The sequence below is a fragment of the Aeromicrobium sp. genome (assembly GCF_047607065.1).
Lineage (GTDB): Bacteria > Actinomycetota > Actinomycetes > Propionibacteriales > Nocardioidaceae > Aeromicrobium.
The window spans coordinates 1-57,150 of the sequence record NZ_JASGDU010000034.1; the positions used below are offsets into that span (position 1 = coordinate 1).

Consider the following 57,150-nt stretch of genomic DNA (forward strand, 5'->3'; position numbering starts at 1 on the left):
GATCACCAGAAGCCGCAGCCGTGCCATCAGCCTCATCATCGACAAGCGAACCGAGCATCAAATCAGAGGTGTTGCTGTCCTCGTCGAGGTCGACAATCCGGTGGCTGGCACCGTTCTCACCATCCCAGCTCGTCCCGTACGTCGACGGCGCATCACCAAGATCATCACACGGCTGACCGAAGTTATCGATCCAGGTCTGGTCGCTGCCGGAGCGGCCCTCCACCGAGATCACGAACCGATCCACGTCAGCCAGAACCGCGCTGAACTCCTCAGCCGACGGAGCCGATGAACTCATATCGACACCCGTACCCGAGACCACTCCCGTGTGCCACAGGCTCGGGTCCATCGGCACCCGCACCCGGTTCCAAGCCGTCGAGTCGACGATCTGGTCACGGAAGTTGTACCAGTAACGCTCATCATTGGCACCGACAATCGAGACGTAAATATTGAAGCCGATACCCGTGTCATTCAGGTAGTCGAACTGCAGAATCTCGCTGGGATCATCCATGAACGAAAAATCGCTGCTATAACCATTCGACGCGAAATCCGGCGTCCACACCTCCGTCCAGGTGCCGCCCTGCAGATCGGGACTGTAGATCGACGGAGCCGGGTTGCCCTCGTCTTCCACCCACTCCACCGGCTGCTCAGCGATGTTGATCGTCACGCCGTCCTGGTCGACCGTCGCACGACGCCAGGTCTCACTCTCTTCTTCGGTATCGAAGGTGACGAGGTTCGAGCAACCGCCGAACAGCGGGTCACCGACCTCAAGAGTCGCCTCGGCGGGCAGGTTCAAACCCACCACATCAGACAAATCATCCGGAGCATTCGTCCACTCATCATCCAGGCCGGCGTCGTCGGGAACCTGCACGTCGAACTCCATCGTGCAGTACGTCACCTGACTAGCCAGATTCCCCGTGAAAGACACCGACGACTCACCGGCAGTAAGCGACGACGTGATCGGAGCAACCGAATCAATCAGACCATTCGCGTCGTAGCACGCCGTCGACACGTTCGGATCATCAGCCACCGGCAGCGGCAGGGAGTCGGTGAACGCCCAGCCGTTCTTCGCGCCAAGTTCGGTGGTATTGGTCACGGTGAAGCGCACCCGTGCCGTACCACCCGCATCAGCTGTCACCGGCACGAACTCTTTGTCGAGCTGCGGCGAGACGTCGAGCATCTGGATGTCGTCGAAAGCATGGTCGTTGCCGATGCCGTTGCCGTTGGCGTTGCGCAACACGATGTAGGGATTGTCCGAGTCGGTCCACAGCACCGGGTCGGGGGCAACGTACTCGGAGGCACCACACGGCGTGACCGGGGAGGCGTTGAGCGAGATGGGGTCGTCGCCTACACCGGCCGTCAAGCCGTTGTCGTCGTCGAAGTAGAAGTTCAACTGCGGCCTGCGGTCGACGCCACTGACCGTGCAGTTCACCGCCGAGACGTTCACCGAGAAGGTGAGGAACCGGTTGCTGAGGGAGGTAGCGGTCTGCACCGGGGCATTGGTGGCGAATTCCACGAGGTTGTCATCGCCACTCCCGCCCGTATAGGCCGACACCACGTGATTGAGCGAACCGGTTCCGTTCAACGCGCCCAGCTGAGCGGCCGCTGTACGCAGGCCATTACGCGCGCTGGATTGCGTGACGCCGAGGGCAATCAGGGTTGAGTTCGGCGTGTACGGCGACAGGACGATCCCGTTGAAGGCGGATGTCGTGGCCCAGAACTCATCGGCCGTGTAGGTATTGCCGTCGACGCCGGTGAACCCGCCGACGAGCGCCACCGCATCGGAGTTACTGACCTCATCGGACAGGGGGGGGACGCCCTCGAAGTCTTCGTGGAAGACCGTCACACCGTCTTGGGGTTCACCGGGCGTACCCGCGACGGCCGACGCTGGCGCGGCGGCGAGCAACGGGACGACGACGACCGAGGCCGCGACCAGCGCACCGCTGAGTATTACCGGGGACAGTCTCTTCACGACATCTCCTACCACACGCACCTGAGCCGAGGCACTCAAACAACTTAGACGCCCCAGGATACCTCCCTTTCGCGCGCCCTCAGACCAGGCGCAGACAATTCACCCTCGAAATCACCCCGATGGTGACCGATCTCACCGGCGGGGGCATCCCGCTCACCGTGGGCAATAGCGGGTCGCCCTCGGCATTACGCATCCTTCAGCGCGACATGCTCCGCCAGGCGGCATCGATGCTGGTCCGCACATCGACTTCGCGCGCGGCAGCGACATCGGGGCTGTCGACCTCGCGCGCCACGAACTTCGCCACGAACCGCCTGACCTCGGCGTCGACCCCGGCGGCCTTCTGCACCACGCTCGCGCGCAGCCCGTCGGCCTTGAGGTTGAGCCGGATGTCGCGCGCGGCCGGCGGGGTGATGTCGATGACGATGCGCAGGTCGTCGGTGGCCCGCGCATGCACCGTGAGCGGTACGACCAGGTCGCCGTGGAAGCGATGCCGGTCCAGCTGCAGGTTCAGCTCGAAGTCCAGGCTCACCGGCAGCATGACCTTGTAGACGACCTCGTCGTTGGCGACCGAGCGGATGGCGGGGCGGCCGACCTGCCCATGAGCGGTCACCTGCGCGACCCGCCCCGGACCGACGCCCTTGGGACCGAACTCGATGGGCTGGCCCGCAAGTGCGCCGATGGCGTCCAGGATGCGCTCGGGGGTCACGGCGGCGCGGAAGAACGCCTCGCCGAACTCGGCGTAGGTGCAAAACGGTGTGGGCGTGACCTCCGTCATGAGACCTGAGCGTATCCCCCGAGCAGGTCCCTGAGGTGCGTAGGCCGCAGGGTCATTTCGAGGTGTGCTGCGCTCGCACCTCAATGACCGGATGACCGCACAAGCGGGTCCTGAGGTGCCGCGAGGGACGAGCGGCCTCGAAGGGCGCACCTCAACGACCGGGGCGTCAGAGCGGTTCGGTGAGGGAGACGAGGATGCGCGGGAGGGTGCGGCGCAGCAGGTCGAGGTCGAAGTCGCGCTCCTCGACGAGCGAGCTGAGCACCAGCGCGTCCCAGGTGCCCATGAGGATGAGCACCGCCTCGCGGCTCTCGACCACGAGGCGCAGCCCGGTGAGATCGAGCGCGGCCTCGACCACCTCCGCGATGCCGTCGACGATCCGGTGCCACCACTCGACGAACTCCTCACCGCCCAGGTCCCCGCGCAGGCCGCGCATCTCGAACTCCAGGTGCAGCAGGAACCACTCGCGGTCCGGCGGCTGCAGCAGGGCGAACCGCTCCAGCACCGCCGCAGCGGCCTCGGCCGGCTCCAGCCCGGCGAAGACCGACGGGTCGGCGGCCTCGCGCACCAGTGCCAGCATGCGCTCGCGCTCGCGGTCCACCAGCGCGCGTACCAGGGCGTCCATCGAGTCGAAGTTGGAGTAGAAGGCCCCCCTCGTGAAGCCGGCCTCCGCGCACAGCCGGGCGACGGTGATGCCCTTGAGTCCTTCGCGGGCGAGGAGGTCGCGGGCGGCGTCGAGCAACCGGCCGCGCGTCACCGACCGATGACGACGGGTCGGCTCAGCCTGAAGCGGTGCGGGAGAGTCGGCCACGACAGAAGAATACATTTACGCACTGGATACATTTGTGTATCGTGAAGTCATGTCGACGTTCCTGTACCAGCTCGGCCGCTGGGCCTTCCGCCACAGCACGCGGGTCATCCTGGCCTGGATCGCACTGATCCTCGTCGCCGGCGGGGCCGCAGCCACCCTGGGCGACGGCACCCGCAACGAGTTCACGATCCCCGGATCGCAGGCCCAGGAGGCCTTCGACAGCCTGGAACGCACCTTTCCGGAGATCTCCGGCGTCTCGGCCTACCTCGTCATCGTCGCACCGGACGGCACCACCATCCACGACGCGGCGGCGCGCGGCCTCATCGAGCAGACCGTCGCGCGCATCGACGCCGTCGACGGCGTCCGCGAGGCTTCCTCGCCCTTCGGGATGCTCGAGGACATCGCGATCTCCGGCGACGACAGCGCCGCCCAGGTGCAGGTGCAGCTGGCTGGCGGCTACGAGGACGTCACCGCCGGCCTCAAGGACGACCTCCTCGCCACCGCCGACCCCCTGGCCGATGCCGGGTACACGGTGGCCTTCGGCGGCGACGCCTTCGCCAGCAGCGGACCGAAGCTGTCGATCGTCGAGGTCGTCGGCGTCGTGGTCGCCTTCACCGTCCTGTACTGGATGTTCCGTTCGGCGAGCGCGGCGGTCATGTCCATCGGCACCGCCCTCGTCGGCGTGGCCGTGGCCCTGGAACTGACCTGGATCGCCACCGGATTCCTCACCATCTCCTCCACCTCGCCGCTGCTGGCGCTGATGATCGGCCTGGCCGTCGGCATCGACTACGCCCTGTTCATCGTGTCGCGGTACCGCGAACTGCTCGCCGAAGGCGTCGCCGCCGAGGAGGCCGCCGCCCGCGCCGTGGCGACCGCCGGATCGGCCGTCGTCTTCGCCGGGGCCACCGTGATGATCGCGCTCCTCGGCCTGGCCGTGGCCCGCATCCCGTTCCTCACCGTCATGGGCGTCATCGGCTCGCTCGCCGTGGCCGTGTCGGTCGTCGTCGCGGTCACCCTGCTGCCCGCCGCGCTGGCGCTGGCCGGCGAACGGCTGCGGCCCGCCGACGGCGAACGGCCGCCGGGATCGTTCTCGCGCCGCTGGGTCGCGCTGACCACCCGCTTCCCGGCCCTGTCCATCGTCCTCATCGTCGTCGGCCTGGCCATCGCCGCCATCCCGGCCAAGGACCTCCAGCTCGCACTGCCCGACAACGGCACCGAGCCACCCGATTCGGCCGCCCGCGTCTCCTATGACCTCGTCGAGCGCGAGTTCGGCCCCGGCTACAACGGGCCGCTGCTCGTGACGATGAACATCATCGGCACCACCGATCCCCTCGGCGTCGTCGACGCCCTCGAGCGTGACCTGAGCACGATCCCCGGCGTGCAGGCCATCGGCCTGGCCACCCCCAACGCCACGGCCGACACCGCAGTGATCCAGGTACTGCCCGAGACCGGCCCGCGCGACGCGCGCACCGCCGAACTCGTCCACACCATCCGCGACGCCGCACCGCAGTGGGAGGACGAATACGGCATCGACGTCGCCGTTACCGGGTACACCGCAGCCGGCATCGACGTATCCGAACGGCTCCGCAGCGCGCTGCTGCCGTTCGGCATCGTCGTCATGGGGCTGTCGCTCCTGCTGCTGATGATCGTGTTCCGGTCGGTGCTCGTGCCGCTCAAGGCGACCCTCGGCTTCCTGCTGTCCACCGGAGCGTCCTTCGGCGCGGTCGTCGCGGTGTTCCAGTGGGGCTGGCTCGGCGGCCTCGTCCACCTCGACCAGCCCGGACCGCTCATCAGCTTCCTGCCGATCCTGCTGATGGCCGTGCTGTTCGGCCTGTCGATGGACTACGAGGTCTTCCTCATGGCCCGCATGAAAGAGGAGTACGGGCGCACCCGCGACGCCGACCGGGCCATCGTCGACGGCTTCGTGGGCAGTTCACGGGTCGTCACCGCCGCGGCGGTCATCATGCTCGCGGTGTTCGCGGCCTTCGTCCCTGACGGCGACGCGAACATCAGGCCCATCGCCTTCGCCCTGGCCGTGGGCGTCTTCGCCGACGCCTTTCTCGTCCGCATGTTCTTCGCGCCTGCGGTGATGAAGTTCGCCGGGCACCGCGCCTGGTCGATGCCCGGCTTCCTCGCCCGGCGGCTGCCGCACGTGGACGCCGAAGGCGAAGCACTGTACGAGCGGATCGCCTTGGAATCGTGGCCCCCCGGACACACCGGCGACGCGCTGACGGCGGCGGGCCTCACACTCCAGACCTCCGAGGGCCTGGTCTACAACGACGTGGCGGCCTCCCTCCCGCGCGGCGACTGGCTCATCGTCCACGGCCCGGACGGCTCGGGCAAGACCGCGCTGCTGCTGACCCTCGCCGGGCGCATGGCCTTCACTGCGGGGCGGCTGCGCGTCGCCGGGCATCTGCTCCCGCACGAGTCCGGCGCGGTGCGCAAGGCGGCCGCGCTGGGCGAGATACGCGGCGTCAACGACCTCGACGACAACCTCACCGTCGACCAGCACATCGCCGAACGGCTGTCGATCCGCACCTTCGGGCTGTGGGTCTCGCGCGCCAAGGTCGCGCCCGTGCGGCACCGGCTCAACCTGGCCCTGGAGGCCGCCCACACCGAGGCCGGGATTCCCTTCGCCGAGATCGAGGGCACCCGGCTCGTGTCGTCGCTGAGCCGGCTGGAACGCACCTGTCTCGGCGTCGTGCTCGCGCTCGTCTCCGATCCGGAGCTGCTGGTGCTCGACGACGCCGACCGCCTGCGCTCCCCGGCGGACCTGGCGCTGCTGTGGGCCACGCTGCGCCATCTGCTCGCCGGAGGCTCCACCGCCCTGGTCGCCAGCGTGAAGTCGCCCGAGACCGCCCCGCCGCCCGGACCGCACATTCACCTGGTCGAAATCAACACCCGCCGCACCCTCGATGAGTTGATGCTCTGATGATCCCTTCACCCCCGCTGCCCTGGTACGAGATCGCGCGCTTCCAGCGCAGCCGCCTCACCCGCGTCGCGCTCGTCGCGGTATCGATCGTGCCGCTGCTGTACGGCGCGCTGTACGTGTGGGCCAACGCCGACCCCATCGGCCGCCTCGACCACATCCAGGCCGCCGTGGTCAATCACGACCAGGTGATCGAGGTCACCGGCCCCGACGGCCAGACCCAGCCGGTCGCGGTCGGCCGGCTGCTGGCGGCCAACCTGGTCGAGTCGGACGCGCCGAACAACTACGACTGGGTGCTGACCGATGCCGCCGACGCCGAGGCCGGCCTGGCCGACGGCAGCTACAAGGCCGTCCTGACGATCCCGGAGAACCTGTCGACCGCAGCCACCTCCACCGCCGGCGACCCGTCCGAGGCCGTGCAGGGGCGTCTGGACCTGCGCACCAACGACGCAGTGAACTTCGTCAACGGGCAGATCGCCGACCGCATCCTGGCTGCGGCGAGCGCGGCGCTCAACGCCCAGGTCACCGAGACCTATCTCGACCACCTCTACCTCGGTTTCAGCGACATCAAGGCCTCGCTGTCGCAGGCCGCCGACGGGGCGGGGCAGTTGGCCGGCGGTGCCCAGGCACTCGCCGACGGCGCGACGCAGCTGGCCACGGGGACCGCGCAGCTCGCCGACGGAGCGCGGCGGCTCGATACCGGGTCCGGACAACTCTCGAACGGACTCGACCAACTGCGCTCGGGCACTTCGACGCTCACCACCGACACCCGCCAACTCGCCGACGGTGCCCAGCAGGTCGCCGACGGGACGGCGCAGATCAACGCCCTGGTCCAGCAAGTCACCACGACGATCACCGGCAACACCGGCCAGGCCGAGCAGTCACTGGCCACCCTGGAGACGACCCTGCGCGATCTGGCCCAGCAGTGCCGCGACGCGGGCACGGCCGACTGCACGCCGTTGGACGCGGCCGCCGACCAAGCCGCGTCCGCACGCGCCGGTCTCGGCGACATCACCATCCAGGCCGGACAGGCGAGCCAGCAGGCCCAGGCACTCGCCGACGGCGCGGGGCAGGTGGCCGACGGCAACCGCACCCTGGCCGACCGGGTGCCGGCGCTCGTCGCTGGCATCGGCCAGGCGGCCGACGGGGCCGCCGCGCTGCACACCGGAGCCGCCCAGTTGAGCAGCGGCACCGCGCAGGCCGCCGACGGGGCACGGCGACTCGCCGACGGCGCGGGGCAGCTGACCGGCGGGACCGTTTCGCTCGCCGACGCCCTGCGCGACGGCAGCGACCAGGTTCCCGGCTACACAGGCGACGAGCGCGAACGGCTCTCGGAGGTCGCCGCGACCCCGGTGAAGGAGTCCGCCGAGCGCCTCAACGCGGTCGGGACCTACGGCGACGGCCTGGCACCGTACTTCATGGCGCTGGCACTGTGGGTCGGGGCCATGTCGGTCTACCTGCTGCTGCGGCCTCTGTCGCCGCGCGCGGTCGCCTCGACCACCGGCTGCGTCCGGGCCGCCTTGGCCGGGTTCTTCCCCGGTACGGCCGTCGCGCTACTCCAGGTGGCCCTGCTGACGGCGGTACTGCTGTGGGTCGTCGGCGTCGACGCGGCGCAGCCCTGGTTGATGCTCGGTCTCGGCACGCTGACCGCCTTGGTGTTCGTGGCCATCAACCAGACGCTCATCGCGTGGTTCGGCGGGGCCGGGCGCTTCCTCGCCATCGCCTTCGTCTGCCTGCAGCTGGCCTCTTCGGGAGGGACCTATCCCATCGAGACCTCACCGGGGCTGTTCACGGTGCTTCACCATCTGTTGCCGATGACCTACGCGGTCCACGGGCTACGCGCGGCGACGGCCGGCGGGACGGCGGGGGTCGGCCAGGACGTCTTCGCGCTGGCCTGCTTCGGGCTGCTGGCGCTGGTCCTGACGATGGTGGCGGCCAAGCGGCACCAGCGCGTCACCATCACCCGCCTGCACCCCACCCTCGTCGTCTGAGTCAAGGGACTGAGAAGGTGGGCGGATGGATCCGCTGGCTGAGGTGCGTAGGCCGCTTGCGGCCGGAGCCTCGAAGCCAGCAGTGGTGGGTCATTTCGAGGCTCGCAAGCTCGCACCTCAATGACCGGGTCCGCCTACTGGCGGAATCCCTCTCCCGCCGAACCTATTCGTCGAGGGCGGGCGGAGCCGAGGAGATCGCGGCGGCCGGCAGGTGACTGCGGCGGCGCGCGCCGGGAAGGCGTCCGGCGAGCGTGCTGAGCGGTTCGACCGCCCCGCTGAGCACCGACACGGCGTCGTTCAACTCGGGGATCGCGTCACCGAGCATACGCATGCGCGGCACCAGCTCCTCGAAGATGCCGCCGAGCCCGACGAGCTTGTCCAGGGTGCCGCCGGGCTGCAACAGACTCTCCAGGATTCCCTCCTCCTCCAGCAGCTGCTCCAGCAGGCCGCCGGGCGCGAGGATCCGGTCCAGCGACCCGTCGGGTTCGAGCAGCCGGTCGAGCGTGCCTCCCTCGGCGACCAGCCGGTCGATGGGGCCGCCCACCTCCACCAGGCGGTCGAGCGGGCCACCTGGCTCCACCATGCGCTCCAGGGGACCACCCGGCGCGAGCAACCGGTCGAACGGACCACCCGGCGCGAGAAAGCGATAGATGCCGCCGTCCTCGGCCAGCGCCCGGTCGAGCGGGCCACCGGCCTCCAGCAGACGCACGAACGGCCCATCCTCGGAGGCCATGCGGTCGAGCAGGCCGTCGCGGGCGAGCGCCTTGCCGATGGGCCGGTCCTCACGGGTCAGCTCGGCCAGCGTGTACGCCAGGCCGATGGGACCGTGCTCGTCTTCGAGGATCTTGCCGAGCTGATCGAGGAGGCCGCCTTCGGAGAAGATTTTCGCCAACTGCTGGGCATACCCGCCGTCGCGCAGGAGCGGACCCTGCGGAGAGACGAAATGTCCGAGCGCGAGGGTGGTGCGAGTAGCGGCCACGGTGACACGCACGGGCAGTGCGACGAGCGAAGGAAGGTTCATGGCGGCAGCCTATGCGGCCTACGTCACACTTGTCAGCCGGTCATGCACTCTGCGTCACAGGGCGCGGGCGAGGGCCGCGATAGCCAGGAGCACCGCGCCCACGACCGAGATCAGCACGACCCAGAGGGTCGCGATGGTCAACGAGACGGTGATGCCGATGCGCGGCGGCGCGAAATGGCGCGCGTTCGGCAGGTCGCCGACGCCCTCGATCCAGTGTCCCGGCAGCGTGACGCCGCGCCAGGCCGCGCGCAGCCGGGAGAACAGCCGCGAGCCACCGCCGCCGGCGAGCTGTTCGAGCACGCCGCGCGTCTCGTCGGCGCGCTCGCTGAGGTTGACCATGATGCCGAGTTCGGTGCCCAGCGCCTCCGGTTCGGCGACGGCCTTGACGATCTGCCGGCGACGCCAGCCGAAGGCCAGCGGCACCAGGGTCAGCAGGGCCGTGACGATGCCGAAAACGAGTCCGGCTGTCCCGCCCAGCGAGATCGAGGACGCCGCCATGACCACCAGGAACGGGAACGGCGCGACCAGCAGGATCGCGGTCGGGATGCGTAGGAGGCGGACCGCGACAGTGATGGCCTGGGCGGCGCGGCCGGCCGCCTTGCCGGTCTGGTCGTCCACGCGAGCCGCCATGCGGTTCACCGCGTCGTTGGTGCGGCGGCCCCACCCCCCTTTGCCTCTCGCCATGCCCCCACCCTACGAAAGGTGCCTTCGGGCTGGCTGAGGTGCGCCCTTCGAGGCTCGTCGCAAGCTCCTCGCGCCTCAGGAACCGGGAGGAACGAGCGAGCCTCGAAGCCTGCGGCGGTGGGTCATGTCGCCCTTCGAGGCCGCTCCTTCGTCGCGGCACCTCAGGACCCGGCTCGGGTGCGGGGCACCCCGCACCTCGATGACCGGGCGTTCTCAGCAGCCGCCAGCCCTGAGGTTCCGAAGCCCGGCGTGTAGCGTCGCGGGGTGGCCGTGATCCTTGCCCTCGCCTCCGCGATGACCTACGGCGTCAGCGACTTCCTCGGCGGCGTGTTCTCCCGCGGCCAGCGGGTGAGCGCCTGGCAGATCGCCGTCGCGGGACAGTGCTCCTCGGCCGCCGTCACCTGGCTGGCCGTGCTCGCGGTGACCGGCGAGGCGACCCGCGAACACGTGCTCCTCAGCGCCCTCGCCGGACTCGGGTCGGGCTTCGGCACCGGTTTCCTCTACCGCGGCTTCGCGCGCGGCCGCATGGGCGTCGTCGCCCCCGTCTCGGCCGTCGGCTCGGCACTGGTCCCGCTCGCCGTCGGCCTCGGCCAGGGCGACCGGCCCTCGGCCCTCGCCGTCATCGGCGTCGCCTGCGCCTTCCCGGCGATCTGGCTGGTGGCCCGACCCGACCCGCAGGCCCACGGCCCCCTGCTCGACGCCGAACCCGGAGCGCCCAGCGGCTTCGTCGACGCGGTGCTCGCCGGGCTGGGCTTCGGCGTGCTGTTCGCGGTCCTCGGCCAGATCCCCGACGACGCCGGGTTCGTCCCCCTCGCCATCTGCCAAACGGTCTCCATCGCGGCGATCGTCGTCACCGCCATGCTCCTGCGGGAAGCCTGGGTGCCGCGCTCGGGTCCGGCCGCGCTCGGCCTGCTGCTCGGACCCCTGGGATTCACGGCGACCGCCGCATTCATGCTCGCCACCCACCACGGCCTGCTGTCGGTCGTCTCGGTGATCGCCGCCTTGTATCCGGCCTCGACCGTCCTGCTGGCCCGGCTCGTCCTGCACGAACGCATCGGACGCGGCCAGGCGGCCGGGCTGGCAGCCGCCGCCGTATCGGTCTCTCTCGTGGCCCTCGGCTAGGTTCATCGCGTGCGTATCGCGACCTGGAACGTCAACTCCATCCGCAGCCGGATCGACCGTGTCGTTGCCTTCCTGGAACGACACGACGTCGACGTTCTCGCCATCCAGGAGACCAAATGCCGTGAGGACCAGTTCCCCGGACTCGCGTTGAGCGCGCTCGGCTACGAGTACGCCCACGTCGGGCTGAACCAGTGGAACGGCGTCGCGGTCATCTCCCGCGTCGGCCTGGAGGACGTGCAGCGGCAGTTCGCCGACGACCAGCCGCAGTTCGGCGACGTACTCGAACCACGGGCCGTCGGGGCCACCTGCGGCGGGGTGCAGGTGTGGAGCCTGTACGTGCCGAACGGCCGCGACCTCGACCACGACCACTACGCCTACAAGCTCGACTGGCTGGCGCGGCTGCGCGCGGCGGGCGACGCCTGGCTGGCCGCCGACCCGCAGGCGCAGATCGCCCTGACCGGTGACTGGAACATCGCCCCCGAGGACGACGACGTGTGGGACATCGCCGCCTTCGCTGGCAAGACCCACGTGTCCGAACCGGAGCGCGCGGCCTTCCGCGCCGTGGTCGAGACCGGGTTCGCCGACGTCGTCCGCCCGCACGCCCCCGGCCCCGGCGTCTACACCTTCTGGGACTACCAGCAGCTGCGATTCCCGAAGAAGGAGGGCATGCGGATCGACTTCGCCCTGTGCTCCCCGGCGCTCGCCGCGCGGGTCACGCAGGGCTGGATCGACCGCGACGAACGCAAGGGCAAAGGTGCCAGCGACCATGCCCCCGTCGTCATCGACCTCGACTGACAACCCCACCGCCCGAGGGCACCGCTATTCCAGGTGCCAGACGAGAGCTTCACCGCCGCCAACCAGCAGCACGGACCCGCCCGTGGCGACGACTCGCAACTCGTCGCCGACGTTCAGGGGGTCGCCGTCGGCCGCGATCGTCCCGCGAGTCACGTGGACGAGCAGCCGCCGGCCGATTTCTACGGCGACGGGTTCGGCCGGTCGGATGATCTCCAGTCGCGCGGCGGCGTGGACCGAGACGCCGGGATACCGACCGGGACCGCCGGGCACCTCGACCAGCGCGTATTCCGGTGCGCCCTCATGGGTCGAGCGCAGCATGGTCTGGACGAAGCACAGCGGTTCGGTCGCCGAGGCGTTGCGTTCGGTGTGTTCGGCACCGGTTCCGGCGCTGAGCCGCTGCACGGTGCCCGGCCCGATGATGCCGCCCACCCCGGTGGTATCGCGGTGCGCGAGTACTCCCTCGACGACCCAGGTCACGATGTCGACGTCGGCGTGACGGTGCGCGTCGTACCCGCGACCGGGGGCGAGGTGCTCGACGTTGATCGCACTCAGCGCGCCGAAGCCGACGTTGGCGGGGTCGTAGTGGGCACCGTAGCTGAAGGAGTGGACTGTGGTGATGCCGTCGCCGTGCGTCACGAAACGGTCAGCAGCGCGGCGCAATTCACGCGAGGAGACCTCAGGCATAGCCGAGTTCGTGCAGGCGGTCGTCGTCGATGCCGAAGTGGTGGGCGATCTCGTGCACCACGGTGATGCGGACCTCCTCGACGACGTCGTCCTCGGTCTCGCAGATCGCCAGGGTCGGGCGGCGGAAGATGAGGATGCGGTCCGGGAGCACGCCGCCGTAGCTGAAGTCGCGTTCGGTCAGGGCGATGCCGTCGTACAGGCCGAGGAGGCCGGGTTCGTCCTCGGGGGCGTCGTCCTCGACGAAGAGAGCCACGTTGTCCATCAGTGCGGCCAGTTCCGTCGGCAACGACGCCAGCGCGGCCTCGGCCAGCGCCACGAATCGCTCCTCGTCGACCTCGATCACACCCCCATCCTGCCAGCGGGGCATCGGCCGCCGAGCACGCCCGTTATGCTGGTCGGTGCCGCGCCCCCTTCGTCTAGCGGCCTAGGACGCCGCCCTTTCAAGGCGGTAGCGCGGGTTCGAATCCCGTAGGGGGTACCAACGACCCGAAGGCCCCTGCGCCCTTCGAGGCTCGCAAGCGGGTCCTGAGGTGCGACGAGGAACGAGGAGCCTCGAAGGGCGCACCTCAGGGACCGGAACGAGTAGGGCCTGCGGATCGTTTTGCGTCCGAGCGACACGCCACAGGTGCCGCACAGCGTCGCCGTGTGCGAAGGCGGCACCTCGACGTGTACAGTGGACTCGTTGTTTGGCGTTTGTTGTACCAGTGTTGCTGTGTGACCGGCCGCGTTCAGCGCGGTCTTTCTCGTTTCTTCATCGGTTGATGCGCGTCGCGACCCCGACGCACGCCACGGTGGCGTGCGCACCCACCGAAGGAGAACATTATGGCTACCGGAACCGTCAAGTGGTTCAACGCCGAAAAGGGCTACGGCTTCATCGCCCCCGACGCCGGCGGCGAGGACCTCTTCGCCCACTTCAAGCAGATCGTCGGCTCGGGCTACCGCTCGCTCGACGAGAACCAGAAGGTCGAGTTCGAGGTCGAGCAGGGCCAGAAGGGCCTTCAGGCCGCGCAGATTCGCGCCATCTGAGACCAGCAAACGCCCCGTCCACTCACGCAGTGGGCGGGGCGTTTCGCATTCCCTGGCCGCAGGTTCAACCCAGGGCGCATCAGCAAGCCCCTCGCCCCGTCGACCACGAACGCCCGGATGCACTCGGGGGAGCTTGAGGACACGGTCGCCTGAGAACGTGCGCGGATAGGCCCGCCGGCTGAGGTAAGTAGGCCGCTTGCGGCCGGAGCCTCGAAGCCCCGCCGCGGGTGGGTCCCTTCGAGGCTCGCAAGCTCGCACCTCAGGGACCGAGGTTCGCCTACTGGCAGACGTTCTAAACAAGGAGCGCTCCGAGGCTGTAGGTGTCGGCAAGATGCTCGATGAACAGCTTCTCCCTTCGCCACGGCAAACTGGGGCCATGCCCGCCGGCCGCTACGCCCCGTCCCCCTCGGGCGATCTGCACGTGGGCAACCTGCGCACGGCCGTCCTGGCCTGGCTGTTCGCGCGCAGCACGAGCCGCGACTTCGCCGTGCGCATCGACGATCTGGACCGGGTGAGACCCGGTGCCGCCGAACGCCAGGTGGAAGACCTTGCCGCTCTCGGCCTCGACTGGGATGGCTCTGTGCTGTATCAGAGCACCCGCCGAGAGACCTACGCCACGGCAATCGACCGCCTCACCTCGCTCGGCCTGACCTACGAATGCTTCTGCACCCGGCGTGAGATCCTCGAGGCACCCAGCGCGCCGCATCGTGCGCCGGGCGCCTACCCCGGCACCTGCCGAAACCTGTCCCGAACCGAACGCGACCTCCGCCGCACCGAACGTCCCGCAGCGATCCGGCTGCGTGCGGAGGTCGCCTCGTGGACCGTAAACGACCTCCTACACGGCGAGGTCGAGGCGGACGTGGACGATCTGGTGCTGCGCCGCGGCGACGGCACCCCGGCCTACAACCTCACCGTCGTCCTCGACGACGCCCACCAGGGCGTCGACCAGGTGGTCCGCGGCGAGGATCTGCTCTCGTCCGCGCCCCGCCAGGCCTATCTCGCGCAGCTCCTCGGGCTGCCCGTGCCGGCGTACGCGCACGTCCCGCTCGCGCTCAATGCGGGCGGGCAGCGCCTGGCCAAGCGCGACGGCGCGGTCACGCTGCGCGCCCTGTCCGAACGCGGCATCGACGTGCTGCGCATGATCGGCGACTCGCTGGGCTTCGCCGGGGCCGCTCCGGCGGACTGGCTGGCCGAGTTCGACCCGGCGCGGCTCCCGCGCGGGCCGTGGGTGGTCACGCCGCCAGCCACTCCCTGAGGTGCGTCCCTTCGAGGCTCCGGCCGCAGGCGGCCTGCGCACCTCAGGGACCGGAATCACGCCTCCCGGGTGAGGTGGTCTTCGAGCAGGGCGGTGACGACCTCGGGCTGCTCCAGCGGGCTGAGGTGTCCCGCGCCGGGGATGATCTCCAGCCGCGCGCCGGGGATCGTCGCGGCGATGACCTGCGCCTTCGCCACCGGCGTCGCCACATCGTGCTCCCCTGCAGCGACCAGCGTCGGCGCGGTGATCGCACCGATCTCCGGCAGGATCGGGTCGCGGTCGGTGACGCCGTAGATCGCCTGCACCATGCCCGGTCGCGGCACCTTCGTGAGAATGCCCATCCACTCGTCGATGACGGCGCGGCCCCGCGGAGAGCCGATGAACTCCGTGGAGAACATGATCGGCTCGACCTTCGTCGCCACCGGGCCGATCCCGAACCAGCGGTAGATCCGCGCGAGCAGCCGATAGCGGCTGACCTTCTCCGGATCCTCCGGGCCGGCGCTGGTGTCGAGCAAGGTCAGCGTGCGCACGCGCTCGGGGTGCCGCGCGGCGAAGCGCATGCCGACGAAGCCGCCCATCGACAACCCGACGTAGTGGACCCGGTCCAGGCCGAGCGCATCGAGCACGCCTACGAGATCGCCGGTGAGCGTGTCCATGTCGTAGCCGCCGGAGGCCGCCGCGGGGCTGTCGCCCTGGCCGCGCCAGTCGATCGTGATGCACCGGTAGCGGTCGCGCAGCGCCCGGACCTGGGCCTGGAACATCCAGCCGTTGAACAGCAGTCCGTGCCCGAAGACGATGGCGGGCTTGTCCTCGCCGCCGGTGTCCAGCACGAAGACCTTGGTGCCGTTGGTGTCGATCAGTGCCATCGCCGGCCTCCTTCACGGGACGTCGTTGTCCGCGAGCGTCACCCTGTCGGAAGTCCGGCCCGCTGTCCAGCATTTTCGGCGAAGCCTTGACGATGGTTGTGAGTCATCACTAACTTATCGTCCATGTCACCCCGCATGAGCGCCGAGGAACGCCGCATCGCCGTGCTCGAAGCCGCCATCGAGGAGTACGGCCGCGCCGGGATGCACGCCACCTCCACCGAGGCCATCGCCGCGCGCGCCGGCATCTCCCAGCCCTACCTGTTCCGCCTGTTCGGCACGAAGACCGACCTCATCACCGCCGCCATCGAGCACCACACCGCCGTCCTGCGCGACGGCTTCCGCGAGGCCGCCGAGAACCGCCCCGACGGCGTCAGCCCCCTGCAGGCGATGGCGACGGCCTACCTGGAGTTCCTGGCCGGCGACGCCAACGACCTGCGCTGCCAACTCCACACCTGGGCGGCCGCCTCCGACCCGGCGATCAAGGACGTCGCCCAGCGCACCTACCGGCAGATCTGGGCCGACGTCGCCGAACTCAGCGGTGCCGACCCCGCCCAGCTCCGCTCCTTCATGGCCGACGGCATGTTGCTCACCGTCCTCGGCGCCCTCGACCTGCTCGACCTCTTCGGCGACCCCGCCGACGTCATCAAGGAGTACTGATGTTCGACGCCCTCTCCCGTCTGGCCTCCTCCCGGCCGAAGCGCATCCTCGTCGTCACCGGGCTGTTCTTCGTCATCGCCGCCGTCTTCGGCGGTCCGGTGACCGGACTGCTCAACGCCGACACCGACTCCTTCTCCGACACCGGTTCGGACTCCTCGCTCGCCCTCGATCTCGTCGCCGAGGCGAGCGGACTCGACGCCATGCCGTCCATCGTCGTCCTGACCGACACCGACGACACGCAGGCGCAGCGCGAACTCCTCGCGGTGCTCGACGGTCAGGACGGCATCGGCCAGGTGGCCGGCGGCCCCGACGCCGGCCCGCCGTTCGTGTCCACCGACGGCTCACAGACCTTCTACGCGGTGACCTTCGCCGCCGAGACCGACTCCGACCTCGCCACCGAACATCTGCGCACCGAACTGGCCGACATCGACGGGCTGACCATCGGCGGCGTCGCCGTGGCGTTCCAGCAGGTCAACGAGCAGGTCGAGCGCGACCTCGTGACCGCCGAGATGATCGCCTTCCCGCTGCTGTTCGTCGTCGCACTGCTGGTGTTCCGTTCGGCGGCCTCGGCCGCGCTGCCGCTGCTCGTCGGCGGGCTGACCATCGTCACGTCCATGCTCATCGTGCGCGGTGTCGACGAGATGCTGGAGATCTCCGTCTTCGCGCTCAACCTCATCACCGGCCTCGGGCTGGGCCTGGCCATCGACTACTCGCTGTTCATGGTGTCGCGCTTCCGCGAGGAGCTGCACCGCGTCGGGCCGGGGGCCGAGGCCGTGCGCCGGACGGTCGCCACGGCCGGGCGCACGGTGCTGTACTCGGCGGTCACCATCGCCGGTGCGGGCCTGTCGCTGCTGGTGTTCCCGCTGCGCTTCCTGTACTCGATGGGCATCGGCGTGACCATCGTGGCGCTCGTGTCGGCCGCGGTGAGCCTGCTCGTGTTGCCCGCGCTGTTCGCGGTGCTGCAGCAGCGCGTCAACGCCGGTGCCCCGGCGCGGTGGAAGCGAGCGCAGGAGGCCGAGGCCAGCCCGGACCACCGCGGATTCTGGTACCGCCTGTCGACCTTCGTCATGCGCTACCGGGTCGCCACGGCGGTCGTCGGTGCGGTGCTGCTGCTCGGCCTCGGCGCGCCGTTCCTCGGGGTGAAGTTCACCGGCGTCGACTCCCAAGTGCTGCCCGCCGACGCCTCGGCGCGAGTCGTCGACGAGACCCTGCGCACCGAGTTCACCGAGGCGGACTCCTCCCCCGTGCTGGTCGCCCTCGAAGCCGGTGCAGGCGACAGCGACGAGGCCGAGGCCTTCGCGGACCGGATCGCCGGACTCGACTCGGTCGCCACCGTCATCCCTCCGCGCCATCTCGGCGACACGCTGTGGCAGATCGACGTCCTCACCGAGGGCGATCCGCTCGACGAGTCTACGATCGACCTCGTCCACGAGATCCGCAGACTGGACTCCCCCGGCACCGTCTGGGTCGGCGGCACGGCCGCCGATCAGATCGACCAGTTCCACTCCATCAGAGAACGAGTTCCCCTGGCGCTGCTCATCCTCGGTGCCTTGACCTTCATCACCCTGTTCCTGATGACCGGCTCGGTGGTGCTGCCGATCAAGGCGCTGGCGATGAACCTACTGACGATCAGCGCGACCTTCGGCCTGCTCGTGCTGATCTTCCAGCGCGGAAACCTCGAAGGACTGCTCGACTTCACCAGTTCGGGCGCACTGGAGTCGACGCAGCCGGTGTTCATCTTCGCGGTGGTCTTCGGCCTGTCGACCGACTACGCGGTGTTCCTGCTGACCAGGATCAAAGAGGCCCGCGATCACGGTGCCGGCGAGCGGGAGTCGGTGGCGCTGGGCCTGCAGCGGACCGGCCGGATCGTCACGGCGGCCGCGCTGCTGTTCGCCATCGCCTTGGGCGCGTTCGCCACCAGCGAGATCGTGTTCATCAAGGAACTCGGCATCGGCGTGGCGGCGGCCGTGCTGATCGACGCGACCATCGTCCGGGCGATCCTGGTGCCGTCGCTGATGGCCATGCTGGGGCGGGCGAACTGGTGGGCACCGGGGCCGCTACGCCGGCTTCACGCGAAGATCGGGCTGTCGGAGTCGTAACGGGCGACCCCATTTGGCCGCCGCGCACGCGATGGGCTAAGGTTGCTCCGCAGCACGGCCCCGTGGCGCAGTTGGTTAGCGCGCCGCCCTGTCACGGCGGAGGTCGCGGGTTCGAGTCCCGTCGGGGTCGCCAACGACGAAGCCCCCACCGAAGAATCAGGTGGGGGTTTCGCCCATTTCCGGCGCAGTCGGAGCAGGAAGTCCCGCTGGCCGAGGCGCGGATCGGCGGAGCCGATCATGGAGGTGCGCCCTTCGAGGCCGCTCGTTCCTCGCGGCACCTCAGGACCCGCGCAGCACACCTCGAATGACCCAACCAGCGAGCCTATGCGCGCACCGTTCTGACGCACGTCCCGGCGGTTCGTGTGGGTGGCCTCTGGCAGCCTGTCGGTATGCAGGGTACGGACCGGAAGACGACCTACGCCGCCGAGCACATGGTGGTCGCCTGGCTCGACACCACCTCCCCCGAGGACGGCACGGTCCGGGTGAGCCTCGGCGAGGGGCCGGACCGGCGGGTCGTCACCTACACGCCCGAGGCAGAACCGCGCTTCAGCCGCCCGGCGGAGGTAACGCACTTCGTCGAGCGGGTGCTGGAGCGGCTACGTAGCCAGGCTCGCGCGTTCGGCTCGAACTACCGGGACCGCGAACAGCGTCCGGTCGAGGTCGTGGCGCATCGCGGCTGGACGAAGGCCAGTTATCTCGACGGCACGATCCGGCTGCCCCAGCGCGAGCGCGGCGGCGCGTGGGCGCTGCGCGGCCTGGTGGTCCTGCACGAACTCGCCCACCACCTCAACACCGGCGTCGACGGGACGATCATCGACTCCCACGGCGACGGCTTCCGGGCCACCTTCGTCCGGCTGCTGGAGGACCTCGGCTGGAGCGAGATCGCCGCGATGCTGAGCGAGGCGTACCGGCAGGTCGGCCTCGACCGCACCGGCGAGGCCGACGATGACGGCATGCTCGACAAGGTGGGCAAACTGCTCCGGCACGCCGAAGGTGCCTCGACCCCGGCCGAGCGCGACGCATTCTTCGCCAAGGCCCAGCAGCTCGCCACGACGCATTCGATCGAACTGGCGGTGGCGCGTGCCGCCGTGGCGGATCGGTCCGCCGAGACACCGACCTTCGAGCCGGTCCGCCTCGGCCACCGCGGCCAGCAGTCCAATGTGCGGTTCATCGAACTCATGGTCGCCATCACCCGCGCCAATGATCTGCGTTGCAGCATCCGCAGCGACAACACCGGGGTCACCCTGTACGGATTCGGCAGCGACATCGACGTCGCCAAGACGCTCTACATGTCGCTGGTCGTGCAGATGGTCGCCGATGCCGACGCCTACCTCCGCTCCGGGGCGCACCGCCCCACCCACGGCCGCACGGCCCGAGCCGCGTTCTACCAAGGCTGGACGGCGCGGATCGAACAGCGGCTGCGCGAGGCGCGGCGGGCGGCTCAGGTGAGTGCCGGGGTGAGCGATGACCCGCAGGCTCCCGGCGCGGCGCGCACGGCCGCCGGAAACCCCCGCGCGCTGGCCCTCATCGCCAAGGAGGTCGAGGTCAGCGACTATTACGCCGCCATGCGACGCCAGCACGGGGTTTCGGGCACCTGGCGCGGTAGCAGCCGGGTCGCCGACCGGCGTTCGGCCGCGCGCGGCCGGGCTGCCGCCGAACGCGCACGGTTCGGCCGAGGCAAGGAACTCACCCCGTGAACCGGCGGCCTCGGCGCGCGTACGACGGCACTGTGACCCGTCTGCGTTGCGTGCGATAAGATCGCGGTCGCCTCGTGCGGACAGATGCGAGGCGATGGCCAGGTAGCTCAGTTGGTACGAGCGTCCGCCTGAAAAGCGGAAGGTCGCCGGTTCGACCCCGGCCCTGGCCACCCATGAGAAAACCCCCGCGCTCTTTGCGGGGGTTTTCTCATGGGTGAACGGGGTCAGCGGGCGAAACGGTGCTCGCCTGGGGGTCCCCCTGCTCGGAGCTTGCGGAGAGCTTGGGGGAGTCGACCCCGGCCCTGGCCACGGACGAAAGCGGCCCCACGTTCTTTGTGGGGCCGCTTTCGTCCGTGATCGCGGTTGGTAAGAGAACCGGTGCTCGCCTGGGGGTCCCCCAGCCCCGCGAGGAACGAGCGGGGCGAGGGGGAGTCGACCCCGGCCCTGGCCACCACCCGGCCCGCTCAGCGGGTCGGCAGGGCGTGCTCGTCCTCAGGGGCCGGGTCGGCGGGCTTCCAGCCGGGCGGACCGAAGATGTAGCCCATCTTGTCGCGCCAGGTCGCGGCACCCTTGACGTCGCGGGCGATGTCGGCGTAGTGGCCGTACTGCAACCTGAGCAGGTTGTAGGTGTCGACCTTCTTGGTCAGGCCATAGGTCGGGCGCTGCTTCTCTTCGGTGAACGTGCCGAGCATGCGGTCCCAGATGATGAGGATGCCGGCGTAGTTCTTGTCCAGATATTCCCGGTCGGACCCGTGGTGGACGCGGTGGTGCGAGGGCGTGTTGAAGATGAACTCGATGGGCCGCGGCAGCCGGTCGATCAACTCGGTGTGGACGAAGAACTGGTAGATGAGGTTGAGGCTGAAGGCCACGTAGATCGTCCACGGCGCGAAGCCCAACAGCGGGAACGGCAGCCAGAAGAAGAACTCGAACCACGGGTTCCACTTCTGCCGCAGCGCGGTGCCGAAGTTCATGTACTCGCTGGAGTGGTGGGCCTGGTGGCCGGCCCACGCGATGCGCACCCGGTGGCTGAAGCGATGGTGCAGGTAGTAACTGAAGTCGATGCCGACCATGAGCACGACCCAGTACCACCAGGTGTCGACCGGCAATTCCCACTGCGCGACGTAGGTGAACACCGCCACGAACGCGAGGAAGGTGACGATCTTGAAGCCGGTCAGGAAGAACACCGAGAGGATGCCCATGGAGATCGACGCGCGGGCGTCCTTGAGGGCGTAGCCCGTGGGGTTGTCGTCGTGGTCGAGCCACTTGAGCGCAGCCAATTCGATGACGATGCACAGCAGGAAGAACGGCACCGCGAAGGTGAACGGGTTCTTCATGGGGTCGAGCAGGTCGGACATACATCCTCCACAGACAGGCCGATGCTCACGGCGAGCTATATGACTTCACGGTAAGTTACCACATGGTCAACCCGTGCGCTAGGATAGACCATGTGGCTCGTAACAACGCTGGAACCAAGGGTGTCCCACGCGCCGAGAGATGGCAACAGATTCTGGACATCGCTTCGCTCGCCTTCGGCACCGACGGTTTCGCGGCGACCAACATCGCCGACATCGCGCGCAGCGCCGGCATCTCCAAGCCGCTGATCTATAACTACTTCGGCTCCAAGGAAGGTCTCTACGTCGCCTGCGTCGACGAGGCGGGCGAACTGCTCGCCGGCGAGATGGAGCGTGTGGCCCGCGGTGATGTCGTCGGCGTCGAACGCGGCCTGCGCACCCTCGACGCGATGTTCACGATCCTGGAGGACCGGCGGCACCTGTGGCGGCTGTTGCACGACCGCAGCGCACCGAGCACCGGCGAGGTCGCCAGCGTCATCACGCACCACACCCGCCGCATCGACGCCCTGGCCCACGAAGGCGTCAGCGAGCTACTGGCGCTGTCGGGTGACCCCGACGCGCTGGACGCCTCCGCACTGACTGCGGTGTGGATCGGCATCGTCGACGCCCTCATGGACTGGTGGGTGGCGCACCCCGACGAGACGGCCGCACACATGTCCGAGCGCATCGGCCGCGTGGTCGGCGCGCTGCTGGCCGACATCGCCCGGCTCGGCGCTGCGGTATAGAAGAGCCATGAGCAACCCCCGCGTCGTCGTCATCACCGGCGCGTCGAGCGGCATCGGTGCCGAAGCCGCCGCGCAGCTCGGCGCGAAAGGCTGGACGGTCTGCCTCCTCGCCCGCCGGGCCGACGAGCTGGCCGAGGTCGCCGCGCGCGTGCGCGATGCCGGCGGGCAGGCCCATACCTACCCGGTCGACCTGACCGACGACGAGCAGACGCACGCCGTGGCCGAGGCGATCCTCGCCGACCACGGGCACGTCGACGTGCTGGTCAACAACGCCGGGCGCTCGATCCGCCGCTCGATCCGCGACTCCTTGGACCGCCTGCACGACCACGAGCGGGTCATGGCGGTCAACTACTTCGCCGCGATCAGGCTCACTCACGCCCTGCTGCCGTCGATGATCGAGCGGGGTCGCGGCCATGTGGTGTTCAGTTCAACGATGTCGACCCAGGTGCCGATTCCGCTGTTCAGCGCCTACCTGGCCAGCAAGAGTGCGCTGGAGTCCTATGCCCGCTCGCTCATGGCCGAGATGGGGCACCGGGGCATCACCACGACCGTCGTCTACTTCCCGATGGTGCGCACGCCGATGTCGGGAGCCACCTCGATCTACGCGGCGATGCCGATGATGACCGCCGACAAGGCCGGCGGCTGGCTCGTCAAGGCCGTCATCGACCGTCCGACCCGTGTCACGAGCCTCGGCGGGGCGGTGAGCCAGGCGGGCATGTCGGTGCTGCCGGGTGTGCTGACCAAGGTCGTCACCCCGCAGATCCGCCGTATGGACAAGCGCCTGTCCCGCAAGAAGTCCGCCGCGTCGGACTAGGCTTTCGTCATGGCGGCAGAGGCACCGAAGCGCTGGTGGTCCGGGCGACTGTCCGAGGCGATGGATCAGCCCCGCATGGCCAAGGCCGCCTCGATCTTGCGGCTCGTCGTGGTCGTCCAGGCTTCGGCCGCCGTGCTCAGCACGGTGTTCGTCCGGGCCTCGGGCCAGTACCGGATGGACATCTACCTGCCGATGCTCGTCAGCGGAACGCTCACCGTCATCGCCATCGCGGCCTTGACCCACCTACTCGCTCGCCGCGACCCGGACGCCGCCACCACGCCGTCGCGCCTGACCTTGGGCTTCGCGGCCGTCGTCTTCGGCCTGTTCGGGACCTCGATGTCCTTCCTCCAGGGCTTCTGGGCCTCGCCGTTCCTGCTGCTGTGCGCGGTGTCCTCGCTCATCATCGGCGTCGCCATCGGCCGCAAATACGGATGGGTGGCGCTCGGCACCGGCATCGTCTCGCTGGTCGTCCTCGAACTGGCGCGGGCTGCCGGGCTGGTCGAGTACGCCCCGGCGCTCCTGACCCGCAGCGTCGACGGATCGAGCGCGATCCTGCGAGTGGTCGCCTCGGCGATCCCGCTCGGCACGTTCACCGCACTGGCGGTCGGGCTGTGCTTCTGCATCCTGCGCAGCAACGAGGAGCACCAGGAAGCGCTGGCGCGCAGCCACGACCTGATCCGCCGCTACGTGCCCGCCCAGGTGGCCGATGCCATCCTCGTCGGCGGCGAGGAGACCACCCGGCTGGAGCGCCGCAAACTCACCATCTTCTTCTCCGACATCGTCAACTTCACCGAGACGACCGACCGCATGGAACCGGAGGAACTGGCGCTGATCCTCGACGAGTACTTCTCGGAGATGACCCGGATCGCCCAGAAGTACGACGGCACCATCGACGAACTCATCGGCGACGCCGTGCTGATCTTCTTCGGCGCGCCTGCGGCCACCGACGACCGCGATCACGCGCTGCGCGCCGTGCGCATGGCCGTCGAAATGCAGCGGGCCGCCGCCGCGCTCAACGCGCGCTGGGAGGACGCCGGGATCGACGCGGGCTTTCGCGTGCGCATGGGCATCAACACCGGGGTCGTCACGGTCGGCAACGTCGGCACCGGCCAGCGCCGCAAGTACGCCGCGCTCGGCCGGGCGGTCAACCTCGCGGCCCGCATCCAGACCCACAGCGCACCCGGCGAGATCCTGCTGAGCCGGCCCACCTGGCTGCTCATCCGGGGTGACCTGGCCTGTTCTTCGCGCGGCCAGGTCGACCTCAAGGGCGTCGGCCGGCCCGTCGAACTCTATGCCGTCGAACCTGTCCACGCCGACTCGTGGAAGGCAGCGCCATGACGACCGAACCCTTCCAGGTCTTCGCCCATGCGCATGAGCAGGTGGTGTTCTGCCACGATCCGGCCAGCGGGCTGCGGGCGATCATCGCCTTGCATTCGACCGTGCTGGGGCCGGGGCTGGGCGGCACTCGCTTCCATCCGTACGCGAGCGAGACCGAGGCGCTGGCCGATGTGCTCGCGCTGAGCCGCGGCATGACCTACAAGAACGCCCTGGCCGGACTCGACCTCGGCGGCGGGAAGGCCGTCATCATCGGCGACCCGCACGCCGACAAGAGCGAGGCGCTGCTGCGCGCGTACGGTCGGTTCGTCGAATCGCTGAACGGCCGGTACTTCACCGCCTGCGACGTCGGCACCTACAGCGCCGACATGGACGTCGTCGCCCGTGAGACCGGCTACGTCACCGGCCGCACCGTCGAACACGGCGGTGCCGGCGACTCCTCGGTGCTGACGGCGTTCGGGGTCTACCAGGGGATGCGCGCGAGCGCCCAGCACGTGTGGGGCGACCCGTCGCTGGCCGGGCGCGCCGTCGGGGTCAGCGGCGTCGGCAAAGTCGGGCGGCACCTCGTGGACCACCTCGTCGAGGAGGACGCCCGGGTCGTCGTCACCGACATCGATCCCGAAACCGTCGACGCCCTCACCCAGGCGCACCCGGACGTGCGGGTCGCGGCCTCGACCGACGCACTCGTGGCCACGGACCTCGACGTCTTCGCGCCGTGCGCCCTCGGCCGCGCGCTGACCGACGACGTGGTGACCTCACTCTCGGCCAAGATCGTCTGCGGCGGTGCCAACAACCAGCTCGCCCACGACGGCACTGCTGCCCTGCTGAGCGCGCGGGGCATCGTCTACGCGCCGGACTACTGCGTCAATGCCGGCGGGGTGATCCAGGTGGCCGACGAACTCGATCCCCTGGGCTTCTCCTTCGAGCGCGCCCGCGCGCGGGCCACGGGCATCTTCGAGACCACCCTGGCCGTGCTGGAGCGCGCGGCGACCGACGGCGTCACGACGGCACAGGCCGCCGACACTGAGGCCGAACGGCGCATGCACGACATCGGCCGCCTGAGGACCCTCTACCTCGGCGATTGAACCGAGTCAGGGGGCGGGGCACCAGAGGTTCCGCTGGCTGAGGTGCGAGGCCGCAAGCGGCCGAGCCTCGAAGCCTGCGGGCAGGTCCCTTCGAGGCTCGCAAACTCGCACCTCAGGGACCGGCGTCAACTGGCGTCGCGGTCCTCGTACTGGGCCGCTAAGTCGGCATATTGATCTGGAATCGGATCACCCGACTCGCCGTGAAGTTCTTGCTGCAGGCTCCCGAAGTCCGGATCGAAGGTCCGGTACTTGAGATTGCGTGCAACCTTGGTCTGCTTGGCTTTCGCACGGCCGCGCCCCATGGGTCGACCCCCTCGCACAGTGATCGTGAAATGTCGTGCGACTAGCCTACCCAATCGCCCCCACCGACGCTCCGCGGGTCCGCGCTCAGGGGTGATCGCCGACGAGCGTGACACTGCCGCCGGGGCCGTACACCCCCGCATCGGCCACGTCTCCGGCGATCCAGGCCGCGATGCCATGCTCGCCGAGCAGCCGCACGGCGGCGTCGGCCGAGGCCGGATCGACGAGCGCGACCATGCCCACGCCCATGTTCAGCGCCTGTTCGAGCGCCGGACGCTCCACACCGCCGAGATCGCCGACGAGACCGAAGATCGGGTCCGGCGTCCACGTGCTCCGGGCCAGACGCACCGACACCTCCGGCGGCACCACGCGCTCGAGGTTGGCCGCCAGGCCGCCGCCGGTCACATGCGACATCGCGTGCGTGCCGCCCGCACGGGCCAGAGCCAGGCACGGCAGCGTGTACAGCCGGGTCGGCGTCAGCAGGGCCTCGCCGAGCGTCGTGCCCAGCTCGGGAACCTGCCGCTCCAGCGACCAGCCGGCGATCTGGAAGAACACGTGCCGCACCAGCGAGTAGCCGTTGGAGTGCAGGCCCGAGGACGCCATCGCCACGACGACATCACCGGGGCGCACCAGCTCGGCACCCAGCAGCGCGTCGGCCTCGACAACCCCGGTGGTCGAACCGGCGATGTCGTACTCGTCGGCACCCAGCAGGCCCGGATGCTCGGCGGTCTCGCCGCCCAGCAGCGCCGTACCGGACTCCGCACACGCCTGCGCGATGCCCTTGACGATCTCGGCAATCCGCTCCGGCACCACCTTGCCGCAGGCGATGTAGTCGGTCATCAACAGCGGCTCGGCACCGCAGACCACCAGGTCGTCGACGAGCATCCCGACGAGGTCGAAGCCGATGGTGTCGTGCTTGTCCAGGCGCTGCGCGATCTGGACCTTCGTGCCAACGCCGTCGGCCGACGTGGCCAGCAGCGGGCGGCGGTACTCCTTCAGCGCAGAAGCGTCGAACAGGCCCGCGAAGCCGCCGATGCCGCCGACGACCTCGGGGCGGCGGGCCTTCTCGACCCACTGCTTCATCAGTTCGACGGCCCGGTCGCCCGCGGCGACGGAGACCCCCGCAGCGGCATAGTCGGTCACGAGATCACCTTCAAGGTCGGAGTATCGGCCGGCAACTCCAGCAGGTGCTTGCCGATCAGGTCGTCCTCGGGCAGGGCGACGGGGTAGATGCCGTCGAAGCACGCCCGGCACAGGTTGTCCTTGGGCACGTTGGTCGCCTCGACGAGGTCGTCCAGCTCGACGTACGACAGCGAGTCCGCGCCGATGGAGCGACAGATCTCCTCGACGCTGATGCCGTTGGCGATCAGTTCAGCCCGCGAGGCGAAGTCGATGCCGTAGAAGCACGGCCACTTGACCGGCGGACTAGAGATGCGCACGTGCACCTCAGCGGCACCGAACTCGCGCAGCATGCGCACAAGCGCGCGCTGGGTGTTGCCGCGCACGATCGAGTCGTCGACCACGACGAGCCGCTTACCCGCGATGACGTCGCGCAACGGGTTGAGTTTGAGCCGGATGCCGAGCTGGCGGATCGTCTGCGACGGCTGGATGAAGGTGCGCCCCACGTAGGAGTTCTTGACCAGGCCGTGCCCGAACGGGATTCCGGACTCCTCGGCGTAGCCAATGGCCGCCGGGGTGCCGGACTCCGGCACGGGGATCACCAGGTCGGCCTCGACCGGAGCCGTACGGGCCAAGTTGCGGCCGATCTGTTCGCGGACGCTGAAGACGCGCTGATCGTTGATCGTCGTGTCCGGGCGGGCGAGGTAGACGTACTCGAAGACGCAGCCCTTCGGCGCGGCCGGGGCGAACCGCTCGCTGCGCAGGCCGCTGGAGTCGACCGCGACGAACTCGCCCGGCTCGATCTCACGGATATAGGACGCGCCGACGATGTCGAGGGCCGCAGTCTCGCTGGCGATGACCCAGCCGCGCTCGAGGCGGCCGAGCACGAGCGGACGGATACCCTGCGGATCGCGTGCGGCGTACAGCGTGTGCTCGTCCATGAAGACCAGGCTGAACGCGCCACGCACCTGGGGCAGCACCTCCAGCGCCGCCTCCTCGACCGAGCGGTCCTGATAGGACGCGAGCAGGCTGGCCATCGCGGCGGTGTCGCTCGTGGCAGTCTCGTGGTGGCGCACCTCACCGCCCAGACGGCGGTCCAGGATGTCGACCAGCTCGTGGGTGTTGGTGAGGTTGCCGTTGTGCGCCAGCGCGACCGAACCGGATGCGGTGGGCCGGAAGGTCGGCTGCGCGTTCTGCCACACGCTCGATCCGGTGGTGGAGTACCGCGCGTGGCCGATGGCGATCTCGCCCTGCAGCGACTCCAGCGTCGACTCGTCGAAAACCTGGCTGACCAGGCCCATGTCCTTGTAGACGAGGATCTGCCGTCCGTTGCCCACCGCGATACCCGCCGACTCCTGGCCACGGTGCTGCAGGGCGTACAGGCCGAAGTAGGTCAGCTTCGCGACCTCCTCGCCGGGTGCCCAGACCCCGAAGACGCCACAGGCATCCTGGGGACCGCGATCTTGAGGATCGATGTCGTGGGTCAAGAGACCATCGCCGCGCGCCACCTGACCAGTGTAAAGCCGTTCTGCCCTGGCCCCGACCGCTCAGGCTCCCCTATGAACCCCAGGTGCGCCCGAGGTCACACCAGCGGGAGGTGGGCAGTGAGGTCCGAGCGCGCCCCGCTGGCGTGCAGACGGGCCTCGGACCAGGCGAGCGTGCCGCGGGCGAGGGCAATCCAGGTCTCCGGGTCGGCCTCCACCACGGCCGGCGGCGTACCGCGCGTGTGCGAGGCCCCCTCGATGACCTGCACCGCGCCGAACGGCGGGACCCGCACCTCCACACTGTGACCGGGAAGGCGCTGTTCGAGCACGGCGAGGAAATGGCGGGTCAGGGCCGCGAGGTCCGTGCGCGCGGCCTCCCCGGCGTCAAGCCGGGCGCACGCGGAGGCGACCTCGGCGCGCGGGAGCCGTCGGTACCGGGCCATCAGAGCGCCGGGGGGCCGTCATGGAAAGACCTGCCGGACCGGCCTCCCCCGGCCACCCGCACCGTGTTCATGGGCCACCTCCGTCGCTGGCACCAGCGTAGGGGACCGGGACGGTTCCGCGCACTACGATCACGCCATGCGTATCCACCATCTGGTCGCCGGCCGGGTCGCCCCGCCGGTCGGCCCGGCCACGATCTGCCACGTCCTGCTGGCCGAGCATCCCGACGGGCTGACCCTGGTGGACTCCGGCTTCAGCCGCGCCGACCTGGCCGACCCCAGGCGGCTCGGCTTCATGCGTCACCTGGTGCGGCCGGTGGCCGGATTCACGGCGGCCGATGCCGTCGAGGGCGCGGGCTTCGACATCGGCGACGTCGCCCACATCGTGCTGACGCACCTGGACTTCGACCACGTCGGCGGCGCGGCGGACTTCCCGAACGCCGTCTGGCATACGACCGCGACCGAATGGACCGCAGCCCGCACCGACACCGCGCGGATCGAGCGGACGCGCTACCGCGACGCGCAGTTGCGCGACGCCCCGGAAGTACGCACCTATGCGGGCGAGGGCGACACGTGGCGGCACGGGCTGTCGGCCCACAGCGTGCTCGACGGGATCAGCCTAGTGCCGCTGGCCGGGCACACCCGCGGCCATGCGGCGGTCGCCCTACAGGGCGAGGACGATCTGGTGGTCCACGCCGGGGACGCGGTGTTCGATGCGAGCAGCTACCGCGCCGCAGGCGTCGACGGTCGGCCGTTGACGAAGATCGCCAGCATGCGGGCCTTCGAGCGGGCCGTGGCGCGCATCCCGAAACGGCTCGCCGCCAATCACGCGGTGCTCGCAGAGCTGCAGGACGATCCGGACGTCACGGTCGTCAACGCCCACGACGAGCGGGTCTTCCCCGGCTGAGCGGACCCGCAGATAGGCGGAGCCGGTCAGCCAGCGGACCTACCTGCGGAATCTCTATGCTCCGCACCTCAGGGACCAGGCAGCGGCATCGGCTCGCTATGGCGTCCGCTCAGGAGGCGGGCCAGCGGCGGTTCCAGGCGACGACCTCGCGGACGCCGAGGTCCGGGTCGTCGGCGAGCGCGTCGAGCACGCCCGCCGGCGTCGCCGGGTGCGCGGCCGTCCACCGGCGCACCGGCGCGGACGCATCGGCCGCGAGGCGCCTCAGCACCTCCGGGGTCGCTCTCGGGCTGCGCGCCACGCAGCAGCGCACCGACATCTCGGCGTCCCCGGCCAGCAGCTCCAGCACTTCGGCCGGCACGTGCACGTTCAGGGCCGCGCTCTCGCGCACCCGCAGATCACCCGAGGCCGCCATCGCCGCGATCCGCCGCAGCTTGCTCTCGCCGACCTGCGGCGAGGCGAAGGTCGCCACCGAGGGCGCGTCCATCGCCTCGCGCAGGCGGGCGCGCTGCTGCGGGGTCCAGAACGTGACACAGGACACGGCTTACGAACCGGCCTTGGCGTTCACCTCGTAGGAGGTGTTGATCGACTCGAAGAAGTTCACCAACTGCAAGGTGTCGTTGGCCGTCGCCATCCACTTGGCCGGATTGGCCACGTTGTAGTGCGGACCGAAACCCAGTTCGTCGAGCCGCCGGTCGGCGAGGTAGCGCACGTACTGGTTGATGTAGTCGGCGTTGACCCCGAGGATGCCGTTGGGCAGCAGGTCGCGGTTGTAGGCCTCCTCCATCTCCACGGCGTCGAGGATCATCTGACGGATCTCCTCGGCGAACTCCGGCGTCGCGACGTCGGGATTCTCGTCGAGCACGGTGAGGATGAGGTTCAGCCCAAACTTCAGGTGCAGGCTCTCGTCGCGCACGATCCACTCGATGAGTGAACCGAAGTTGCGCAGCAAGTTCCGCTGCCGGAAACTCAGCGCCACCATGAAACCCGAGTAGAACCAGATTCCTTCGAGGATCACGTTGTAGGCGATGAGGTTGCGCACGAAGTCGCGCTTGCCCTCGATGGTGGTGATGTCGAGGGTCTGCTCGGTCATCCGCTTGATGAAGCGGATCTCGAACTCCTCCTTCTTCGCCATCGACGGCACCGTCACGTGCGACTCGTACGCGGCGACCCGGTCGATGGGGAAGGTCTCCAGCACGTACTCGAAGCTCATGCAGTGATTGGCCTCCTCCCACATCTGCTTGGCGAGGTAGAGGTGACACTCGGCGGCGTTGACGTAGGGATAGACGCCGAAGGCCAGCGCCTTGTTGACGAGCAGTTCGTTGGGGTTGAAGTAGCTCATCAGGAAGGTCAGCGCGTGCCGCTCCTCGGTGCTCATGCGCTCGAAGTCGGCCAGGTCCTCACCGAGCTGGATCTCGTTGGGGAACCACGTGTTGGCGACGGCCTGGTCGTACAGTTCCATCGCCCAGGGGTAGGTGACGGGCTTGAGGAGGAGTCCCTCCTCAATACCCGTGCCCAGGATGCCCATGCGGGTCTCACTTTCGTTGGATGTCAGGGAATGTCCCTTCGAGGCTCGCCGAACCGGACGCTTCGGTCCCTGAGGTGCGACGAGGAACGAGGAGCCTCGAAGCGACGTCCGTCACTGGCAGGACTCGCACTGGAGGCGTTCAGCGGGGTCGATGGGGCAGAAGGCACCGTCCACGAAGTCCGCCTCGACCACGTCCAGCTCGGCGACGCCCTCGGGCACGACCTCGGCGACCGGCTCGGTGACGTCGAGGCTCGCTTCGCTTCGCACCTCAGCCACCGGAGCTGCCGCTGCGAAGCCACGACGGACCGGGGCCGGAGCCGTGGGGGCAACCGCTCCGAAGCCCCGGCGCGGGGCCACGGCCCCGGTGCCCGAGACGGCCTCGGCCTTGTTGACCTTGACCGTGCTCTGCTCGGCGGTGTGCCGCGGCATCATGTGCAGGTAGTAGGTCGTCTTGACGCCCTTCTTCCAGGCCGCCGCGTACAGGTCGACCATCTCGCCGACGTCACGGCTGGCGAGGTAGATGTTGCGGCTGATCGCCTGGTCGATCCACTTCTGCGCCCGCGCCGCGACCTCAAGGAAGGCGTACGGGGTGAGCTGGAAACTGGTCTGGTAGATCTCGACCAGCTCGGCCGGCACGCCCTCGACCTTGGACAGGTCTCCCTGGTGGCGCAGCAGGTCCTCGCGGACCTTCTCCCACAGGCCCAGCTCGCGCAGGTCCTCGACGAGGTTGCGGTTGACCTCCAGGAACTTGCCGGCGCTGGTGGAGCGGCTGAAGATCTGGCTGAACTGCGGGTCCAGGCCCGGCGTGGTGCCGGCGACCAGGCCGATGGAGGCGGTCGGCGCGATGGCCATGAGGGTCGAGTTGCGGATGCCGCCCTTGACCTTCTCGCGCAGCGATTCCCAGTCCAGTCGGGTCGTGCGGTCGACCTCGACCGGCACCCCCCGGTCGGCCTCCAGCGCGGCGATGGAGTCGATGGGCACCATGCCGCGACTCCAGCCCGATCCGTCGAAGTTCGGGTAGGCACCGCGCTCGCGGGCCAGGTCGGCCGAGGCGTCGATGGCGTGCCAGGAGACGAACTCCATGATCTGATCCATCAGCTCGTAGGCCGACTCCGAGGCGTAGGAGTAGCCGAAGCGCTCGACGATGTCGGTGAAGCCCATGACGCCCAGGCCGAGCGCGCGGTTCTCCTCATTCGAGCGCTCCGATTCGGGCACCGAACTGAGCGTGATGTCGATGAGGTTGTCGAGCTGGCGCACCGCCAGGCGCACCGACGAGGCGAGCCGCTCCCAGTCCACCTTGGCGTGCTGACGGCGGCCGGTGACGTGCCGCGAGAGGTTGATCGAGGCCAGGTTGCAGACCGAGACGTTGTCGCGGTCCTGCGGCAGGCAGATCTCGGTGCACAGGTTCGACAGGTGGATCGTGCCGGTGTTGTCGTTGAGGGCGCGGGTGTTGATGGTGTCCTTCCAGGTCAGCCACGGGTGGCTGGTGGTCTGCAGGCTCACCAGGATCGCGCGGAACTGCTCGCGCGCCTTCATCTTCTTGTGCCGCAGCTCGCCGGCCTCGGCCAGTGCCGCGTACTCGGCGTAGCGCTTGCTGAACGCACGGCCGGTCAGCTCGACCAGATCGGGCACGTCGAGCGGATCGAACAGGTACCACGGGGCATCGTTTTCGACGCGCTTCATGAACTCGTCGGAGATCCACACGGCGGTGTTGGCGGTGCGGGTGCGGCGGTACGGGTCGCCGGAGTTCTGCCGCAGATCGAGGAACTGGGCGAAATCGAGGTGCCAGTTCTCCATGTAGAAGCACAGCGCGCCGAACTTCTTGCCGCCGCGGCTGATCGCGCGCAGCGTCGAGTCGATGGTGTGCATGAAGGGGATCGGGCCGGTCGAGGTGGTGTTGTTGGACCGGATCGGCGACCCCTCGGCGCGCAGCTTCGAGACCGACAGGCCGATGCCGCCGGTGCCCTTGGTCAGCCACATGACGTCGCGCACGCTCTTGGCGATGTGCTCGATGTCGTCTTCCATCTGCATGACGAAGCAGTTGGACAGCTGCGGGTAGCCGGTGCCGGCGTTGACGAGGGTGGAGCCGGCGGCGAGGTATTCGAGGCGGCTCATCTTGTCGTAGAACTTCAGCGCGGCACTGGTGGGATCGACCTCGTTGAGCGACAGGCCCATCGCGACGCGCATCCAGAAGAACTGCGGTACCTCCAGCGGCGTGCCGTCCGGCTCGGTCATCATGTAGCGGTTGCGCATGGTCTGGGCGCCGATGTAGCGCAGCAGGTCGTCGCGGTCGGGGTCGATGGCCGCGCCGAGGACCTCGAGGTCGAAGGCTTCGGCCAGGCGCTCGTCGAGCAGCTTCAGCTCGACGCCGCGCAGGATCGAGGCGACGAAGGCCGGGCCGCACAGCGTGTAGACCTCGTCGCGGGTGACGCCCTCGCCGAAGATCTTCTTGTAGAGGCTCTTGATGAGCAGGCGGGCGGCGATGGTGTCGTAGGCCGGATCGTCCTTGACGTTGCCGAGTGCGACGCCGATGACGGCCTCGTCGAGCTGTTCGGAGCTGATGCCGTCGAACAGGGTGATCTCGAGTTCGGCGCGCAACTGGGTGGCGCGCTCGACCTCGTGGTCGAGGCCGGCGGCAGCCTCGGTGATGGACTTCGCGATCTCGTATCCGTCGTACGGAACCGTCGTGCCGTCGCGCTTGACGACCCCGATGGTGGCGTGTCCGGTGCTGCTCATGTGTCGACCCCTCGTCAACTCGTCGTGTGCTGTGCGTTCGCGGCGATGCGTCGGCAGGTCTTCGGACTCGCGGGCCTGGCCACCGGCCGCCTACTGTCCGTCGCTTCCCAGATCCGAAGACCCAGTGCTGATGACGGAGGTCGTTCCCACTCACCGCTGCGGGGCAGTCCCGGATTCGCACCGGGTTCCCTCTTACGACGACCGCTCTGGATGACCGGCCGAACCAACGCGCAAGTCACTATATAGGGGAAATCACATCCATGTAACCCCCATATCTAGTTTCCTGTGCGCGGCGGCCCCCACAGGCCGGAATACCGGCGAATGTCCGCCGACACTGGGCGCGCGACGCGGCTACGGCGTGGTGACGATCAGGCCGGTGGCGTCGGCGTAGAGGTGGTCGCCCGGTGTGATGGTGACGCCGCCGACCGTCACCGGCACGCCGGCCTCGCCACGACCCTGACGGTTCGAGCGGCGCGGGGTCGATCCGAGGGCGCGCACGCCGAGATCGAGCGTGCGCAACACCTCGACGTCGCGCACAGCCCCGGCGATCACCACGCCGGCCCATCCCTGCTCGACCGCGCCGCCGGCGATGAGGTCGCCCAGCAACGCGACAGCGAGCGACTCTCCTCCGTCGACCACGAGCACATGGCCCTCGCCGGGCGTCGCCAGCAACTCCTTGACGCGGGAGTTGTCCTGCGGACAGCGGGCCGTACGCACCGGGCCGTCGAACACCTCGCGGCCGCCGTAGTCGATGAACGGCAGGGGGAGGACACGGGCAGCCTCGCCCAGTTCGTCACACAGGTCGGGGGTCGTCCAGCTCATGCGCATACTCCTGAGAGGTCAGCGGGAAGATCGGTCTTCTCCCCGCGAGGAAGGCTGCACGGCCTTCACGGTACTGGCCGGACTCGGCAGCGCACGCGGCCGACCGCCCGCGCGTGAAGGCCTGGGCCGCCGCGACGGCTACCGGCGACCGAGCCGCGATCACCCGACCGAGTTCCTGAGCGCGGCCGAGGGCCTCCCCGGCACCGACCACCTCCCCGACCAGCCCCACGGTGCGCGCCCACGCCACGTCGAACAGCTCCCCGCAGATCAACATCCGGCGCGCCTCCGCGAGCCGGCGCGTCGACGGCATGATCGGTCATGTCTTCCTCCTCGTCTCGAGACCACCGTGACGCAGGAGACCACGCCTGCGTCAGGCCGCGAATCGGCGAAGATCTGACAGCCAGGCTTCGCCGTCACCCGCCGATACCTGTGGCACAGTGACCCGATGACGAGCCACGAAGTCGATCCGACCATCGAGTTGACGGCGTGGACCGGGCCGTGGCTCGAGGACGACCCCGACGCGAACCTCAAGGCCGACGTCGCCCTGTATGCCCCGCTGGACCCGTTGCGGACTCAGCGCGGGCACCGACATCCCGGTCGGCGCGCTGGCCCGCTACGTCCTGTCGAAGTACGCGACGTCGGGTAGCGGCTGACTGCTGGAGATCGGTCCGGTCATGGTGCACCGGCTGTGGGAACCCATCCAGGCCGCCGAGGCCGCCGACAGCGATGAGGCACGGCTCACCGCCTACGACCAACTGCGCCAGATGGTCTCGTGGCTGCGCTTCCCGCTCGCGGATAAGAGCGTCTACGAGATCGACGGAGCCTGACCCGACGGCGCGACGTACTCGTGCCGCAGGTCCGTGACCTGCGCGATGTGGTCGAAGTCGTGGTCCGCCGTCAACACGGTCGCGTCGTTCACGAGGGCGTACCCGGCGATGAGGATGTCGGCAGCGCCGGCCGCGCGCACGAGTCCGGCGCGCCACAGCGCGGCCTGCACGTCCAGGACGAGCGATTCGTCGGGGGCGTGCTCCAGCGGGAAGCCCAAGGAGATCTGCTCCCGATAGCGGGCATGCTCGGTCGGCGTGCGGGCGCTGTGGCAGAACTCCAGTACCTGCGGCGGACAGGTGACGAACAGGTCCGCCGGCGCGCGCTCGATGCGCCGCAGCCGCGCGGTGATCGCCGAGTCGCCGGTGGCGAGCCTCGCCCAGACGGAGTTGTCGACCAGGTAGTCGGTCACGAGTCGGCGGGCGCGTCGAGTCCGGCAGGCAGGCCGGACAACTCGGCGATACCGTCGATCATCGCGCCCTTCTGCTTGGCGGCGATCAGCCGGCGCAGCGCCAAGTCCAGCACGGCGCGGTTGGATTTCTCCCCGGTGAGGGCACGAGCGCGTTCGATCAACTGCGGGTCCAGATCCACGCTCGTCACTGCCATCGCACACTCCCTCCCTCGCTATATGACTGATGATATCAGCTAGAGCGGCGGGCCTGCTCGTCTACGGGATCGTCGGCGTCAGCGGGTAAGGGGCGAAGCTGCCGCGGCTCTCGTCGACGAGGAGCGGCCGGCCGATCGGCGGGGCCGCCCGCTGGGGGCATCGCGGTCGGTCACAGGTACGACAGCCAGGACCGATCGGCACGGCGTCGGGAGTCGTCAGATCCAGACCCTTGCTGTAGGCCATGCGACCGGCCTGCCGCAGCTCACAGCCCAGCCCGATGACGAAGGTCTTGGCCGCGTTGCCGTAACCACCGCGCCGCCGCGTGACCGTGCGCGCGACCCACAGGTAGCGCTGCCCGTCGGGCATCTCGGCGACCTGCACGTCGACCCGCCCCGGTGAGGCGAAGGCGTCGTAGACGTTCCACAGCGGGCAGGTTCCGCCGCTGCGGGAGAAGTGGAAGCCGGTCGCCGACTGCCGTTTGGAGATGTTGCCGGCCTTGTCGACCCGCACGAAAATGAACGGAACACCACGCATATGGGGCCGTTGCAGCGTGCTGAGCCGGTGGGCGATCGTCTCGTAGCCGACCCCGAAGTACTCGGCCAGCACCTCGACGTCGTAGCGCATCCGCTCGGCGGCGCGGAAGAACGGCGTGTAGGGCAGGATCAGGGCCCCGGCGAAGTGGTTGGCCAGGCCGATCCGCGCCAGGGACCGTGTCGTGTCGTCGGGCCAGGTCTCCTCGCCGAGCACCTGCTCGATCAGGTCGTCGGCCTCCAGATAGGCCAGCTGGGTGGCCATCCGGTAGGCCTGCTGGCCGGGGCGCAGGTCGCTCGACAGGCGCAGGACCCGCTCGGTCTCCGAGTACGTGTGGGTGTCGACACCCTCCGCCGGAGCGGACTCGACCCGGATGCCGTGGGCCTCCTCCAGGTGACGGCGCAGGTGACGGCGCACCTCGCCCCGGCGCGTGCCGATCTCCTTCGCGAGTCCCTCGGCCGCCCGGTCGAGCACGTCGACGTAGTTCTGCCGGCGGTAGAAGAAGTCGCGTACGTGCTCGTGCGGCATCAGCGCGGGCGACTCGGTGCGCGAGTCGGTGACCGACTCCAGGTGGGTCAGGGCGTCGCGGTACCGGCGGTGCAAGTTGACCACGGCATCGGCGATCTCCGGCATCGAGGCCGCCACCTGCTGCAGGTCGCTCAGCGGGACGGCCTGCCCGCCCGCGGCCTCGGGCAGGGCCTCACGCAGTTCGGCGAGCTGCCGGGCCGTGTCGCGCGGGGCGAAGAAGGTCGGATCGATGCCGAACACCTCGGCCAGCCTCACCAGCACCGTGACGGTGAGCGGACGGGTGTCGTGCTCGATCTGGTTGAGATAGCTCGGCGAGATGGCCAGGATGCGGGCCAGCTCGACCTGCGTCAGCCCGCGCTCCTCGCGCAGCCGGCGCAGGCGCGTCCCGGCGTACACCTTCTCCATGACGTCGAGGGTACGCCGATTTCGCAATGCCGAAGGTTCGCAATCTTCGCAAAATGGGTCGATGTGATTGTCAGAATCTCGCCGACTGCGCCTGTTTACGCTGGTCAGTGCATCGTGTGTCCTAGTGGAGAACAATCCCGTTCCCCTTCGAGGAGATTCACATGAGCACCACGTCCCCGACCGTGGCACCGACCGCCGAGCAGCTCGACCAGCAGTGGGCCACCGACCCGCGCTGGAGAGGCGTCAAGCGTGACTACACCGGTGCCGACGTCGTACGCCTGCGTGGCACGGTGCAGGAGGCCCACACGCTGGCCGACCTCGGCTCGCGCAAGCTGTGGGATCTCGTCACCGGCCAGGTCGAGGGCGTCGACTACGTCAACGCGCTCGGCGCGCTGACCGGCAACCAGGCCGTGCAACAGGTCCGCGCCGGCCTGAAGGCCATCTACCTGTCGGGCTGGCAGGTCGCCGCCGACGCCAACCTCGCCGGTCACACCTACCCCGACCAGAGCCTCTACCCGGCCAACTCGGTGCCGGCCGTCGTGCGCCGCATCAACAACGCGCTGCTGCGCGCCGACCAGCTCGAGCACGCCGAAGGCGAGGTCACGCGCGACTGGCTCGCGCCGATCGTCGCCGATGCCGAGGCCGGCTTCGGCGGTCCGCTCAACGCCTACGAGCTGATGAAGGGCATGATCGCCGCCGGTGCCGCGGGCGTGCACTGGGAGGACCAGCTCGCCAGCGAGAAGAAGTGCGGACACCTCGGCGGCAAGGTGCTAATCCCCACCCAGCAGCACGTCCGTACGCTCAACGCCGCACGCCTCGCCGCCGACGTCGCGGGCGTCCCCTCGGTCGTCATCGCGCGCACCGACGCCCAGGCCGCGACCCTGCTGACCAGCGACGTCGACGAGCGTGACCGCAGGTTCCTGACCGGAGGACGCACCTCGGAGGGCTTCTACGAGGTCACGGGCGGCATCGAGCCGTGCATCGACCGCGGCATCGCCTACGCCGAGTACGCCGACCTACTGTGGATGGAGACCTCCGAGCCCGATCTGGAGCTGGCCCGTCAGTACGCCGAGGCCATCAAGAAGGAGCACCCGGACCAGCTGCTCGCCTACAACTGCTCGCCGTCGTTCAACTGGAAGAAACACCTCGACGACGACACGATCGCGAAGTTCCAGCGCGAGCTTGGCGCGATGGGCTACACCTTCCAGTTCATCACCCTGGCCGGCTTCCACGCGCTCAACCACTCGATGTTCGACCTGGCCCACGGCTACGCCCGCACCGGCATGAGCGCGTACGTGGAGCTGCAGGAGCGCGAGTTCGGCGACGAGGAGCGCGGCTACACCGCCACCCGCCACCAGCGCGAGGCCGGCACGGGCTACTTCGACGCGATCAGTACGACCGTCAACCCCGCCTCCTCGACCACCGCGCTGGCGGGTTCGACCGAGGCTGCACAGTTCGGGGAGGGCAAGTTCTGATGGCCGTCACCCGAGCCGACATGGCGTTCCTCGGACCCGTCGGGGAACGCGACGGCGAGATCCTGTCCGACGGGGCGCTCGGCTTCGTGCGCATGCTGCACGTCCGCTTCGACGAGCGGCGGCGCGAACTGCTCGCCCTGCGCGAGCGGCGCGACCCGGCCGAGGCGTTCGCGTTCAGCCCCGAGACCGCCGCGATCCGCGAGGACTCCTCGTGGCGCGTCGCCGGGGCGGGCCCCGGCCTGGAGGACCGGCGCGTCGAGATCACCGGTCCGGTCGATCGCAAGATGACGATCAACGCCCTGAACTCCGGCGCCCGCTGCTGGCTGGCCGACTTCGAGGACGCGACGTCGCCGACGTGGCGCAACGTCGTCGAGGGCCAGATCAACCTGCACGATGCCGTCAGCCGAGTGATCTCCCACGAGGAGAACGGCAAGCGGTACGAGCTGCGCGAGGAGCCGGGCAACGGTCCGGGGCTCGCCACCATCATCGTGCGGCCACGCGGTCTGCACCTGGAGGAGCGCCATGTGCTCATCTGCGGCCGGCCCGTCGCCGGTGCCCTGTTCGACTTCGCGCTCTACATGCACCACAATGCACGGCGCCTGGTCGCTCAGGGCACCGGTCCCTATTTCTACCTGCCCAAGCTGGAGAGTCATCTCGAGGCGCGCTGGTGGGACGAGGTCTTCACGCTGGCCGAGCGCTGGTACGGACTGCCGCACGGCACGATCCGCGCCACAGTGCTGATCGAGACCCTTCCGGCGGCCTTCCGCATGGAGGAGATCCTCTACGAACTGCGCGACCACATGGCCGGGCTGAACGCCGGGCGCTGGGACTACATCTTCAGCGCGATCAAGAACGTCGGCGTCGATCCGCGCAACGTCTTCCCCGACCGGGTCGACGTGACGATGACGGTGCCGTTCATGCGCGCCTACACCGAACTGCTGGTGTCGACCTGCCACAGGCGGGGCGCGCATGCGATCGGCGGCATGGCGGCGGTCATCCCGTCCAAGGATCCCGAGGCGAACGTCGCGGCCCTGGCCAAGGTCAAGGCCGACAAGGACCGCGAGGCCGGCGACGGCTTCGACGGCTCGTGGGTCGCTCACCCGGGCCTGGTGCAGACGTGCGTCGACGCCTTCACGGCGGTGTTCGGCGAGAAGCCGAATCAGCTCGACCGGCTGCGCGACGACGTGTTGGTGAGTGCCGACGAGCTGTTGGACATCGCCTCGACCCCCGGTCGGGTCACCTCTGAGGGCGTGCGGGCCAACGTGTCGGTGCTGATCCGGTACGTCAACGCCTGGCTCGACGGCCTCGGCGCGGTCGGCCTGGACGGGCTGATGGAGGACGCCGCGACGGCCGAGATCTCGCGGTGCCAGCTGTGGCAGTGGTCGCAGCACGGCACCAGGACCGCCGAGGGCCAGCTCGTCACACCGTTCTTCATCGCCCAGGTGCTGGAGGCCGAGCTGGCGAAGGAGGCCAAGGCGCAGGACCTGCCCGCCGCGCGGGTCGACACCCTGCGCGAGCTGGTGCGGCACGGCTGCCTCGGCCGCGAGTTGCCGGAGTTCCTCACGATCGAGGCCTACGAGAAGCACCTGGTCAAGATCGCGGTAGCAGCATGACGATCGACCGCGTCGCGGTGATCGGCGGCGGGCAGATGGGCGCGGGGATCGCCGAGGTCTGTGCGCGTGCCGGTGCCGAGGTCGTGGTCGTCGAGTCCGACGGCGAGGGCGGCCGGCGCGCCCTCGCCCGGATCGACGGCTCGCTCGACCGGGCCGTGCGCCGCGGCAAGCTGGAGGACGCCGAGCGGCGCGCCACCATCGAGCGCATCGGGGTCTCGACCGATCTCGCGGCCTGCGCCGACCGACAGCTCGTGATCGAGGCGATCGTGGAGGACGCCGACGCGAAGATCGCCGTGCTGAGTTCGGTGAACCGGGTGCTGACCAACCCGAAGGCGATTCTCGCCACCAACACCTCCTCCATCCCGATTATGAAGCTGGCTGCGGCCACGGGCGCACCCGAGCGGGTCGTGGGGCTGCACTTTTTCAATCCCGTACCGGTCATGCCGGTCGTGGAGGTCATCACGACGCTCGCGACCCGTCCCGAGGTGGTCGAGCGGGTCCGCTCGTTCGCCACCGACCAGCTCGGCAAGAGCGTCATCGACGCTCAAGACCGGGCGGGCTTCGTCGTGAACTCGCTGCTGATCCCCTACCTGCTGTCGGCAATCCGGATGCTGGAGTCGGGCTACGCCTCGGCCGAGGACATCGACGCGGGCATGCGGCTGGGCTGCGGGCACCCCATGGGTCCGCTGGAGCTGGCCGACCTCATCGGCCTCGACACCGTTCAGGCCATCGCCGAGTCGATGTATGCCGAGCACAAGGAACCGCTCTACGCGCCACCGCCCCTGTTGAGTCGCATGACCGACGCGGGGTTGCTGGGCCGCAAGAGCGGACGCGGCTTCGGCCGCCACTGACCGCTGGCTGGTGCCGGGCTGCTGCACCCCGGCACCGGCCAGCACCTTCTTCTGCGGCCGACAGCCAGTCTCGGCAGGTCTTGCTTGCTCAATCGGCGAGGGAGGCGTAGTGGTCGGCTGCGGCGACCACCCGGTTGTTGTATTCCACCGACACGTTGTAGGCGCTCACTGCGGCGATCCAGTTCGACGCCACCGTCAGATCGCCGCCCACCTGGCACAGGTAGACCGCCGCCGCCAGCGCGGCATCGTCGAGGTCGTGGATGTCGGCCATCTGGTCAAGGTCGCCGTCCTGGGCGTAGGACTCCCACGTCGACGGGATGAACTGCATCGGACCGACCGCCCGGTCCCACTGCGGGTCGCCATCGACCTCGCCGCCGTCGGTGTCGGCAATGCCGGCCACACCCGCACCGTTGAGGGCGACCCCGACGACCTGCGGCCTCGCCACCCCGTCACTGTCGATCTTGCCGCCGTAGATCGTGCCGTGTTCGGACTCGACGTAGCCGATAGCCGCGAGCGTCGTCCACGACAGCCCGCAGTCCGGGTGCGTCTTGGCCACGGCCAGCGTCGCGCCCGCGTACGAGGCCAGCGCCCGCGACGGGATGCCGGTCGCCGAGGCGGTCTGCGCCACCCAGGCCGGATCGGCAAGACTGTCGACCCCCTGGACGTCACCGGAACCGAGCGTCGACACCTGGCCCGGCAACGCGCTCTGCCACGGCGTCGCGGACTGCACCCGCCCGCTCTGGCTCCACAGCCATCCGGCCGTGGCGAGCAGGATCACCGCGCCACATCCGGCCGCGACGGCGACGACCCCACGCCGCGGCCGCCCGCTCCCGTTCACCACAAAGCGAGCGTACCGACGCTCGCCTCGGCACCCCCATGAGAACCCCCGACGAGAACATGCGCGGGTAGGTGCTGGCTGAGGCGCGTAGGCCACTTGCGGCCGGAGCCTCAAGCGCACCGATCTAGACGTGGAGGCTGGCTTCGGAGTCGGCGTGGCCGCGGGGTTCCAGTTGCAGGGTCGAATGCTCCACGTCGAAGTGCTCGGCTAGGCACACCCGCAGCCGGTCCAGGACCTCGTGCGCCTGCCCCATGCGTTCGATGGAGTCCTCCACGACGATGTGCGCGCTCATCACCGGCATGCCCGAGGTAATGGTCCAGACGTGCAGGTCGTGGACGTCGACGACCCCCGGCACCTCGCACAGATGCCGGCGCAGTTCAGCCAGGTCCATGTCGGACGGTGCCGACTCCATGAGCACCCCAGCCACGTCACGCAGCAGGCTCACCGCTCGCGGGGCCACCAGTAGGGCAATGACCAGTGACGCGACCGCATCGGCGCGCACCCAGCCGGTGCCGAGGACGACCAGCGACGAGACGATGACCGCAGCCGACCCTGCGGCATCGCCGAGCACCTCCAAATAGGCACCGCGCACGTTGAGGCTCTCGCCGGCACCCTCGCGCAGGATCAGCAGACCGGCGACATTGACCGCCAGGCCAACCGCGCCGGCGACCAGCACCGGCCAGGCCTCCAGCGGCTCCGGCGCACCGAGGCGGCGCACGGCACCGACGACGATCCAGACGCACAGCCCGATCAGTGCCAGTCCGTTGAGGCCCGCAGCCAAGATCTCGGTGCGGTGATAGCCGAAGGTGCGCCGCGAACCGGGTGCTCCCCCGCGCTGGGCGACCGTGATCGCCGCCAGCGCCAGCACCAATCCGAACGAATCGCCGAGCAGGTGAGCCGCGTCTGCCAGCAGGGCGAGGCTGCCGGTGAGCAGCGCCACCACCGCCTCGACGACGAGCACCGTCAGCGACATCGCCAGGACGACCGCGAGCCTGCCGCGATGCGCCGCGCCGACGCTGCCATGTCCGTGGTCGTGCCCCATAGCGCCACCGTAGGGCGATCCTCGGAGCACGACCAGGCGTCGTCCGCCAAAAGGACGCCTACGACAACCGTTCCCGTGGCCTTGTCATTGTGCCCGCCTACGGCCGGAGGCGCTAGCGTGTCCGTCATGGCGAAGCGCACGAATCCCTCGACCCCCGACAAGTCCGGCCCGCGAGGCCCGCTCGGCCTGGCGGCCTCCTCTATCGCCGGTTCCGCGCGATTCGCCGAGAAGATTGAGACGCTGCTCGACGAGGCCATCGCCACCTTGCGCGCGGCCCGGCCGGTCCTTGAAGCCGTGAACGCCGAGATCGAAAAGGGCCTGCTGGACGATGTCCGCGCTCTGCTGACCACGGTCCCCGACACCCAGCAGGACGTGCGGGTCGCGCGCGAGTCCGCCGAGCGCATCGCCGGCATCATCGACGGTGCCCTGATGCCGCTCGGCGCGGTCCCCGGGGCCAAGCTCGCCAAACGGGTCGCCCGCGGTCGCGGCCCCGGCAAGGACGCCGCCGAATAGGAGGTTCCGCAGATAGGTCGGCTGGCTGAGGTGTCCACCGGCAACGACGATGCCCCCGCTGCCCTGAGGGCGGCGGGGGCATCGTTCAGCAGTGCTGAGTCAGCAGATCACTTGATGATCTTGGTGACCCGGCCGGCACCGACGGTACGGCCGCCCTCGCGGATGGCGAAACGCAGGCCCTCCTCCATGGCGATCGGCTGGATCAGCTCGACCTTCATCTCGGTGTTGTCGCCAGGCATGACCATCTCCGTGCCCTCGGGCAGCGTGACGACGCCGGTGACGTCCGTGGTGCGGAAGTAGAACTGCGGACGGTAGTTGTTGAAGAACGGCGTGTGACGACCGCCCTCCTCCTTGGACAGGATGTACGCCTGGCCCTCGAACTCCGTGTGCGGGGTCGTGGTGCCCGGGGCGATGACGACCTGGCCGCGCTCGACGTCCTCACGCTTCGTACCGCGGAGCAGGAGGCCGACGTTCTCGCCCGCCTGGCCCTCGTCGAGAAGCTTGCGGAACATCTCGATGCCCGTGACCGTGGTGGTCTGCTTCGTCTCGCGGATGCCCACGATGTCGACGGTGTCGTTGACCTTCACGACGCCGCGCTCGATACGACCGGTGATGACGGTTCCGCGACCGGTGATCGTGAAGACGTCCTCGACCGGCATGAGGAACGGCTTGTCCGTCTCACGCGGCGGCAGCGGGATGTACTCGTCGACCGCAGCCATGAGTTCGAGGACCGACTTGCCCCACTTCTCGTCACCCTGCAGGGCCGGGTGAGCGGCGACGCGGACGATCGGGGCGTTGTCGCCGTCGAACTCCTGGTCGCTGAGCAACTCGCGGACCTCCATCTCGACGAGCTCGAGGATCTCCTCGTCGTCGACCATGTCGCACTTGTTGAGCGCGACGACGATCGACGGCACGCCGACCTGACGGGCGAGCAGCACGTGCTCGCGCGTCTGGGGCATCGGGCCGTCCGTGGCGGCGACCACGAGGATCGCGCCGTCCATCTGTGCCGCACCGGTAATCATGTTCTTGACGTAGTCGGCGTGGCCGGGGCAGTCAACGTGCGCGTAGTGGCGGTTCTCGGTCTGGTACTCGACGTGCGAGATCGAGATCGTGATACCACGCTGACGCTCTTCGGGCGCCTTGTCGATCTGATCGAACGCGTAGTCGTCGTTCAGATCGGGGTATGCATCGTGCAACACCTTGGTGATCGCCGCGGTCAAGGTCGTCTTGCCGTGGTCGATGTGACCGATGGTGCCGATGTTCATGTGCGGCTTGGTCCGCTCGAACTTCGCCTTAGCCACTGGGGGCTCCTCCTGTTGTGATGACGTGCTGACTATGAAGGCCGTCGGGTCCCGCGTGGGAAACCTCAGGCCACCTTATGCGATGGACCGCTGTTACTCGCCGCGGGCCTTCTTGATGATCTCTTCCGCGACGGCCTTGGGAACCTCGGCGTAAGAGTCAAACTGCATCGAGTACGAGGCGCGACCGGAGGTCTTAGACCGCAGGTCGCCGACGTAGCCGAACATCTCCGAGAGCGGGACGAGGGCCTTGACGAGCTTGGCACCGCCGAAGCCCTCCTCCATCGCCTGCACCTGACCGCGGCGCGAGTTCAGGTCGCCGATCACGTCACCCATGTAGTCCTCGGGCGTCGTGACCTCGACGGCGAACATCGGCTCGAGCAGGACCGGATCGGCCTTGCGCGCGGCCTCCTTGAAGGCCATCGAGCCGGCCAGCTTGAACGCGAGCTCGGAGGAGTCGACGTCGTGGTAGGCACCGTCTTCCAGCGTCACCCGCACGTCGACCATCGGGTAGCCCGCGAGGACGCCGAACTGCATCGCGTCCTGCGCACCGGCGTCGACCGAGGGAATGTACTCGCGCGGCACGCGACCACCCGTGACCTCGTTGACGAACTCGTAGCCGCCCTCACCACCGACAACCGGCCCCGTGGGCGCGATGCCGATGATGACCTTGGCGAACTGACCCGAACCGCCGGTCTGCTTCTTGTGCGTGTACGAGTGGCCCTTGACCTCGCGCTTGATGGTCTCGCGGTAGGCCACCTGCGGCTTGCCGACGTTGGCCTCGACGCGGAACTCGCGCTTCATGCGGTCGACCAGGATGTCGAGGTGCAGCTCGCCCATGCCGGCGATGATGGTCTGGCCCGTCTCCTCGTCGGTATGCACCTGGAAGGTCGGGTCCTCTTCGGCGAGACGCTGGATGGCGACGCCGAGCTTCTCCTGATCGCTCTTGGTCTTCGGCTCGATGGCCACCTGGATGACCGGATCGGGGAAGGTCATCGACTCCAGCACGATCGGTTTTCCGGCGTCGGCCAGTGTCTCGCCCGTGGTGGTGTCCTTGAGGCCCATGACGGCCACGATCTGACCGGCACCGACCGACGCGATCTCCTCACGCTTGTTGGCGTGCATCTGGTAGACCTTGCCGATGCGCTCCTTACGGCCCTTGGTGACATTGAGCACCTGGGTGCCCGCCTCCAGGCGACCGGAGTAGACGCGCACGAAGGTCAGCTTGCCCAGGTGCGGGTCCGCAGCGATCTTGAACGCCAGGCCGGCGAACGGTGCCTCGTCGGACGGCTCGCGGGTGTCCTCGACCGACTCGTCCTTGGCGCTGTGACCCTTGACCTCGCCCACGTCGATGGGGCTGGGCAAGTAGTCGACGACGGCGTCGAGCAGGGGCTGGACGCCCTTGTTCTTGAACGCCGTGCCGCACAGCACCGGGTTGAGCTGGGTCGACAAGGTGGCGCGACGGATCGCGGCCTTGAGGTCGGTGACGCTGATGTCTTCACCCTCGAGGTAGAGCATCGCGATGTCGTCGTCGACGTCCGAGAGCGTCTCCAGCAGGGCCTCGCGCGCCTCGGCGGCGGCATCGGCGAGATCGGCGGGGATGTCCTCGATCTCGTAGTCCTCACCCATCTGGGTCTCGCCGCGCCAGACCTTCGCCTTCATCTCCACCAAGTCGACGATGCCCACGAAATCGCCCTCGGCACCGATCGGCAGCTGCAGGACGAGCGGCGTCGCACCGAGCCGCTCGCGGATCGTCTTGACGCAGAAGTCGAAGGACGCACCCGTGCGGTCGAGCTTGTTGACGAAGCACATGCGCGGCACGCCGTACTTGTCGGCCTGACGCCACACGGTCTCGGACTGCGGCTCGACACCGGCAACGCCGTCGAACACCGCGACAGCGCCGTCGAGGACACGCAAGCTGCGCTCGACCTCGACCGTGAAGTCGACGTGACCGGGGGTGTCGATGATGTTGATCTGGTGGTTCTTCCACCAGCAGGTCGTCGCGGCCGACGTGATGGTGATACCGCGCTCCTGCTCCTGCTCCATCCAGTCCATCGTCGCGCCACCGTCGTGGACCTCACCGATCTTGTAGGTGATGCCGGTGTAGAAGAGGATGCGCTCGGTGGTGGTGGTCTTGCCGGCATCGATGTGCGCCATGATGCCGATGTTGCGGACCCGGTTGAGGTCCGTGGTGATATCGGTTGCCACTACGTGAGTTCTCTCGTGAGTTGTGGGAAGAGTCGGTAGACCGGCTGTTACCAGCGGTAGTGGGCGAAGGCGCGGTTGGCCTCGGCCATCTTGTGGGTGTCCTCGCGCTTCTTGACCGCGCCGCCCAGACCGTTGCTGGCGTCGAGGATCTCGTTCTGGAGACGCTCGGCCATGGTCTTCTCGCGGCGCTCGCTGGCGTACTTGGTGAGCCAGCGCAGCGCGAGGGTCGTCTGGCGGGCCGGACGCACCTCGATCGGCACCTGGTAGGTGGCACCGCCGACACGGCGGCTCTTGACCTCGAGGGCGGGCTTGACGTTGTCGAGCGCACGCTTGAGGGTGATGACCGGATCGGTGCCGGTCTTCTCGCGGGTGCCTTCCAGCGCCGTGTAGACGATGCGCTGGGCGGTCTGCTTCTTGCCGTCGACGAGGATCTTGTTGATCAACTGCGTGACGAGCTGGTTGTTGTAGACCGGATCGGTCTCGGGAATGCGCTTCGGCGCGGGGCCTTTACGAGGCATCAGCTCTTCTCCTTCTTCGCGCCGTAACGGCTGCGGGCCTGCTTGCGGCCCTTGACGCCCTGGGTGTCGAGCGAGCCGCGGACGATCTTGTACCGGACGCCGGGGAGGTCCTTCACACGACCACCGCGCACGAGCACGATGGAGTGCTCCTGGAGATTGTGACCCTCACCGGGAATGTAGGCAGTGACCTCGGTACCGCTGGAGAGCTTCACACGCGCGACCTTACGGAGCGCCGAGTTCGGCTTCTTCGGGGTCGTGGTGTACACGCGGGTGCACACTCCACGACGCTGCGGGGAGCCCTTGAGGGCTGGGGTGTTGGTCTTGACCACCTTGGACTGGCGGCCCTTGCGGACCAACTGATTAATCGTGGGCACTACGACATCCTTCTTCTCGACCGTGAGAAAGTCTCGACTTCTGATGCACTCGCCATCGCCACCCGAGGGAGGAGAACCCCTGGTTGGATCCGATCCGGACGACGCGGGGACGACAGGATGCGTGCATCGGGCCTGGAGGGTCCAGACACAGCGCACCAGACTACCCGCTGCGGCGGAGGGGGTCAAAACGCGGCCGAATCCGGCCGGCCGTCCCTCGACGCTCGCTCCTTCCTCGCGGGTCCTGAGGTGCCGCGAGGAACGAGCGGCCGCACAGGGCGTACCTCAGCCGACGGGCCTATCGGCGCATCGTCGACACCGCCTCAGGGAACGAGCGGGCCGCGCAGGAGCTGGCGCGCGGCGACGCCGTCGGTGGTGAGACTGGCCGCGTCGATGCGTCCCCACAGGCCGAGGTACAACTCGGCGGCGGTGCCGCAGATCTCCGCGTCGGCGTCGGCACCGGGTCCGGCGAACAGCAGGATCGGCGTGCGCAATGCATCGGGCGCCTCGCCCAGCACCCACGTCTTGCCGGTATCGGTGGCCCGCACGCGGACCCGTCCGTTCAGGTGCGGCCGCTGCCCGCGTGCGGTCATGCGCGCGAAGAACACGCTCAGCACCTCGTCCACGCCGTCGGCCGCCAAGGCCGGGACGATGGGCCAGCCTTCGACCCCCAGGCCGAGCGCCAGGCAGGCGTCGATGGTGTGCACGGTCGTCTCGTGCATCTGCCGCCGCGGCCAGAACGCAGCCGTCTCGTGGACCCGCGAGAAGTTCGGCGTCGGCTCGTCCGACGGAACCGCCCGGATGACCTCCAGCAGCGCTGCGGCCGTGTCGGCGTACCACTCGGCGGGCGGATCGGTCATAAAGACCCCGCGCGGGTCCTCCAGGCGCAGGCCGCTGAGCAGGATCGCCGCAGCCCAGCGGTGGACCGAGCCGAGGTGGAACGTCAGGTCGTCGAAGGTCCACCCCGGGCAGGTCGGCACCGGCTCGTCGCCGAAAGCCGCGTCGGCGAGTTCGGTGTACCGCTTCATCGCCAGCCCGAGTTCGATGGCGTAGTCCATGGGCTATTTCTCCTCCAGCAGTTGAGCGAGGGTGACCGCACCTACGCCCGCGAGGTCGTCGAGTTGGGTCCGGCAGGAGAATCCATCGGCCACGACCACAGCATTGTCGGGGGCCTGGCGTATGGCGGGCAAGAGCTGCTGCTCGGCGACCGCCACCGACACCTCGTAGTGCCCCTTCTCGACACCGAAGTTACCCGCCAGGCCGCAGCAGCCCGCGAGCCGCCGGACGTCCGCGCCGGTGCGCGCCAGCAGTGCCAGATCGGCCTCGAAGCCCATAACCGAGGCGTGGTGACAGTGCGGCTGCACGACGACGGTCATGCCGGTCAGGTCCGGAGGCTCGTAACCGTCGGTGCGCGCCAGCAGTTCGGCGGCGGTGAAGACCCCGGCGGCGACCTCGGCCGCGCGCGGGTCGTCGAGCAGTTCGACCGCGTCCGAGCGCAACACGGCCGTACACGACGGCTCGATGCCGACGACCGGAATCCCGGCGGCGACGTAGGGGTGCAGGGTCTCGACGGCATCGCCGATCCGCTGGCGGGCCGTGTCGAGCTGGCCGGTGGTGATCCAGGTCAGGCCGCAGCAGGCCGGCTTGGCCAGCGTCTCCACGGCGTAGCCGGCACCCTCCAGCAGACCGATCAGGGCATGCCCGCCGTCGGCCTGGAGGTATTCGGTGAAGGAGTCGGCCCACAGCAGCACCCGTGGCCGGGCCGGGTCGAGCGCCCGGCGGCGGGTCTGTTTGTGGAAGGCCGTACGCGCGAAGGCCGGCAGACTGCGCCGCTGATCGACTCCTGCGGTCCAGCGAGCCAGATGAACGAGGCCGGGGACCTTCAGCGACAGGTTGACGAGCCACGCAATCGGCGAAACCAGCTTGGACCACATCGGCAGTTTGCCGAGGATGTAGTGACTGCGCGGGCGCAACCGGCCTCGGTACGCCTGGTGCAGCACCTCGGACTTGTAGGCGGCCATGTCGATGCCGGTCGGACAGTCGTTGAGGCAGCCCTTGCAGGCCAGGCACAGGTCGAGCGCGTCGTGGACCTCCGGGGCCCGCCAGCCGCCGGTGACGAAGTTGCCGTCGACCATCTCCTGCAGCACGCGGGCGCGGCCTCGGGTCGAGTCTTTCTCGTTGCGCGTGGCCTGGAACGACGGACACATGACGCCGCCGGAGCTGCGGTTGTCGGCCAGGCACTTGCTGACGCCGGTGCAGCGATGTACCGCAGCCCCGAAGCTGCCCTCGTCGTGCAGGAGCCGCAGGCCGCCGGAGCGCGAGCGGGTCAGGCCCGGTGCCCAGTCGCGGTGCTGGCCGCGCAGCGCGGCGTCGATGGGGTCCGGGTCGACCAGCACTCCGGGGTTGAGCACGTTGTCCGGGTCGAAGATGTCCTTGACCGCGCCGAACAGCGCCATCGCGTCACCTGAATACATGAGCGGCAGCAGCTCCGAGCGGGCGCGGCCGTCGCCGTGCTCCCCGGAGAAGGAGCCGCCGTGCGAGGCGGCCAGGCGGGCGGCATCGAAGATGAAGTCGCGGTAGATCGAGTGCCCGCCGACGGCATCGAGCGGGAAGTCGATCCGCACGTGGACGCAGCCGTCGCCGAAGTGCCCGAAGGGCACTCCGTGGACGTCGTGGGCCTCCATCAGTTCCTCGAACTCGCGCAGGTAGACGCCGACCCGCTCCGGCGGCACTGCGGCGTCCTCCCACCCGGCCAGCGCGGGCCGGTCCCAGACGCGCGCCGACAGCCCGGCACCCTCCTCGCGGATGCGCCAGAAGACGGCCTGCTCGGCCGGGTCGGTGACGTGGCGGTGCGCGCCGGCGGCCGAGGCCGCCACGACGCGGTGCCCTTCGGCAGCCAGCGCCGCCGGGTCGTCGCCGGCCAACTCGACATAGAGGTAACCGCCGCCGCGCGGGAACTCCGGGACTCCCGCGTCTCCCTTCGCCGCCCGGAACGCCTCGACGATGCGCGCGCCGAGTCCTTCGCAGGCGATGGGGCCGAAGGGCAAGATCGCGGGCACGTCGTCGGCGGCCTCGGCCATAGAGCCGTAGCCGAGGACGACGAGGTGGATGTGCTGCGGCGTGGGCACGAGGTCGACGGTCGCCTCCAGCAGGAGCGCGAGGGTGCCTTCGGTGCCGGCCAGGAAGGAGGCGACGTCGAGCTTCTTCTCCGGCAGCAGGTGTTCGAGGCTGTACCCGGAGACCTGGCGGCCGAAGCGGCCGAACTCGGTGCGGATGGTCGCCAAGTGCTCGCCGGCGAGGTCGCGCAGCCGCTCGGGCACGGCCGAGGCGGGCGTCGCCAGGTCGCGACCGAGGCGCAGGCGCTCACCGCTTCCGGTGACGACGTCGAGCGCGGCGATGTTGTCGGCGCTGCGGCCGTAGCCCAGGGCGCGGTTACCGCAGGCGTTGTTGCCGATCATGCCGCCGATCGTGCAGCGCGTATGGGTGGACGGGTCGGGTCCGTAGCGCAGGCCGTGGGGGCCGGCCACGCGCTGCAGCGCGGCGTGGACCACGCCGGGGTCGACGCGGGCGGTGCGCGCCTCGGCGTCGACCTCGTGGACGCGGTTGAGGTACTTGGCGAAGTCGAGGACGATGCCCGGCCCGATGGCGTTGCCGGCCACGGACGTCCCCGCGCCGCGAGCGGTGATCGACGTGCCGGTCGAGCGGGCGGCGTCGAGGGCGGCCAGAACCTCGTCGGCGTCGCGTGGGCGGACCACGACCCGTGGAGGAATCCGGTACAGCGAGGCGTCGGCGCTGTAGACCGCGCGGGCGGTGCCGGAGTCGTCGACATCGCTCACGCCGCGTCGCCGCAGCTCCTCCGCGACATCGTCTGCCAGGATCACCACGAGTAGCATGCTACTCGCCCTGGCGGCCCAGGACCGAATCTGAGGGATCTCGGCTACAGGATGCCTCCCCGACAGCCCCCAGGTCGCGCAAGGGGACGGCCCCGTGCCCCAGTTGCTCCAGTAGCAGGGCTGCGGTCCGCTCCAGGTGCTCGCGCATCGCCCCGGCCGCAGCTACCGGGTCCCGAGCGGCCACCGCCTCCACGATGGGCGCATGTTCCTCGGCGATCATCGTCATCGAGCGCGTCCGGTCGATGGTCGAAACCCCATGCGCCTGGATCGAGTCGCGCAGCCGGTCCACCACCCCCGACAGTCGCGCATTGCCGAGCGCCGCGCCCAGCGCCGCGTGCAGCTCGCGGTCGTGGCGGGTGAAGGCCGCGTCGTCAGCTGCCTCGGCGGCCGCACGCATCGCCGCCAGAGCCTCGCGCAGCCGCCGCACCAGATCAGCATCGGCGCGCTCGGCCGCCCCCGCTGCGGCGGGCACCTCCAGCAACAGCCGCAGCTCGAACACGTCGCGCACGTCCTCCGCGCGCACCCCCTGCACGACGATGCCGCGATTGCGCTCGACGCTCACCAGACCGAGGTCCGCGAGCCGCACCACCGCCTCGCGGACCGGCGTGCGCGAGACCCCCAACTCATCGGAGAGGCGGTAGATCGACTGACGCGCGCCCGGCACCAGCTCCCCCGTGACGATCCGCTCGCGCAATTGCGTGAACACCTCGTCGGCGGCCGTGCGACGCCCGGACGGACCGCTCACCAGAGTTCGGCCGACCGGCGGTAGATGTCGGCGACATCCTCGGGGGTGATCTCACGCGGCGCGGTCGCCAGCAGCCGCTGCTGCTTCAGCGTGCCCTCCACCAGCGCCTCGGTGTCCCCGGTGCCGAACCCCAGCTCGGCCAGCCCCGATGGCAGGCCGACATCGCGCATGAGTGCGGTGATGACCGACGGAAGCACCTCGCGCGCCTCGCTCGGCCGGGCCGTGTCGGGGGCCAGCAGCGCGGCGGCCCGCAGATGCCGCTCGGGGGCGGCCTCGAAGGTGAACCGGAAGGCCGCCGGAGCCGTCATCGAGACCGCCATACCGTGCGGCACCAGCCCGTGATCGGCGTGCGGGTCAACCGGGTAGCCGTCCGGCGCGAAGGGACCGACCCGCCCGGCGATGGGATAGGCGTTGGCATGCGGGATGTGAACGCCGGCATTGCCGAAGCCGAGGCCCGCGAAGGTCGCCGCGAGAGCCATGCGCTCGCGCGCGGCCAGGTTGTCGCCCTCGCGGACCGCCGTCCGGAACGCCCCGGCCAGCAGCGACATCGCGCGCTCGGACCAGGCATCGGAGATCGGATTCGCCCCGCAGTACGGCACCCGCTCGGCCGGTTCCTTGTGCTCGTAGGAAACGTAGGGCCGCGCGGTGTAGCTCTCCAGCGCGTGACACAGGATGTCCATGCCGGAGGCCGCCGTGACCCCGGCGGGCTGGGTCACGGTCAACTCCGGGTCGACGACGGCCAGCGTCGGCCGCAGCAGCGCGTGCGAGATACCGGTCTTGACCTGCTGGGCGATGACGTCGAGCACACAGATCGTGGTGCTCTCGCTGCCGGTCCCCGTCGTGGTCGGCACAGCGATGAGCGGCAGCAGCGCGCGCTCGGGCGCGCGGCCCCGGCCTACCGGAAGGTTGACGTAATCCATCAGTTCGCCGTCGTTGGTCAGCAGCAGGTTGACGGCCTTGGCCGTGTCGATGCTCGAACCACCGCCGATAGCCAGGACAGCGTCGAACGGCCCCTCAGCGCGGGCGAAGGCGACCGCCCGCTCCAGGCTTTCGTCGGTCGGCTCGACCCGGACGCCGTCGAACACCACCGTCTCGATGCCCGCAGCTCGCACCCGCTCGGCGATCTCGTCGACCCGGCCGCCGGCGCGCACTCCCGGATCGGTCACCACGAGCACCCGCCGGGCACCGAGCGACGCAACCTCGTACGCCAACTCGTGACGCGCGCCGAGACCGAACTTCAGGGCCGGCGACGCATAGGTGAAGATCGTCTCGGGACGCTCGGGGGCAAAGGTCGAGGGGGTCACGCGGGTCTCCGGGCGCTCGGCGGCAAGTGAATCTCCTGCGAGGATACGACTCGGGCGGCCACGACGGCGGCCGGTGTGGGCGCGGGCCGCTAGGGTTGTTCTGATGGGGACCGCGACTCACCGCGGCGGGGTGCAGGAGGTGGCAATGGCGCACTGGAGGCGCATCGCGGCGACGACAGTCTCGGTCATGGTCGCCCTGGGTACGGCCGCGTCCTGCGGCATCGGCTCGTCGGGCACCGGCGATACGTCGGACTCGGCCACCACACCCACGGAGATCGCCGCCCACGAGGGCGGCCCGGAAAGTCCGCTCGCCTTCGGCCTGACCGTGCCCGACGGTGCGGTGCAACTCGGTCCGCTCGCGCGCTACCGCAGCGACCGCCTCGTGCAGGCCTACCAACCCGAACTGACCGAGGCGCTGGCTCGCCAGGGCGTCTCCGATGCGGTCTCGGCGGCCCGGTCCAACGACGAGGGCCTGCTGGCCGAGACACCGCCGGAGATCACCAAGTCCGCCCGCCCCGACGACGACACCTTCGCGCTGCTGGAGGATCCGCCGCCGGCTGACATCACTACCGCGCTCATCCGGCTCGACTCCGATCAGACCGAGACCGTGCGCGATATGGTCCGCCAGATCGCGGCACTGCTGCCCGATGCCGGCATCGACGCGGGCAACTTCACGAGCTATTGCACCGTCGTCGAGGAGCGTGTCCGCGGCTGCCACCTCCAGGCCGAAGGCGTCACCGACGACGACCGGCAGCTGCTCATCACCATGGATGTCGATCCCGGCGATGTCACGACCCGTGTGGCACCGCCGTCGAGCCTGAGCAAGCCGGTCATGCAGGTCCGCGTCGAAGACCTCAGCGACCCGCGCCTGGAGCAGCCCGTCACGACCGAGGGAGCCGATCCGTCGGCTTCGGCGACGACGCCGTCCGACTCATCGACCGACAACATCATCTGGCCGGCCATGGACACCGAGGCGGCGCAGGACACCGCGCTGCTCAACGGCTGGGTGCTCCCCGAAGACACCACCCTGCTGCTGAGTTCGTTCCATCCGGCCTTCGTCTCGCTGTGGGCCAAGAGCAGCGCAGAGGCCCGCGAGATCGCCCGCTCCTACGTCGAATCACTCGCGCCGGACGTCGCGGTGCGCTCGGACTCCTACGAAGGCCTCAACGAGGTCGACGTGACGTTCTCGGCGACCGCGCCAGACGGCTCGCAGGCAATGGCCACGCACGTCATCACCGCGCGCGGCAACTACGTGATGCTCTTCTACACCCCCGCCGCCTGAGGACGTGCGCGGATAGGCAGAACCCGGTCATTGAGGTGCGAGCGCAGCACACCTCGAAATGACCCACCACCGCAGGCTTCGCCCTTCGAGGCTCGTCGCACCCTTCGAGGCTCGGCCGCAGGCGGCCTCACACCTCAGGGACCGCTCCTCGCACCTCAGGCGAAGTCGTCGAGGCGGCCGAGCACGTAGCCGACCACCTGCAGGAGGGGTCGCCCGCCGGGCAAGTCGGCCACCGGAATCCAGGCGGCCAGATCACTCGAACCGTCCTGCTCGACCACCCTTGGTGGCGTCACCGTGTCGACGCGACAGGCGTAGAGGATGTGAACCCCGTGGTAGTCCTCCCAGACGCCGCCGCGCCCCGTGGCCACGGTGTGCAGGTCATGCACCGCAACGAGCCGGTGCTCAGCGACCGTCAGCCCGGTCTCCTCGTACACCTCACGCAACATCGCAGCCTCGGGCGACTCGCCCTGCTGAACGCCGCCGCCGGGCAACGCCCAATACCCGGCCGGATAGCCGCGCGACGACATGCGGGTGAGCAATAACTCCCGGCCCTGCGCCCCCTCGCGCAAGGCGACCGCATACGCACCCAGCCGCTGCGTCCGGCGCGGCTGGCGAGTCATGCGATCCAGCATGTCACCTCACCGCGTCACGACTACAGTCGGTCCGGTGACTGCTCTCGCGCCGCTTCCCGTCAGCCCGACGGCCCCGAAGCCGCGCGTGGCCTATCTGGACAACGCGCGCTACTGGGTCATGCTGCTGGTAGTCGTCGGGCACAGCCTCACCGAGTTCGTCGTCATGGACTCCGCGCGCGGTGTGTACACGTGGATCTATGCCTTCCATATGCCGTTCTTCGTGCTGATCTCCGGCTACACGGCACGTCACTACGTCGGCGACGTCCGGCAGATCCGGCGCATCGTCAGCACCCTGGTCGTGCCGTATCTGATCGTCGAACTGAGCCTGCAACTCATCAGCCGGCATTACACCGGCGAGCCGGCGCAACTCATGGTGCTGTCGCCGCAGTGGATCGGCTGGTTCATGGCGGCTCTCATCCTGTGGCGACTGACGACGCCGATCTGGCGGGCACTGCGCTATCCCATCACGACTTCGATCATCATCTCACTCGGCGCGGGACTGATCGACATCCCGAACGTGCTGGCGGCGCACAAGGCGGTCGCGCTGCTGCCGTTTTACGTCATCGGCCTGCACATGACCCGTGAGCGGTTCCTGCGCCTGGGCACCGTGCCGCTGCGTATCGCCTCGTCGCTGCTGCTCGGCGGGCTA

General features: G+C 69.2%; 52 protein-coding genes, 3 tRNA genes, 1 pseudogene and 1 riboswitch (1 of these 57 only partly in view). Of the genes and pseudogenes, 24 read left to right on the forward strand and 32 right to left on the reverse strand.

The genetic code is table 11. The annotated features are described in order from the left end of the window. From QM597_RS04765 to QM597_RS04775, 3 genes are all read right to left on the reverse strand, one after another. A partial coding sequence (locus QM597_RS04765) for a hypothetical protein (RefSeq protein ID WP_415003731.1) occupies positions 1–1,969 on the reverse strand: 1,969 nt, incomplete at its 3' end. Between the two features lie 196 nt (positions 1,970–2,165). After that, a complete protein-coding gene (locus QM597_RS04770; RefSeq protein ID WP_415003732.1) occupies positions 2,166–2,744 on the reverse strand; it encodes a hypothetical protein in 579 nt (192 codons plus the stop codon). 166 nt (positions 2,745–2,910) lie between these two features. After that, positions 2,911–3,552 carry a TetR/AcrR family transcriptional regulator gene (locus QM597_RS04775; RefSeq protein ID WP_415003733.1) on the reverse strand — a complete coding sequence of 214 codons (642 nt, stop codon included), beginning with the start codon at positions 3,550–3,552 and terminating at the stop codon, positions 2,911–2,913. A 49-nt stretch (positions 3,553–3,601) separates the two neighbouring features. Here QM597_RS04775 and QM597_RS04780 point away from each other — a divergent pair, with 49 nt between their 5' ends. After that, positions 3,602–6,484, forward strand: coding sequence for an MMPL family transporter (locus QM597_RS04780; protein WP_415003734.1), 2,883 nt, complete (start codon positions 3,602–3,604; stop codon positions 6,482–6,484). Continuing rightward, the gene (locus QM597_RS04785; RefSeq protein ID WP_415003735.1) at positions 6,484–8,472 is read left to right on the forward strand and encodes a YhgE/Pip family protein; all 1,989 of its coding nucleotides are present in this window, start codon (positions 6,484–6,486) and stop codon (positions 8,470–8,472) included. Before QM597_RS04780 ends, QM597_RS04785 begins: the two co-directional genes overlap by 1 nt. 163 nt (positions 8,473–8,635) lie before the next feature. Here QM597_RS04785 and QM597_RS04790 read toward each other — a convergent pair whose 3' ends face one another. Both QM597_RS04790 and QM597_RS04795 read right to left on the reverse strand, forming a co-directional pair. Then, on the reverse strand, positions 8,636–9,493 hold the full coding sequence (locus QM597_RS04790) for a hypothetical protein (RefSeq protein WP_415003736.1): 858 nt from the start codon (positions 9,491–9,493) through the stop codon (positions 8,636–8,638). 54 nt (positions 9,494–9,547) lie between these two features. Further along, positions 9,548–10,177 carry a hypothetical protein gene (locus QM597_RS04795; protein ID WP_415003737.1) on the reverse strand — a complete coding sequence of 210 codons (630 nt, stop codon included), beginning with the start codon at positions 10,175–10,177 and terminating at the stop codon, positions 9,548–9,550. Between the two features lie 264 nt (positions 10,178–10,441). Here QM597_RS04795 and QM597_RS04800 point away from each other — a divergent pair, with 264 nt between their 5' ends. Together QM597_RS04800 and QM597_RS04805 are read left to right on the forward strand one after the other, a co-directional pair. Beyond that, complete coding sequence (locus tag QM597_RS04800) at positions 10,442–11,299, forward strand: EamA family transporter (RefSeq protein WP_415003738.1); 858 nt, start codon at positions 10,442–10,444, stop codon at positions 11,297–11,299. Positions 11,300–11,308: 9 nt separating this feature from the next. Continuing rightward, the gene (locus QM597_RS04805) at positions 11,309–12,094 is read left to right on the forward strand and encodes an exodeoxyribonuclease III (protein ID WP_415003739.1); all 786 of its coding nucleotides are present in this window, start codon (positions 11,309–11,311) and stop codon (positions 12,092–12,094) included. A gap of 24 nt (positions 12,095–12,118) precedes the next feature. Here QM597_RS04805 and QM597_RS04810 read toward each other — a convergent pair whose 3' ends face one another. Together QM597_RS04810 and QM597_RS04815 are read right to left on the reverse strand one after the other, a co-directional pair. Then, complete coding sequence (locus tag QM597_RS04810) at positions 12,119–12,778, reverse strand: pirin family protein (protein ID WP_415003740.1); 660 nt, start codon at positions 12,776–12,778, stop codon at positions 12,119–12,121. Then, entirely contained in the window at positions 12,771–13,121 is a 351-nt protein-coding gene (locus QM597_RS04815; RefSeq protein ID WP_415003741.1) for a metallopeptidase family protein, read from the reverse strand. The genes QM597_RS04810 and QM597_RS04815 overlap by 8 nt, the downstream gene beginning before the upstream one ends. Positions 13,122–13,183: 62 nt before the next feature. Here QM597_RS04815 and QM597_RS04820 point away from each other — a divergent pair. The 3 genes from QM597_RS04820 (at position 13,184) to gluQRS (ending at position 15,059) form a co-directional block, all read left to right on the forward strand. Next, positions 13,184–13,259, forward strand: a tRNA-Glu gene (locus tag QM597_RS04820). 341 nt (positions 13,260–13,600) lie between these two features. After that, a complete protein-coding gene (locus tag QM597_RS04825; protein WP_415003742.1) occupies positions 13,601–13,804 on the forward strand; it encodes a cold-shock protein in 204 nt (67 codons plus the stop codon). Positions 13,805–14,180: 376 nt separating this feature from the next. After that, positions 14,181–15,059, forward strand: a complete 879-nt coding sequence (gluQRS, locus tag QM597_RS04830; protein WP_415003743.1) for a tRNA glutamyl-Q(34) synthetase GluQRS — start codon at positions 14,181–14,183, stop codon at positions 15,057–15,059. Positions 15,060–15,115: 56 nt separating this feature from the next. Here the strand turns inward: gluQRS and QM597_RS04835 are convergent, their stop codons facing one another. After that, entirely contained in the window at positions 15,116–15,925 is an 810-nt protein-coding gene (locus tag QM597_RS04835) for an alpha/beta fold hydrolase (RefSeq protein ID WP_415003744.1), read from the reverse strand. 135 nt (positions 15,926–16,060) lie between these two features. On the opposite strand from QM597_RS04835, the gene QM597_RS04840 reads away from it, so the two are divergent. The 5 genes from QM597_RS04840 (at position 16,061) to QM597_RS04860 (ending at position 20,548) form a co-directional block, all read left to right on the forward strand. After that, positions 16,061–16,582 (forward strand): TetR/AcrR family transcriptional regulator, encoded by a 522-nt coding sequence (locus tag QM597_RS04840; protein WP_415003745.1) that lies wholly within the window; start codon positions 16,061–16,063, stop codon positions 16,580–16,582. Further along, positions 16,582–18,681: an MMPL family transporter gene (locus tag QM597_RS04845; RefSeq protein WP_415003746.1), complete on the forward strand. Its 2,100-nt coding sequence runs from the start codon at positions 16,582–16,584 to the stop codon at positions 18,679–18,681. Before QM597_RS04840 ends, QM597_RS04845 begins: the two co-directional genes overlap by 1 nt. Positions 18,682–18,737: 56 nt before the next feature. Beyond that, positions 18,738–18,814 (forward strand) — tRNA-Asp (locus QM597_RS04850). 256 nt (positions 18,815–19,070) lie between these two features. Beyond that, the gene (locus QM597_RS04855) at positions 19,071–20,378 is read left to right on the forward strand and encodes a DUF2786 domain-containing protein (RefSeq protein WP_415003747.1); all 1,308 of its coding nucleotides are present in this window, start codon (positions 19,071–19,073) and stop codon (positions 20,376–20,378) included. Between the two features lie 96 nt (positions 20,379–20,474). Beyond that, positions 20,475–20,548: transfer RNA gene (locus tag QM597_RS04860), tRNA-Phe, on the forward strand. A 294-nt stretch (positions 20,549–20,842) separates the two neighbouring features. On the opposite strand, the gene QM597_RS04865 is transcribed toward QM597_RS04860, so the two are convergent. Then, the gene (locus tag QM597_RS04865; protein ID WP_415003748.1) at positions 20,843–21,733 is read right to left on the reverse strand and encodes a sterol desaturase family protein; all 891 of its coding nucleotides are present in this window, start codon (positions 21,731–21,733) and stop codon (positions 20,843–20,845) included. A gap of 92 nt (positions 21,734–21,825) precedes the next feature. On the opposite strand from QM597_RS04865, the gene QM597_RS04870 reads away from it, so the two are divergent. The 4 genes from QM597_RS04870 to QM597_RS04885 are packed head-to-tail and all read left to right on the forward strand — an operon-like array spanning position 21,826 to position 25,689. Beyond that, on the forward strand, positions 21,826–22,455 hold the full coding sequence (locus tag QM597_RS04870; RefSeq protein ID WP_415003749.1) for a TetR/AcrR family transcriptional regulator: 630 nt from the start codon (positions 21,826–21,828) through the stop codon (positions 22,453–22,455). A 7-nt stretch (positions 22,456–22,462) separates the two neighbouring features. After that, a complete protein-coding gene (locus tag QM597_RS04875; RefSeq protein ID WP_415003750.1) occupies positions 22,463–23,269 on the forward strand; it encodes an SDR family NAD(P)-dependent oxidoreductase in 807 nt (268 codons plus the stop codon). Positions 23,270–23,278: 9 nt separating this feature from the next. Then, positions 23,279–24,607 (forward strand): adenylate/guanylate cyclase domain-containing protein, encoded by a 1,329-nt coding sequence (locus QM597_RS04880; RefSeq protein ID WP_415003751.1) that lies wholly within the window; start codon positions 23,279–23,281, stop codon positions 24,605–24,607. Beyond that, complete coding sequence (locus QM597_RS04885; protein WP_415003752.1) at positions 24,604–25,689, forward strand: Glu/Leu/Phe/Val dehydrogenase dimerization domain-containing protein; 1,086 nt, start codon at positions 24,604–24,606, stop codon at positions 25,687–25,689. The genes QM597_RS04880 and QM597_RS04885 overlap by 4 nt, the downstream gene beginning before the upstream one ends. A 125-nt stretch (positions 25,690–25,814) precedes the next feature. Here the strand turns inward: QM597_RS04885 and QM597_RS04890 are convergent, their stop codons facing one another. The 4 genes from QM597_RS04890 to QM597_RS04905 form a co-directional block, all read right to left on the reverse strand. Continuing rightward, positions 25,815–25,991 carry a DUF3073 domain-containing protein gene (locus QM597_RS04890; protein ID WP_415003753.1) on the reverse strand — a complete coding sequence of 59 codons (177 nt, stop codon included), beginning with the start codon at positions 25,989–25,991 and terminating at the stop codon, positions 25,815–25,817. An 85-nt stretch (positions 25,992–26,076) separates the two neighbouring features. Further along, the gene (gene purM, locus QM597_RS04895; RefSeq protein ID WP_415003754.1) at positions 26,077–27,132 is read right to left on the reverse strand and encodes a phosphoribosylformylglycinamidine cyclo-ligase; all 1,056 of its coding nucleotides are present in this window, start codon (positions 27,130–27,132) and stop codon (positions 26,077–26,079) included. Beyond that, complete coding sequence (purF, locus tag QM597_RS04900; RefSeq protein ID WP_415003755.1) at positions 27,129–28,616, reverse strand: amidophosphoribosyltransferase; 1,488 nt, start codon at positions 28,614–28,616, stop codon at positions 27,129–27,131. The genes purM and purF overlap by 4 nt, the downstream gene beginning before the upstream one ends. A 74-nt stretch (positions 28,617–28,690) precedes the next feature. Further along, on the reverse strand, positions 28,691–29,035 hold the full coding sequence (locus tag QM597_RS04905; protein ID WP_415003756.1) for a sterol carrier family protein: 345 nt from the start codon (positions 29,033–29,035) through the stop codon (positions 28,691–28,693). A 136-nt stretch (positions 29,036–29,171) separates the two neighbouring features. On the opposite strand from QM597_RS04905, the gene QM597_RS04910 reads away from it, so the two are divergent. Then, positions 29,172–29,939 (forward strand): MBL fold metallo-hydrolase, encoded by a 768-nt coding sequence (locus tag QM597_RS04910; protein WP_415003757.1) that lies wholly within the window; start codon positions 29,172–29,174, stop codon positions 29,937–29,939. 109 nt (positions 29,940–30,048) lie between these two features. Here QM597_RS04910 and QM597_RS04915 read toward each other — a convergent pair whose 3' ends face one another. The 5 genes from QM597_RS04915 to QM597_RS04935 form a co-directional block, all read right to left on the reverse strand. After that, positions 30,049–30,477 carry a hypothetical protein gene (locus QM597_RS04915; RefSeq protein ID WP_415003758.1) on the reverse strand — a complete coding sequence of 143 codons (429 nt, stop codon included), beginning with the start codon at positions 30,475–30,477 and terminating at the stop codon, positions 30,049–30,051. Positions 30,478–30,480: 3 nt separating this feature from the next. Beyond that, positions 30,481–31,464, reverse strand: a complete 984-nt coding sequence (locus QM597_RS04920) for a ribonucleotide-diphosphate reductase subunit beta (RefSeq protein WP_415003759.1) — start codon at positions 31,462–31,464, stop codon at positions 30,481–30,483. A gap of 111 nt (positions 31,465–31,575) precedes the next feature. Beyond that, the gene (locus tag QM597_RS04925; RefSeq protein ID WP_415003760.1) at positions 31,576–34,200 is read right to left on the reverse strand and encodes a ribonucleoside-diphosphate reductase subunit alpha; all 2,625 of its coding nucleotides are present in this window, start codon (positions 34,198–34,200) and stop codon (positions 31,576–31,578) included. A gap of 34 nt (positions 34,201–34,234) precedes the next feature. Beyond that, positions 34,235–34,443: riboswitch (cobalamin riboswitch) on the reverse strand. 108 nt (positions 34,444–34,551) lie between these two features. Beyond that, complete coding sequence (gene rraA / locus QM597_RS04930; protein WP_415003761.1) at positions 34,552–35,022, reverse strand: ribonuclease E activity regulator RraA; 471 nt, start codon at positions 35,020–35,022, stop codon at positions 34,552–34,554. Next, positions 34,994–35,332, reverse strand: coding sequence for a hypothetical protein (locus tag QM597_RS04935; RefSeq protein WP_415003762.1), 339 nt, complete (start codon positions 35,330–35,332; stop codon positions 34,994–34,996). Before QM597_RS04935 ends, rraA begins: the two co-directional genes overlap by 29 nt. Before the next feature lie 135 nt (positions 35,333–35,467). Between QM597_RS04935 and QM597_RS04940 the strand changes: the two are divergent. Further along, a pseudogene (locus QM597_RS04940) lies at positions 35,468–35,849 on the forward strand (DUF6027 family protein). On the opposite strand, the gene QM597_RS04945 reads toward QM597_RS04940, so the two are convergent. The 3 genes from QM597_RS04945 to QM597_RS04955 all read right to left on the reverse strand — a co-directional run bounded on the left by QM597_RS04945 (position 35,828) and on the right by QM597_RS04955 (position 37,918). Then, complete coding sequence (locus tag QM597_RS04945) at positions 35,828–36,259, reverse strand: PIN domain-containing protein (RefSeq protein WP_415003763.1); 432 nt, start codon at positions 36,257–36,259, stop codon at positions 35,828–35,830. The pseudogene QM597_RS04940 and the gene QM597_RS04945 overlap by 22 nt on opposite strands. Further along, entirely contained in the window at positions 36,256–36,453 is a 198-nt protein-coding gene (locus QM597_RS04950; protein ID WP_415003764.1) for a type II toxin-antitoxin system VapB family antitoxin, read from the reverse strand. The genes QM597_RS04945 and QM597_RS04950 overlap by 4 nt, the downstream gene beginning before the upstream one ends. A gap of 61 nt (positions 36,454–36,514) precedes the next feature. Beyond that, entirely contained in the window at positions 36,515–37,918 is a 1,404-nt protein-coding gene (locus QM597_RS04955) for a short-chain fatty acyl-CoA regulator family protein (protein WP_415003765.1), read from the reverse strand. Between the two features lie 182 nt (positions 37,919–38,100). Between QM597_RS04955 and aceA the strand changes: the two genes are divergently transcribed. The 3 genes from aceA to QM597_RS04970 are packed head-to-tail and all read left to right on the forward strand — an operon-like array spanning position 38,101 to position 41,857. Further along, entirely contained in the window at positions 38,101–39,393 is a 1,293-nt protein-coding gene (aceA, locus tag QM597_RS04960; protein ID WP_415003782.1) for an isocitrate lyase, read from the forward strand. Next, complete coding sequence (aceB, locus tag QM597_RS04965) at positions 39,393–41,006, forward strand: malate synthase A (protein ID WP_415003766.1); 1,614 nt, start codon at positions 39,393–39,395, stop codon at positions 41,004–41,006. The genes aceA and aceB overlap by 1 nt, the downstream gene beginning before the upstream one ends. Next, positions 41,003–41,857, forward strand: a complete 855-nt coding sequence (locus QM597_RS04970; protein ID WP_415003767.1) for a 3-hydroxybutyryl-CoA dehydrogenase — start codon at positions 41,003–41,005, stop codon at positions 41,855–41,857. Before aceB ends, QM597_RS04970 begins: the two co-directional genes overlap by 4 nt. A gap of 88 nt (positions 41,858–41,945) precedes the next feature. On the opposite strand, the gene QM597_RS04975 is transcribed toward QM597_RS04970, so the two are convergent. Both QM597_RS04975 and QM597_RS04980 read right to left on the reverse strand, forming a co-directional pair. Continuing rightward, on the reverse strand, positions 41,946–42,698 hold the full coding sequence (locus tag QM597_RS04975) for a lytic murein transglycosylase (protein WP_415003768.1): 753 nt from the start codon (positions 42,696–42,698) through the stop codon (positions 41,946–41,948). A 121-nt stretch (positions 42,699–42,819) separates the two neighbouring features. Continuing rightward, a complete protein-coding gene (locus tag QM597_RS04980; protein WP_415003769.1) occupies positions 42,820–43,737 on the reverse strand; it encodes a cation diffusion facilitator family transporter in 918 nt (305 codons plus the stop codon). Positions 43,738–43,863: 126 nt separating this feature from the next. On the opposite strand from QM597_RS04980, the gene QM597_RS04985 reads away from it, so the two are divergent. Beyond that, on the forward strand, positions 43,864–44,250 hold the full coding sequence (locus QM597_RS04985) for a hypothetical protein (protein ID WP_415003770.1): 387 nt from the start codon (positions 43,864–43,866) through the stop codon (positions 44,248–44,250). A gap of 107 nt (positions 44,251–44,357) precedes the next feature. Here QM597_RS04985 and tuf read toward each other — a convergent pair whose 3' ends face one another. The 8 genes from tuf to QM597_RS05025 all read right to left on the reverse strand — a co-directional run bounded on the left by tuf (position 44,358) and on the right by QM597_RS05025 (position 54,587). Next, positions 44,358–45,551 carry an elongation factor Tu gene (gene tuf / locus QM597_RS04990; protein WP_415003771.1) on the reverse strand — a complete coding sequence of 398 codons (1,194 nt, stop codon included), beginning with the start codon at positions 45,549–45,551 and terminating at the stop codon, positions 44,358–44,360. 93 nt (positions 45,552–45,644) lie between these two features. Next, the gene (fusA, locus tag QM597_RS04995) at positions 45,645–47,756 is read right to left on the reverse strand and encodes an elongation factor G (protein WP_415003772.1); all 2,112 of its coding nucleotides are present in this window, start codon (positions 47,754–47,756) and stop codon (positions 45,645–45,647) included. A 47-nt stretch (positions 47,757–47,803) separates the two neighbouring features. Continuing rightward, positions 47,804–48,274 (reverse strand): 30S ribosomal protein S7, encoded by a 471-nt coding sequence (rpsG, locus tag QM597_RS05000; RefSeq protein ID WP_415003773.1) that lies wholly within the window; start codon positions 48,272–48,274, stop codon positions 47,804–47,806. Further along, positions 48,274–48,648 (reverse strand): 30S ribosomal protein S12, encoded by a 375-nt coding sequence (gene rpsL, locus QM597_RS05005; protein ID WP_023647029.1) that lies wholly within the window; start codon positions 48,646–48,648, stop codon positions 48,274–48,276. Before rpsL ends, rpsG begins: the two co-directional genes overlap by 1 nt. Before the next feature lie 320 nt (positions 48,649–48,968). Continuing rightward, a complete protein-coding gene (locus QM597_RS05010) occupies positions 48,969–49,703 on the reverse strand; it encodes a maleylpyruvate isomerase family mycothiol-dependent enzyme (RefSeq protein ID WP_415003774.1) in 735 nt (244 codons plus the stop codon). Positions 49,704–49,706: 3 nt separating this feature from the next. Continuing rightward, on the reverse strand, positions 49,707–52,538 hold the full coding sequence (locus QM597_RS05015; RefSeq protein WP_415003775.1) for an FAD-binding and (Fe-S)-binding domain-containing protein: 2,832 nt from the start codon (positions 52,536–52,538) through the stop codon (positions 49,707–49,709). A 1-nt stretch (position 52,539) separates the two neighbouring features. Then, positions 52,540–53,283 carry a GntR family transcriptional regulator gene (locus QM597_RS05020; protein ID WP_415003776.1) on the reverse strand — a complete coding sequence of 248 codons (744 nt, stop codon included), beginning with the start codon at positions 53,281–53,283 and terminating at the stop codon, positions 52,540–52,542. After that, entirely contained in the window at positions 53,280–54,587 is a 1,308-nt protein-coding gene (locus QM597_RS05025) for a hydroxyacid-oxoacid transhydrogenase (RefSeq protein ID WP_415003777.1), read from the reverse strand. The genes QM597_RS05020 and QM597_RS05025 overlap by 4 nt, the downstream gene beginning before the upstream one ends. Before the next feature lie 103 nt (positions 54,588–54,690). Between QM597_RS05025 and QM597_RS05030 the strand changes: the two genes are divergently transcribed. Beyond that, positions 54,691–55,869, forward strand: a complete 1,179-nt coding sequence (locus QM597_RS05030; protein WP_415003778.1) for a hypothetical protein — start codon at positions 54,691–54,693, stop codon at positions 55,867–55,869. A gap of 155 nt (positions 55,870–56,024) precedes the next feature. On the opposite strand, the gene QM597_RS05035 is transcribed toward QM597_RS05030, so the two are convergent. Then, complete coding sequence (locus QM597_RS05035; protein WP_415003779.1) at positions 56,025–56,489, reverse strand: NUDIX hydrolase; 465 nt, start codon at positions 56,487–56,489, stop codon at positions 56,025–56,027. Between the two features lie 46 nt (positions 56,490–56,535). Between QM597_RS05035 and QM597_RS05040 the strand changes: the two genes are divergently transcribed. Beyond that, positions 56,536–57,150: the 5' portion of an acyltransferase family protein gene (locus QM597_RS05040; protein ID WP_415003780.1), read on the forward strand. Its footprint extends 456 nt past the window's final position; only the first 615 of its 1,071 coding nucleotides appear in the window; it begins with the start codon at positions 56,536–56,538; its stop codon lies beyond the right edge, outside the window.

Coding starts and splice junctions, on each gene's coding strand:
- QM597_RS05030 (WP_415003778.1), top strand. CDS start 54,691: ATGGGGACCGCGACTCACCGCGGCGGGGTGCAGGAGGTGGCAATGGCG.
- QM597_RS04880 (WP_415003751.1), top strand. CDS start 23,279: ATGGCGGCAGAGGCACCGAAGCGCTGGTGGTCCGGGCGACTGTCCGAG.
- QM597_RS04970 (WP_415003767.1), top strand. CDS start 41,003: ATGACGATCGACCGCGTCGCGGTGATCGGCGGCGGGCAGATGGGCGCG.
- QM597_RS04855 (WP_415003747.1), top strand. CDS start 19,071: ATGCAGGGTACGGACCGGAAGACGACCTACGCCGCCGAGCACATGGTG.
- QM597_RS05010 (WP_415003774.1), bottom strand. CDS start 49,703: ATGGACTACGCCATCGAACTCGGGCTGGCGATGAAGCGGTACACCGAA.
- QM597_RS04770 (WP_415003732.1), bottom strand. CDS start 2,744: ATGACGGAGGTCACGCCCACACCGTTTTGCACCTACGCCGAGTTCGGC.
- QM597_RS04985 (WP_415003770.1), top strand. CDS start 43,864: ATGGCGAAGCGCACGAATCCCTCGACCCCCGACAAGTCCGGCCCGCGA.
- QM597_RS04980 (WP_415003769.1), bottom strand. CDS start 43,737: ATGGGGCACGACCACGGACATGGCAGCGTCGGCGCGGCGCATCGCGGC.
- QM597_RS04925 (WP_415003760.1), bottom strand. CDS start 34,200: ATGAGCAGCACCGGACACGCCACCATCGGGGTCGTCAAGCGCGACGGC.
- QM597_RS04875 (WP_415003750.1), top strand. CDS start 22,463: ATGAGCAACCCCCGCGTCGTCGTCATCACCGGCGCGTCGAGCGGCATC.
- QM597_RS04950 (WP_415003764.1), bottom strand. CDS start 36,453: ATGGCAGTGACGAGCGTGGATCTGGACCCGCAGTTGATCGAACGCGCT.
- QM597_RS04910 (WP_415003757.1), top strand. CDS start 29,172: ATGCGTATCCACCATCTGGTCGCCGGCCGGGTCGCCCCGCCGGTCGGC.
- QM597_RS05015 (WP_415003775.1), bottom strand. CDS start 52,538: ATGCTACTCGTGGTGATCCTGGCAGACGATGTCGCGGAGGAGCTGCGG.
- QM597_RS04935 (WP_415003762.1), bottom strand. CDS start 35,332: ATGCCGTCGACGCGCCGGCTCGCGGAGGCGCGCCGGATGTTGATCTGC.
- QM597_RS04920 (WP_415003759.1), bottom strand. CDS start 31,464: ATGGGCATCCTGGGCACGGGTATTGAGGAGGGACTCCTCCTCAAGCCC.
- QM597_RS04810 (WP_415003740.1), bottom strand. CDS start 12,778: ATGCCTGAGGTCTCCTCGCGTGAATTGCGCCGCGCTGCTGACCGTTTC.
- aceB (WP_415003766.1), top strand. CDS start 39,393: ATGGCCGTCACCCGAGCCGACATGGCGTTCCTCGGACCCGTCGGGGAA.
- QM597_RS04780 (WP_415003734.1), top strand. CDS start 3,602: ATGTCGACGTTCCTGTACCAGCTCGGCCGCTGGGCCTTCCGCCACAGC.
- QM597_RS04835 (WP_415003744.1), bottom strand. CDS start 15,925: ATGGCACTGATCGACACCAACGGCACCAAGGTCTTCGTGCTGGACACC.
- QM597_RS04795 (WP_415003737.1), bottom strand. CDS start 10,177: ATGGCGAGAGGCAAAGGGGGGTGGGGCCGCCGCACCAACGACGCGGTG.
- gluQRS (WP_415003743.1), top strand. CDS start 14,181: ATGCCCGCCGGCCGCTACGCCCCGTCCCCCTCGGGCGATCTGCACGTG.
- QM597_RS04840 (WP_415003745.1), top strand. CDS start 16,061: ATGAGCGCCGAGGAACGCCGCATCGCCGTGCTCGAAGCCGCCATCGAG.
- QM597_RS04865 (WP_415003748.1), bottom strand. CDS start 21,733: ATGTCCGACCTGCTCGACCCCATGAAGAACCCGTTCACCTTCGCGGTG.
- QM597_RS05035 (WP_415003779.1), bottom strand. CDS start 56,489: ATGACTCGCCAGCCGCGCCGGACGCAGCGGCTGGGTGCGTATGCGGTC.
- rraA (WP_415003761.1), bottom strand. CDS start 35,022: ATGAGCTGGACGACCCCCGACCTGTGTGACGAACTGGGCGAGGCTGCC.
- QM597_RS04890 (WP_415003753.1), bottom strand. CDS start 25,991: ATGGGGCGCGGCCGTGCGAAAGCCAAGCAGACCAAGGTTGCACGCAAT.
- QM597_RS04825 (WP_415003742.1), top strand. CDS start 13,601: ATGGCTACCGGAACCGTCAAGTGGTTCAACGCCGAAAAGGGCTACGGC.
- rpsG (WP_415003773.1), bottom strand. CDS start 48,274: ATGCCTCGTAAAGGCCCCGCGCCGAAGCGCATTCCCGAGACCGATCCG.
- QM597_RS04955 (WP_415003765.1), bottom strand. CDS start 37,918: ATGGAGAAGGTGTACGCCGGGACGCGCCTGCGCCGGCTGCGCGAGGAG.
- QM597_RS04885 (WP_415003752.1), top strand. CDS start 24,604: ATGACGACCGAACCCTTCCAGGTCTTCGCCCATGCGCATGAGCAGGTG.
- QM597_RS04790 (WP_415003736.1), bottom strand. CDS start 9,493: ATGAACCTTCCTTCGCTCGTCGCACTGCCCGTGCGTGTCACCGTGGCC.
- QM597_RS04785 (WP_415003735.1), top strand. CDS start 6,484: ATGATCCCTTCACCCCCGCTGCCCTGGTACGAGATCGCGCGCTTCCAG.
- QM597_RS04905 (WP_415003756.1), bottom strand. CDS start 29,035: ATGGCCCGGTACCGACGGCTCCCGCGCGCCGAGGTCGCCTCCGCGTGC.
- QM597_RS04845 (WP_415003746.1), top strand. CDS start 16,582: ATGTTCGACGCCCTCTCCCGTCTGGCCTCCTCCCGGCCGAAGCGCATC.